This window comes from Methanosarcina sp. 1.H.T.1A.1 (assembly GCF_000979295.1).
GTDB lineage: Archaea > Halobacteriota > Methanosarcinia > Methanosarcinales > Methanosarcinaceae > Methanosarcina.
Map to the genome: position 1 here is coordinate 1 of NZ_JJQY01000085.1, position 56,719 is coordinate 56,719.

The 56,719-nt window shown below is 42.7% G+C and carries 57 protein-coding genes and 1 tRNA gene (1 of these 58 cut by a window edge); 34 read left to right on the forward strand and 24 right to left on the reverse strand.

Annotation, left to right across the window (positions count from 1 at the left end):
- Positions 1–596 precede the first annotated feature (596 nt).
- From EO95_RS08130 to EO95_RS08140, 3 genes are all read left to right on the forward strand, one after another.
- Complete coding sequence (locus EO95_RS08130) at positions 597–989, forward strand: RDD family protein (RefSeq protein ID WP_048133724.1); 393 nt, start codon at positions 597–599, stop codon at positions 987–989.
- Positions 990–1,079: 90 nt separating this feature from the next.
- Positions 1,080–1,379 carry a DUF3303 domain-containing protein gene (locus EO95_RS08135; RefSeq protein ID WP_048133725.1) on the forward strand — a complete coding sequence of 100 codons (300 nt, stop codon included), beginning with the start codon at positions 1,080–1,082 and terminating at the stop codon, positions 1,377–1,379.
- Positions 1,380–1,676: 297 nt separating this feature from the next.
- Positions 1,677–2,414, forward strand: coding sequence for a hypothetical protein (locus EO95_RS08140; protein ID WP_048133726.1), 738 nt, complete (start codon positions 1,677–1,679; stop codon positions 2,412–2,414).
- Between the two features lie 139 nt (positions 2,415–2,553).
- Here the strand turns inward: EO95_RS08140 and EO95_RS08145 are convergent, their stop codons facing one another.
- The 3 genes from EO95_RS08145 to EO95_RS08155 all read right to left on the reverse strand — a co-directional run bounded on the left by EO95_RS08145 (position 2,554) and on the right by EO95_RS08155 (position 7,065).
- Positions 2,554–2,772 (reverse strand): hypothetical protein, encoded by a 219-nt coding sequence (locus EO95_RS08145; RefSeq protein ID WP_156164020.1) that lies wholly within the window; start codon positions 2,770–2,772, stop codon positions 2,554–2,556.
- Positions 2,773–2,975: 203 nt separating this feature from the next.
- Complete coding sequence (locus tag EO95_RS08150; protein ID WP_048133728.1) at positions 2,976–4,886, reverse strand: VIT domain-containing protein; 1,911 nt, start codon at positions 4,884–4,886, stop codon at positions 2,976–2,978.
- A gap of 1,003 nt (positions 4,887–5,889) precedes the next feature.
- Positions 5,890–7,065, reverse strand: a complete 1,176-nt coding sequence (locus EO95_RS08155; protein WP_048133729.1) for a DUF2117 family protein — start codon at positions 7,063–7,065, stop codon at positions 5,890–5,892.
- Positions 7,066–7,474: 409 nt separating this feature from the next.
- On the opposite strand from EO95_RS08155, the gene EO95_RS18205 reads away from it, so the two are divergent.
- From EO95_RS18205 to EO95_RS18215, 3 genes are read left to right on the forward strand one after another with little or no spacing between them, the layout of a single operon-like run.
- Positions 7,475–7,822 carry an ABC transporter permease gene (locus EO95_RS18205; RefSeq protein ID WP_235282921.1) on the forward strand — a complete coding sequence of 116 codons (348 nt, stop codon included), beginning with the start codon at positions 7,475–7,477 and terminating at the stop codon, positions 7,820–7,822.
- The gene (locus EO95_RS18210; protein WP_235282922.1) at positions 7,773–7,997 is read left to right on the forward strand and encodes an ABC transporter permease; all 225 of its coding nucleotides are present in this window, start codon (positions 7,773–7,775) and stop codon (positions 7,995–7,997) included. Before EO95_RS18205 ends, EO95_RS18210 begins: the two co-directional genes overlap by 50 nt.
- Positions 7,975–8,664 (forward strand): ABC transporter permease, encoded by a 690-nt coding sequence (locus EO95_RS18215; RefSeq protein ID WP_235282923.1) that lies wholly within the window; start codon positions 7,975–7,977, stop codon positions 8,662–8,664. The genes EO95_RS18210 and EO95_RS18215 overlap by 23 nt, the downstream gene beginning before the upstream one ends.
- Before the next feature lie 138 nt (positions 8,665–8,802).
- On the opposite strand, the gene EO95_RS08165 is transcribed toward EO95_RS18215, so the two are convergent.
- Together EO95_RS08165 and nikR (EO95_RS08170) are read right to left on the reverse strand one after the other, a co-directional pair.
- Positions 8,803–9,306 (reverse strand): amino acid-binding protein, encoded by a 504-nt coding sequence (locus EO95_RS08165; RefSeq protein ID WP_048133809.1) that lies wholly within the window; start codon positions 9,304–9,306, stop codon positions 8,803–8,805.
- 606 nt (positions 9,307–9,912) lie between these two features.
- Complete coding sequence (gene nikR, locus EO95_RS08170; protein ID WP_048133730.1) at positions 9,913–10,335, reverse strand: nickel-responsive transcriptional regulator NikR; 423 nt, start codon at positions 10,333–10,335, stop codon at positions 9,913–9,915.
- 1,234 nt (positions 10,336–11,569) lie between these two features.
- On the opposite strand from nikR (EO95_RS08170), the gene EO95_RS08175 reads away from it, so the two are divergent.
- The 3 genes from EO95_RS08175 to hisE all read left to right on the forward strand — a co-directional run bounded on the left by EO95_RS08175 (position 11,570) and on the right by hisE (position 14,468).
- Entirely contained in the window at positions 11,570–12,412 is an 843-nt protein-coding gene (locus EO95_RS08175; protein WP_156164021.1) for a YkgJ family cysteine cluster protein, read from the forward strand.
- 410 nt (positions 12,413–12,822) lie between these two features.
- Positions 12,823–14,085 carry a 3-isopropylmalate dehydratase large subunit gene (locus tag EO95_RS08180; RefSeq protein WP_048133731.1) on the forward strand — a complete coding sequence of 421 codons (1,263 nt, stop codon included), beginning with the start codon at positions 12,823–12,825 and terminating at the stop codon, positions 14,083–14,085.
- A 68-nt stretch (positions 14,086–14,153) separates the two neighbouring features.
- Positions 14,154–14,468, forward strand: a complete 315-nt coding sequence (gene hisE / locus EO95_RS08185) for a phosphoribosyl-ATP diphosphatase (RefSeq protein ID WP_048133732.1) — start codon at positions 14,154–14,156, stop codon at positions 14,466–14,468.
- Between the two features lie 173 nt (positions 14,469–14,641).
- On the opposite strand, the gene EO95_RS08190 is transcribed toward hisE, so the two are convergent.
- Positions 14,642–15,517, reverse strand: a complete 876-nt coding sequence (locus EO95_RS08190; RefSeq protein WP_048133733.1) for a CBS domain-containing protein — start codon at positions 15,515–15,517, stop codon at positions 14,642–14,644.
- A gap of 675 nt (positions 15,518–16,192) precedes the next feature.
- Between EO95_RS08190 and EO95_RS08195 the strand changes: the two genes are divergently transcribed.
- Entirely contained in the window at positions 16,193–17,206 is a 1,014-nt protein-coding gene (locus tag EO95_RS08195; RefSeq protein ID WP_200895022.1) for an NOG1 family protein, read from the forward strand.
- A gap of 162 nt (positions 17,207–17,368) precedes the next feature.
- Here EO95_RS08195 and EO95_RS08200 read toward each other — a convergent pair whose 3' ends face one another.
- From EO95_RS08200 to EO95_RS08235, 7 genes are all read right to left on the reverse strand, one after another.
- Complete coding sequence (locus tag EO95_RS08200; protein WP_235282925.1) at positions 17,369–18,304, reverse strand: cytochrome c biogenesis CcdA family protein; 936 nt, start codon at positions 18,302–18,304, stop codon at positions 17,369–17,371.
- Between the two features lie 421 nt (positions 18,305–18,725).
- Positions 18,726–19,838 (reverse strand): pyridoxal phosphate-dependent aminotransferase, encoded by a 1,113-nt coding sequence (locus tag EO95_RS08210; protein ID WP_048133736.1) that lies wholly within the window; start codon positions 19,836–19,838, stop codon positions 18,726–18,728.
- Between the two features lie 127 nt (positions 19,839–19,965).
- On the reverse strand, positions 19,966–20,580 hold the full coding sequence (gene hxlB, locus EO95_RS08215; RefSeq protein WP_048133738.1) for a 6-phospho-3-hexuloisomerase: 615 nt from the start codon (positions 20,578–20,580) through the stop codon (positions 19,966–19,968).
- A 275-nt stretch (positions 20,581–20,855) separates the two neighbouring features.
- Positions 20,856–21,368, reverse strand: coding sequence for a hypothetical protein (locus EO95_RS08220; RefSeq protein WP_048133740.1), 513 nt, complete (start codon positions 21,366–21,368; stop codon positions 20,856–20,858).
- Positions 21,369–21,382: 14 nt separating this feature from the next.
- Entirely contained in the window at positions 21,383–21,742 is a 360-nt protein-coding gene (locus EO95_RS08225) for a DUF2073 domain-containing protein (RefSeq protein ID WP_048133813.1), read from the reverse strand.
- A gap of 5 nt (positions 21,743–21,747) precedes the next feature.
- Positions 21,748–22,389: an Era-like GTP-binding protein gene (locus tag EO95_RS08230; protein WP_048133742.1), complete on the reverse strand. Its 642-nt coding sequence runs from the start codon at positions 22,387–22,389 to the stop codon at positions 21,748–21,750.
- 459 nt (positions 22,390–22,848) lie between these two features.
- The gene (locus EO95_RS08235; protein ID WP_082105980.1) at positions 22,849–23,844 is read right to left on the reverse strand and encodes a phosphate uptake regulator PhoU; all 996 of its coding nucleotides are present in this window, start codon (positions 23,842–23,844) and stop codon (positions 22,849–22,851) included.
- Positions 23,845–24,086: 242 nt separating this feature from the next.
- Here EO95_RS08235 and EO95_RS08240 point away from each other — a divergent pair, with 242 nt between their 5' ends.
- The 4 genes from EO95_RS08240 (at position 24,087) to EO95_RS08255 (ending at position 26,094) form a co-directional block, all read left to right on the forward strand.
- Positions 24,087–24,968: a shikimate kinase gene (locus EO95_RS08240; protein ID WP_048133815.1), complete on the forward strand. Its 882-nt coding sequence runs from the start codon at positions 24,087–24,089 to the stop codon at positions 24,966–24,968.
- Positions 24,965–25,252, forward strand: coding sequence for a chorismate mutase (locus tag EO95_RS08245; protein WP_048133745.1), 288 nt, complete (start codon positions 24,965–24,967; stop codon positions 25,250–25,252). The genes EO95_RS08240 and EO95_RS08245 overlap by 4 nt, the downstream gene beginning before the upstream one ends.
- Positions 25,253–25,273: 21 nt before the next feature.
- On the forward strand, positions 25,274–25,669 hold the full coding sequence (locus tag EO95_RS08250; RefSeq protein WP_048133747.1) for an AIR carboxylase family protein: 396 nt from the start codon (positions 25,274–25,276) through the stop codon (positions 25,667–25,669).
- 239 nt (positions 25,670–25,908) lie between these two features.
- Positions 25,909–26,094 carry a hypothetical protein gene (locus EO95_RS08255; protein ID WP_048133748.1) on the forward strand — a complete coding sequence of 62 codons (186 nt, stop codon included), beginning with the start codon at positions 25,909–25,911 and terminating at the stop codon, positions 26,092–26,094.
- A 78-nt stretch (positions 26,095–26,172) separates the two neighbouring features.
- On the opposite strand, the gene EO95_RS08260 is transcribed toward EO95_RS08255, so the two are convergent.
- The 5 genes from EO95_RS08260 to dph5 all read right to left on the reverse strand — a co-directional run bounded on the left by EO95_RS08260 (position 26,173) and on the right by dph5 (position 30,085).
- Positions 26,173–26,844 carry a diphthine--ammonia ligase gene (locus tag EO95_RS08260; RefSeq protein WP_048133750.1) on the reverse strand — a complete coding sequence of 224 codons (672 nt, stop codon included), beginning with the start codon at positions 26,842–26,844 and terminating at the stop codon, positions 26,173–26,175.
- A gap of 131 nt (positions 26,845–26,975) precedes the next feature.
- Positions 26,976–27,875 (reverse strand): carbohydrate kinase family protein, encoded by a 900-nt coding sequence (locus EO95_RS08265; RefSeq protein WP_048133752.1) that lies wholly within the window; start codon positions 27,873–27,875, stop codon positions 26,976–26,978.
- A gap of 275 nt (positions 27,876–28,150) precedes the next feature.
- Positions 28,151–28,540: a DUF555 domain-containing protein gene (locus tag EO95_RS08270; protein WP_048133753.1), complete on the reverse strand. Its 390-nt coding sequence runs from the start codon at positions 28,538–28,540 to the stop codon at positions 28,151–28,153.
- A gap of 405 nt (positions 28,541–28,945) precedes the next feature.
- Positions 28,946–29,227, reverse strand: coding sequence for a DUF357 domain-containing protein (locus EO95_RS08275; RefSeq protein WP_048133755.1), 282 nt, complete (start codon positions 29,225–29,227; stop codon positions 28,946–28,948).
- A 57-nt stretch (positions 29,228–29,284) separates the two neighbouring features.
- Positions 29,285–30,085, reverse strand: coding sequence for a diphthine synthase (gene dph5 / locus EO95_RS08280; RefSeq protein WP_048133756.1), 801 nt, complete (start codon positions 30,083–30,085; stop codon positions 29,285–29,287).
- A gap of 164 nt (positions 30,086–30,249) precedes the next feature.
- On the opposite strand from dph5, the gene EO95_RS08285 reads away from it, so the two are divergent.
- On the forward strand, positions 30,250–30,492 hold the full coding sequence (locus tag EO95_RS08285; RefSeq protein WP_048133758.1) for a thioredoxin family protein: 243 nt from the start codon (positions 30,250–30,252) through the stop codon (positions 30,490–30,492).
- Positions 30,493–30,564: 72 nt separating this feature from the next.
- A complete protein-coding gene (gene trxB / locus EO95_RS08290) occupies positions 30,565–31,482 on the forward strand; it encodes a thioredoxin-disulfide reductase (protein WP_048133759.1) in 918 nt (305 codons plus the stop codon).
- A gap of 166 nt (positions 31,483–31,648) precedes the next feature.
- Here trxB and EO95_RS08295 read toward each other — a convergent pair whose 3' ends face one another.
- Positions 31,649–31,930 carry a helix-turn-helix domain-containing protein gene (locus tag EO95_RS08295; protein ID WP_048066210.1) on the reverse strand — a complete coding sequence of 94 codons (282 nt, stop codon included), beginning with the start codon at positions 31,928–31,930 and terminating at the stop codon, positions 31,649–31,651.
- A gap of 245 nt (positions 31,931–32,175) precedes the next feature.
- Here EO95_RS08295 and EO95_RS08300 point away from each other — a divergent pair, with 245 nt between their 5' ends.
- Together EO95_RS08300 and EO95_RS08305 are read left to right on the forward strand one after the other, a co-directional pair.
- On the forward strand, positions 32,176–32,688 hold the full coding sequence (locus EO95_RS08300; protein ID WP_048133817.1) for a response regulator: 513 nt from the start codon (positions 32,176–32,178) through the stop codon (positions 32,686–32,688).
- 1,017 nt (positions 32,689–33,705) lie between these two features.
- Positions 33,706–34,584 carry a tetratricopeptide repeat protein gene (locus tag EO95_RS08305; RefSeq protein ID WP_048133761.1) on the forward strand — a complete coding sequence of 293 codons (879 nt, stop codon included), beginning with the start codon at positions 33,706–33,708 and terminating at the stop codon, positions 34,582–34,584.
- Between the two features lie 239 nt (positions 34,585–34,823).
- Here EO95_RS08305 and EO95_RS08310 read toward each other — a convergent pair whose 3' ends face one another.
- Positions 34,824–35,615, reverse strand: a complete 792-nt coding sequence (locus EO95_RS08310) for an HAD family hydrolase (RefSeq protein WP_048133762.1) — start codon at positions 35,613–35,615, stop codon at positions 34,824–34,826.
- Positions 35,616–35,834: 219 nt separating this feature from the next.
- Here EO95_RS08310 and EO95_RS08315 point away from each other — a divergent pair, with 219 nt between their 5' ends.
- Together EO95_RS08315 and EO95_RS08325 are read left to right on the forward strand one after the other, a co-directional pair.
- Positions 35,835–37,031 (forward strand): tetratricopeptide repeat protein, encoded by a 1,197-nt coding sequence (locus EO95_RS08315; RefSeq protein WP_048133764.1) that lies wholly within the window; start codon positions 35,835–35,837, stop codon positions 37,029–37,031.
- 566 nt (positions 37,032–37,597) lie between these two features.
- On the forward strand, positions 37,598–38,503 hold the full coding sequence (locus tag EO95_RS08325) for a RimK family alpha-L-glutamate ligase (protein ID WP_048133768.1): 906 nt from the start codon (positions 37,598–37,600) through the stop codon (positions 38,501–38,503).
- A gap of 362 nt (positions 38,504–38,865) precedes the next feature.
- On the opposite strand, the gene EO95_RS08330 is transcribed toward EO95_RS08325, so the two are convergent.
- Positions 38,866–39,366 (reverse strand): cupredoxin family copper-binding protein, encoded by a 501-nt coding sequence (locus tag EO95_RS08330; RefSeq protein WP_048133769.1) that lies wholly within the window; start codon positions 39,364–39,366, stop codon positions 38,866–38,868.
- A gap of 580 nt (positions 39,367–39,946) precedes the next feature.
- On the opposite strand from EO95_RS08330, the gene EO95_RS08335 reads away from it, so the two are divergent.
- Positions 39,947–41,203, forward strand: coding sequence for an acyltransferase family protein (locus tag EO95_RS08335; protein ID WP_048133771.1), 1,257 nt, complete (start codon positions 39,947–39,949; stop codon positions 41,201–41,203).
- A gap of 867 nt (positions 41,204–42,070) precedes the next feature.
- On the opposite strand, the gene EO95_RS08340 is transcribed toward EO95_RS08335, so the two are convergent.
- Both EO95_RS08340 and EO95_RS08345 read right to left on the reverse strand, forming a co-directional pair.
- A tRNA-Ser gene (locus EO95_RS08340) sits at positions 42,071–42,156 on the reverse strand.
- Positions 42,157–42,320: 164 nt separating this feature from the next.
- Positions 42,321–43,070 carry a peptidylprolyl isomerase gene (locus EO95_RS08345; RefSeq protein ID WP_048133772.1) on the reverse strand — a complete coding sequence of 250 codons (750 nt, stop codon included), beginning with the start codon at positions 43,068–43,070 and terminating at the stop codon, positions 42,321–42,323.
- Positions 43,071–43,704: 634 nt separating this feature from the next.
- Here EO95_RS08345 and nikR (EO95_RS08350) point away from each other — a divergent pair.
- From nikR (EO95_RS08350) to EO95_RS08365, 4 genes are all read left to right on the forward strand, one after another.
- Entirely contained in the window at positions 43,705–44,163 is a 459-nt protein-coding gene (gene nikR, locus EO95_RS08350; RefSeq protein WP_048133773.1) for a nickel-responsive transcriptional regulator NikR, read from the forward strand.
- A 297-nt stretch (positions 44,164–44,460) separates the two neighbouring features.
- The gene (locus tag EO95_RS08355) at positions 44,461–45,030 is read left to right on the forward strand and encodes a GNAT family N-acetyltransferase (RefSeq protein ID WP_082105981.1); all 570 of its coding nucleotides are present in this window, start codon (positions 44,461–44,463) and stop codon (positions 45,028–45,030) included.
- 164 nt (positions 45,031–45,194) lie between these two features.
- Positions 45,195–45,764, forward strand: a complete 570-nt coding sequence (locus tag EO95_RS08360; RefSeq protein ID WP_048133775.1) for a GNAT family N-acetyltransferase — start codon at positions 45,195–45,197, stop codon at positions 45,762–45,764.
- Positions 45,765–45,938: 174 nt separating this feature from the next.
- Positions 45,939–47,123 carry a calcium/sodium antiporter gene (locus EO95_RS08365; RefSeq protein ID WP_048133777.1) on the forward strand — a complete coding sequence of 395 codons (1,185 nt, stop codon included), beginning with the start codon at positions 45,939–45,941 and terminating at the stop codon, positions 47,121–47,123.
- 75 nt (positions 47,124–47,198) lie between these two features.
- Here the strand turns inward: EO95_RS08365 and EO95_RS08370 are convergent, their stop codons facing one another.
- Positions 47,199–47,600 (reverse strand): ACT domain-containing protein, encoded by a 402-nt coding sequence (locus EO95_RS08370; RefSeq protein WP_048133779.1) that lies wholly within the window; start codon positions 47,598–47,600, stop codon positions 47,199–47,201.
- Between the two features lie 229 nt (positions 47,601–47,829).
- On the opposite strand from EO95_RS08370, the gene EO95_RS08375 reads away from it, so the two are divergent.
- From EO95_RS08375 to EO95_RS08415, 9 genes are all read left to right on the forward strand, one after another.
- On the forward strand, positions 47,830–49,197 hold the full coding sequence (locus EO95_RS08375; protein ID WP_052733544.1) for a sodium:alanine symporter family protein: 1,368 nt from the start codon (positions 47,830–47,832) through the stop codon (positions 49,195–49,197).
- A gap of 171 nt (positions 49,198–49,368) precedes the next feature.
- A complete protein-coding gene (locus EO95_RS08380; protein WP_235282926.1) occupies positions 49,369–50,667 on the forward strand; it encodes a COG1361 S-layer family protein in 1,299 nt (432 codons plus the stop codon).
- Positions 50,668–50,723: 56 nt separating this feature from the next.
- The gene (locus EO95_RS08385; RefSeq protein WP_048133780.1) at positions 50,724–51,929 is read left to right on the forward strand and encodes an ABC transporter permease; all 1,206 of its coding nucleotides are present in this window, start codon (positions 50,724–50,726) and stop codon (positions 51,927–51,929) included.
- 15 nt (positions 51,930–51,944) lie between these two features.
- Positions 51,945–52,694, forward strand: coding sequence for an ABC transporter ATP-binding protein (locus tag EO95_RS08390; RefSeq protein ID WP_082105982.1), 750 nt, complete (start codon positions 51,945–51,947; stop codon positions 52,692–52,694).
- A gap of 97 nt (positions 52,695–52,791) precedes the next feature.
- Positions 52,792–53,220, forward strand: coding sequence for an ester cyclase (locus EO95_RS08395; RefSeq protein WP_048133782.1), 429 nt, complete (start codon positions 52,792–52,794; stop codon positions 53,218–53,220).
- Positions 53,221–53,237: 17 nt separating this feature from the next.
- Positions 53,238–53,468, forward strand: coding sequence for a hypothetical protein (locus EO95_RS08400; RefSeq protein WP_048133784.1), 231 nt, complete (start codon positions 53,238–53,240; stop codon positions 53,466–53,468).
- A gap of 622 nt (positions 53,469–54,090) precedes the next feature.
- The gene (locus EO95_RS08405) at positions 54,091–54,846 is read left to right on the forward strand and encodes a hypothetical protein (RefSeq protein WP_235282927.1); all 756 of its coding nucleotides are present in this window, start codon (positions 54,091–54,093) and stop codon (positions 54,844–54,846) included.
- Between the two features lie 141 nt (positions 54,847–54,987).
- On the forward strand, positions 54,988–55,989 hold the full coding sequence (locus EO95_RS08410) for a MoxR family ATPase (protein ID WP_048133789.1): 1,002 nt from the start codon (positions 54,988–54,990) through the stop codon (positions 55,987–55,989).
- A gap of 40 nt (positions 55,990–56,029) precedes the next feature.
- Positions 56,030–56,719 carry the 5' portion of a DUF58 domain-containing protein gene (locus tag EO95_RS08415; RefSeq protein WP_048133791.1) on the forward strand. The gene runs 192 nt beyond the window's last position, so the window shows 690 of its 882 coding nt (coding positions 1–690); it begins with the start codon at positions 56,030–56,032; its stop codon lies beyond the right edge, outside the window.

Sequence of the window (56,719 nt, forward strand, 5' to 3'; positions counted from 1 at the left end):
GTCCCTACCTCTCAGGACTGTTTAACCGGCATCCTTAGAGCCTTAAACTGAGGCGACATTCAAGGGTAACTATGTATTCTTTCCTATCGTTTACCGATTTTCCGTTGCTCATAATCGGTGATCTGGTCAACCAGGGCTTGTTAGACAAGCCCCTGAGTCTTTAGCTCAGGGGTAGTTGACAGGTTTTTATCCTTTTCTTCTAGCTTACTTTTTAAAAAGAAGTACAAAACGAAAGTATTTAATAATTATTTAAGATCTTATCTGCCTTAAATTCCGTCAGGCAGCTGCTCGATTTGTTTATGTTTTTGCAAAACCAGACAGAATTTCAAATTTTCAGGATCAATGTTGTCGAAAGGATGTAAAATGCATTGATTACGGATTCCCCTATGAAGACTTCCAGCAGACATTTAAGCAAGGGAATTCTCAGGCTTGATCCCACATACACAATCAAATTCGTGGGTACTGGCGGGAAAATAAATCCAGCCTTCTCAGCCTTTTTCTGAACTTCCCGTATTTAAACAAGACGTTTTGTTCATAATGGGTAATTTTATAATTCAGTCCTGCTTAATGTATAAAATCTCTTTGAGGGAAAAAATATGCAAACGTATTCGGGTTTTCTAAGGAGGTTAATAGCCTCTATAATTGATTCTTTTATAATCATCCTTCTTCTGGCTTTTATTCAGTTCATGTCAGGAGCCATGGGCGGAGCCTTTTTTTATATTCTTTTAATCCTGCTTTCCTGGAACTATTTTGCATACCAGGAGAGTTCAGTAAGGCAGGGAACAGTTGGGAAACAGGCGATGAATATTATTGTAACTGATCTTAACGGAAACAGAATTTCCTTTGAGCGTGCAACAAAACGCTTTGTGGGAAAGATTCTGGCATTCCTTCCTTTCTTCGCAGGATTCTTGCCCATTCTTTTTACTGAAAACAAACAGGGACTGCATGATAAAATAGCAAAAACTCTGGTTCTCGTTCGAGAGGATTGAACTCTTTTTTCTGACCCCCTATTTATTCCCCATTTTTTATAAATACATTTAAATATATTCATTACATTGAATTAATGGGGGAATGAAAACATGTTATTTATGGCAACCCTTTCGCATACACCAGAACATTGTTTCGCAAGAGATGAATACCAGGCCGATGGAAAAAAATGGGTTGAGGAAATGAGGAAATTGGGTGAAGTACTGGATATAAAAGTACACGGGGCATATGTCAGCCCTAATGAGCATACTTTCTATTTTGTCCTCGAAGCTGATAATTTTAATGCGATCTCTGATTTCTTAAGACCGCCGATGCTGACGCACCACAGCGGAAAGATATCTCCAATTATGACCGTTGAAGAAGCTTTTAAACTCCCATTCATAAAAAGTTGAAGATCAGGCGCCATAGAAATTCTTCAGAAACTGGTTCTCAGGGATTATTCTGAATTCTGGAGCATGAATCCGAATATTGAGCTCAGAAGACTACGGATGTTCGAATTCGGATTCTAGAAAATTACCTTGCTCAGTTTTTTTATGTTCTTTTTCTCTTTTTTACTCTTTTTTCATCTCAATCCAATCAACTACTGTAGAAAGGTTTTAATATTTATATAGTGATAAAATACTTTTATGATTCCTTACATAAAGAAGTAGGAAACTATTTGCCGCCAGAGAAAGTAAGGAACGGTTGACATGTCCATTTATGTTGAAAAGCGCAGGTCTGCAAAGAAAAGTTCTATTAAGATCAACTCAACTCCTGTTGATTACGTGCAGAGTTATCCAGTCCAGAGTAACCCAGCTCAAAATGGTTCCTTTCAGGATTATCCGGTTCAGAGCAGTCCGATTCAGGGCACCTCTCTTAGTTTTCACCCTACCCTTCCAGAGAATTCCCCTGTCTCGCTCTTTTCCGGACAGTATTCGGGGCTTAAAGTTTTTCTGGATATGGATGGAGTACTTACGGATTTTACAGGCGCATGCGAGAGATTAAGTGAACATATGATGTTCTGGTACACTGCCGATAAGGAACGTTTCTGGAAGCACATTACGGCTGCAGGAGCCCAGTTCTGGTCAGATATGCCCTGGATGGCTGGAGGGAAGGAACTTCATGGCTTTCTTAAAAGCTCCGGCTTACACCCTACAATCCTTTCTGCCCTCCCCACCCCGGACCGAAAGATTGCTCTGGTTAATGCCAGAAAAGGAAAAATAGAGTGGCTGAAAAAAGAACTCGGAACTCCATACGCAAACAATGCAATCCTCTGTTTCCGCCCGGAAAAAGCTCTCCAGTCCGGAACCTCAAGGGTCCTGATCGATGATAACTCCGATAATATCCGTGAATGGGAAGAAGCAGGAGGGACAGCTATCCTGCATAAGAGCACGGACAGGACAATCAGGTGTTTAAGCAAAACTATTAAACTCGAGCAAAGATTCTAATTATTTAAATTGTTACGTTTTCCAGGTTCTTATTCCTCTTCCAGGCTGAACCGCAGGTTTTTCTGGATTTTGCTTCCGCTTATAGAAAAGCGGGTTATTCCGGAAACATCTGTTACTGGAAGCGCAGGCAGGCGATGCATCATAAACAAAAATACAATTGATTTATTTTAGCTTGCTTGTCCGGGTAATAAACCTTAATTCCAGGATGATGATCTTTAACTCCTGAGGCTCTTTCTGAAAATTCTTTCTTATCCTGGAAGCTTACAATTCTTAGCAAAATAACATAAATTAAATAATAAAACTGTATTTTCTCTATTGTTTGTGCTTCCGCTAACCTCTGACGCGTAACTTTTGACACGTTAATCATATCGAACAGATCTTTCATCCCGGCGGGAGCTCATCCTCCCTCATTCCTCCCGTTTTCCCCTGGATTATAGGACACAGGAAGGAAAAAATTCAGGCGTATAAATGATGTTTTCTTGATTTTCAAAAAAGCTTAAAAGGGAAGAGGATTTTGATCTTTTTTTCAGTAAAACCTCCTCTACCTTCCGGTTCACCTTTTCATCTCTGTCTCCTGTGAAGTAAATACGCAATCCCGGTGAGTCCACTAAAGGTGAAAAGGGCTCCAAATCCAGGTGTACTTTCTTCTGCAACCTTTTCTGCAACTTCTCCTTCTACCGGCTCTTCAATTTCCATATTGCTCTCATAACGAGAATCCGAGGAGGGTTGTATCTGGCTACTTAATGGAGCAGCCCTTTCGTTTTTTGTAGCTGGCTCTCCAGCAGGCATTTCAGGAACCGTTTCTTCGCCATCTTCAGCTCCCGGACTGGAGAATTCAGGTACCTCCACGAAGAGGGATGTATAGGGTGTCACAAATTTATATTCAAGGGCTAGGTCCGTTACTGCAGACACAAGTGGCTCGTTTTCTCCTTCTACTTCAATCCTATCCAGCAGGGATTCGATGGTGGTATAGGCCCAGAGCCTGGGAATAAAGGCATTTTCCCCTTTCGGGCTTACAGTAAACTCTTTTGAAAAAATTCTAGCTCCGGTCCTGGTACTGGCCGAAACATCCGCCTGGATTTTGCCGGTTTCAGAGCTGTATTTCCCGAGGACAATAGCATCAGAGCCCTCAAAGAGGTTCTTTTCCCCGGTGTTTACGAGTTCGGAGAGCCCATTGCTGTAGGAGAAGTCCATGTCCGTGATCAGGGGGGTTGAAATCGTTTTATAAAAACTCCCTATTTCCTCAGAAGCGTTATCATCCGGAGCGAACCTCTCTGCAGTCCCGTTGTTTTCCAGGCTCATAGCTCTCAGGAAACTATAGTTATTTTCGTCTTCAATCCCGAAGGCAATAGAAAAGATAGATACATGTGCGGTGTTGGCATCTTTAATGTTCTGACGGATTGCGTAAGGGGAAACAACGCCTTCAGTTGGCTCTCCGTCTGTAAGGAAAACAATTATAGGCACTCTTCCGCTCTCAGGGTTGAACATCCCAAGAGCCGTAAGCAGGGCTTCATTTATGTTTGTGCCGCCGTTTGCCTCAAGGTTATTTACAAAGTCCAGAGCCCCGGTTTTTTGCTCCTCGTTTGCTTCCATTAGGGTCCCGGAATAGCTCTGTATGGAACTGTCAAAGAAAATAATGTTAAAGTAATCTCCGGGTGGCAGGTCCTCAATAATGTTGCCGAAAGCATCCTTTACCTGTTCGAGCTTGTATCCCTGCATAGAGCCGGACTTATCAAGGACAAAGATTATTTCTTTGCTCATGGCTGAGGTCCCGAGGTCTTCTTCGCTAGGGGAAAAGATGTGCATCATATACCCCTGGCCTTCATTTTCGTAAAAAAGCATGTTCCCGTTCAACGGAGGGTTTGCCGTTTCAAACACTACCCTGAGTTCCGAGATGGGAAGCGAGTCTGCCTTATAATGTACCTGCCCTCTGTTTGAGGAAAGGTACTCCACCTCAGCTTCCGGGAAAGCAGGGGTTTCCAGGCGGATAAGCTGGTTTGCAGAATTTACGTTTATGGTTACCGAAAAGTTTGCCACTGAACGGCTGCTTTCCAGGAACTGCACGAGTTCGTATTCCCCAAGAGTTTTCTTAAGCGCCTGTTCATATGTCAGCTTCACGATGATGCTCTGCCCGGGCTCAAAGCTCAGGGCATAGGCGAAAAGGTTTTCATCCTTTGTTTCAAGGAGGCCTGCTGTCCTTCCTTCCGATGCGGCAGACTCAAATCTTTCGGAAGCCTCTTTCTTTGGAAGTACGCCAGCCCTGTACTCTTTTCCATCAATAATCAGGGTAAAGCCCGAAATGAAAGCTTCTTCAGGAATCAAAAAACTGAACTTGTCTTCAACAGCCGTTTCAGCCGGGTTGCTGAGCTTTTCTTCAACAGTGGTAATTGCATACCCATTGTTTACATCCGTACTGAGCTTCAGGTACTCTGCAACAGGGCTGGCTGCCCCAATCTGAATCGATGCCAGCAAAACCAGGCAGATAATAAGAACTTTCCTTATACAAAATCCCCCTTCAGTTGATCCGATATTCAGGAAAATTTTTTGACTTTTTTATGCAAGAATTCAGGAATAATTCAGCAAATATTTATTACTGATATGTATGAAGATATGCCACTGTTTTATTTATATTTGACTTTAGCTGCGGATTCTTTCAAAGTTATGCAGGAAATTCGTGTAATGCATGAGAAATAAAAAGTTCCTTTAAAAGAGGTTTTTGAAAAGATAAAAGATCCGTCACCATTGTTAATTCTAAAATATATACAAAGTGATAAATTAATTAAGTTATGTGCGTGCCTGGTTTTCTCTATAAGTGAATAACTCTGCATTCACGCAACCTCTATGAAATTAATAAGAGTAGAACAGATGAAGTTAAGGTGATAACAGTTTATGATTATAAAAAAGACGGAACGCTCAGTTCGGCAACACTTGTCTGAGGGTTTGAAAAAGTAATGTACTTTTCCCTTATGGATCTGAGAATTATGGAGTCCTGCTTCCGCCTGAAAAAAAGAGATAATTGGAGACATATATTTGTGGATTATGAGTCGGCGGAAGCGACATTAATAAATACACATTTTTTTATTTATAACCATTTATCCGGGTAACAGCCCTTAGCTTTACGCTAATACCCGAATTTTGTTTCAGTTCAGGTTGGGGCTGGAGGACCCCAGAACTTTTCGGGAATCATTTATAATGGCTCTTCGCTATTTCATGTGGGTAACTTATATTCATCCCCTAAATGTTGAATTAGTATGTATAAACTTTAGAATCATTTGTTGTTGAAAATCACATTCAAGCTCGATGTATCTCTCTTTTGCCTGGTTACTTTAGAACTACGAAATTGTTTTCAACCCATACAAAACAGCGAAGATCCGAAAATATTTATTTCTACAGGCAAAATGATGTTTTTCCGAGTTTTCCGGTTTTTTGGGTTTTTCCGGCATTTTCCGAGTTTTGTGTTAGTGCAGGTAAAGGCTCAGTATTCTGAGATGGATTCCAGGGAATTTTCTGCAAGATTTATGATCCTCAGCTTCAGACGCTCAACATCTTCAAAAAAAGCTGTATGTTCTCCTGAAAAGATATCCTGCTGAAGCTTCCTTCCGAACTCATCATCCTTTCCGGGCTTTAAACGCAGGACTAGAGAACATGGGGCATAGCTCACTGCAGTTGCAAGTTCATCGCAGTCCCCGTCCGTAATTCCCAGAATAGGGATTCCAAATCTGGAAAAGATATTTCCTGCAAGCTCTGTTGTGTCATCCCCAACAGTAATGGCAAGACCTGCCCCTTCCATCATCTCAAATGAATGCTCTGCGCAGTGGTCTATAAGAATGACCTTAACTACCCCTTCCGGGATTTTCTCCTGCAAAAAACTCTGTTTCAAAGGAGAGGTTTTCGTTATCCCTTCGGTTTTGTATTCCATAGGGCTTTTGCAGACGTCGGGACTTTTTCGGGAAGCTGTGGTTTTTACCCATGCCCCGGACAGGTCAACAGGCACTCTTTCTCCATGTTTATGGAGAATTTCGATACCCTGTTCCTTTATGTTCCCTCCTTCTATTGAAGTCAGAAAGCCGTTTTCTGATACGAGGACGACCTCAGAGGAAGTAGCTTTTCCAACCACAATCCCTTCAACCATTATGTTTGCCCCTGGAAAGGTTGAGATTCGTCTCAGAACATGCCTTCCCTGATTGCTGATTTCTATGGTGTTGACTGGCATCGGAGGCGGGGAAATTTTAAGGTTCAGAAGGCCGGAGAGTTTTTTAGCATGGGGGTCTGCAGCCTGGTTCCAGGGAATGAGTTCCCCATCAAGGCATCCGGGCCTTTCAATCTGAATAAGGGGTTTCTCTTCAGGATTTTGTATATGCGAAACCACGATCCTTCCGAAAGTCCGGCCGGTTTGAAGCTCCCTGCCGTGGTTCAAAAGGCACACCATGTCGTTAGACCCGAAAAGAGACTCGATGCAGGCGCTGGGTTTCAGAAACTGCTCGATATCAATCAAGTTTTCAAGGCCGGCATCAATCGCCGCAACTTTTCCCAAGGTACCGCAGAGGCAGGCATTTATGCAATTTCCCCTGGAGAGAAGTGTAAGAATATCTTTAACTGTCTGGGGAGAATCCATAAGCTGTAGGTTATGAATCACTATTCCAATCTGCATATATTAAAAACATATATAGTCAAACTAATTATACTCATCGAATTAATTTTGTATTAATAATTTAATAATTTTTCCTAAATATTTTGGGATGTCTGCTTTTTCATCATTCAAATTCCCGGCAGATATCATAAGATTCAGCCAGTATAAAGGCATGGAGCTATTTGATAATTTATTTGTATTGTCTGAAGAGACGTATCTATACTATATCCGGTGAAGAGTTTGCTTCAGGGACATCTCCGCTAAAAATCAAAAAGTTATATGTCCGTAATTTATGTTAATTAATTTAAATATTGTATTATGAAATAATGTAATCTTCTATATTTTTTAAGTCTTATATTTTACGCTTATATCTATTCATATGCGTGGATCTGACCCCTGCACCCATGGCAGGAACTGGAAAAAGGGATTGATGAACGGTTTGATTGAAGAGTTCGCAATGGCAATACGGCAGTTACGCCTTAAAAAGCTCAGAACCCTGCTTATTCTCCTCGGAATCGCTATCGGAGTGGCAACGGTAGTAGCCGTCGTCTCGTTCGGAGAAGACCTTCGTATCAATGCAATCGAAGAGATACAGAAGTCCCGGGACCTGACCTTAATTGAGGTATCTCCGGGACTCAGGGAAGACGGACTTGTCCTCATAAGCGACTCGAAAGTAGAGGATATAAAAGAATACGGGGAAGTGGCATGCCCTTATGTAAAGGATGCTTATGTCAGCCCTTCAGGGAGCTATTTCGAATTGTTCGGGGTTCAAGGATGATTACAGGACTGCAAATGAGCTTGAACTTGCCGAAGGGAGCTGGTTCGATAGTGGACAGAACCAGATCGTACTTGGAAGTGATCTGTGGGAAAAACTGGAAAATATAGACGGGGCCAGAATAGGAACTCCAATAACAACCAGGCTGCGCCTTTATGAAGAAGACGGGGCCTCTTGATAGGGAAATAAGTTTTATTCCTGTGGGCCATCTGAAACCTGCAGAAAACGATATAGATACAGGGGCCTTCATGAAGCTTGAATATGCAAAAAAACTCAGCAAAAAGGAGTATTATGATGGGGTCCTGATAAAGGTGGAGAGTTCTTCACAGGTTCACGAAACAAGAGAGCAGGTCGAAAAAATCGGGTTTTCCTCTTCAAGTGCCCGGGACGAAATCGACTCGGTCAACCGGATCATGAACGGGGTGACCCTTGTCCTTGCCTTTTTCTCAAGTATTTCCCTGCTTGTAGGCAGCCTGATAGTGGTCAACACAATGGTAGTCTCGGTCTATGAACGGACCCGGGAAAGCGGAATTTCTAAGGCCCTCGGGGCTTCGGAGTCTGACATCCTGCGGATGTTTTTAGCCGAATACCTGTTTATAGGAACCGTGGGAGGAATTTTAGGAGACTTATTCGGCGTTCTTTTTGCAACCCTCATAGACAGGGTTGGAAGGTCCCTGCTAATTTCAAGGCTTGAAATAGGAAATCTCGAACATCTAACTGCCTTAAACTTCAAGATTCTTGCAGCCGGAATTCTTGTCTCCTTACTCGTTTCCGTGCTTTCGGGGCTTTATCCTGCCTGGAGGGCCTCAAAACTGGATCCTGTCAGGGCTTTAAGGCAGCTTTGAAAGGGAGATCGTCAGTTGCAGAAGGGGTTGTAAGAGGAGATATATAATCTCAGGAGATGAGCTGCCTTGAATACCGGAAACAAGATCTTAATAGCAGGGCTTCTTGGAGTCGGAGTGCTGTTCCTGCTTCCCTTTTTTTCAGTAGATGCTTACTCCTTTTACTGAGGGCAGGCTAAGGATATCGTCAACAAGGTCTCCGGGGACTTTGTGGTCGGTAACGATGGTGAGCCTGGGGCTGTCCGTAAAGTATGGGTCATCTGAGACGGCCTGACGAATGCTTACGTTGTGTCTTGAAATCAGGCCTGCAACTTCTGCAAGGATTCCAACGTGAGCAGCGTCTTCAGGGATGATGATGATTACCCCGAGCCCGAGAGCAGGGGCAACGTCTCTGAGAAAAGGGATTGAATGAACATTTTTGAATATAGTGCTCAGGAGTTCGTCAGAGATGATGGTCTTTGTGGTCGCGTCAACCACCCTCCGGTCAACCCCTACTTCCTTTGCAAGCTGAGTGTGTGCTATCTCGATGCTTCCGGAAGTTACCTTTCCTTCCTCGTTCACCTGAAACCCGCGTTCAAAAAGTAACTTAAGTACTTTTGCCTGTGCCGGGTATTTCTCGAACTTTTTGAGTAGTGTCTGCCACATAGAAATTATCATTAAATTGAGTCTCCAATATAAAGCTTACTGATTAGACCTGAGATGCGGGATTGATAAAAAGTTGCATCTGTTCCCACAGATATTTCCCCAAATCCTGAGGAAGGAATCGAACCTGAAGTAGCCTGCTAAATCCCGCTGATAAAGCATTTGCAGTTTATGAAATTGTGTTTTGTCCCTGATAAGTTGGTTGATCTATTCCGGAATCCATAGAAGGAATCTCTCAGTAATCTCCCCTGCGCCGCAAAGGGTCTGGCCCGACCCGCAACATACTAATAAAAATGTCTGTGCCTGCAACACAACTAAAAGAAATCCATGTGTCTTAGGTTAAGTGAGGAATCGTGATAATTACCTCCACTTTTAAAACAGTTCTCAAATATTTAGATCTTGTTGTAGACTGGAACAGGGTATCGATTTCATGTAAATAGGCTAAAATTTAAGGCAGGCTTCGGGTTCAAAATCATTAGTTAAATGTTTTAACTAAATGAAAATGCAAACCTCAACCTCACTGAAAAAAATCGAGGTGAATTTCACCTACTTATCTGGTTTGGTTTCTTTAAGATTCCGAAGTATTGGTTCGAGTCTTATATAAAAAGGTCAGATACTTTCGTTTGATTCTACAGTTGTGAGGTTTGAAAATTTTACCCCTTTAAGAGCCATCATAGCTTCAGCAAGCTCTGCAATTTCTTTGCCGTTCCCGTTCAGAACGACTACTTCAAAACAGTCATCAGGATCAAGATAAATATGCACGGAAGACTTTATCAGGTGAGAATAGTGATGCTGAATATCAGTTATGGCATTTGAAAGCCCGCGTTTTGTGTGATCATAAATAACCGCAACTGTTCCGACGCGATGGCCTTTAATGTCATTCATCAACTCATAATAGGAAATATAGCTCCTAATGGCATCTCTTATGCCTTCCGAGCGGGAAGAATAACCTCTGTTTTCAATAATCCCATCAAATTTACCAAGAAGAGTATCGGGAAGGGAAACCCCTATCCTCATAAGTTCTGTTTCCATTATATCACCCACCAGGTAATTTCAAATTCATTTGAATAATACTACTTTAGTTATGATACGTATTACTATATATGTTTTTTTAACTTGCTATCTAAAATAAAAGAGTTGGCTGGTATGAAGGTTGTTCTATATAATTGATTTATGATAAAATGGGTGTTTGGCTGAAATCCCCAAGCATCTCTGTTGAATATATCTTCTGAATAACATCTTCAGTATAACATCTTAAGTTAACACCTACTTTCTCCAGGCGTGACAAGAAGCTATACTAAATTACGCCACTGTATTACCTCTGCCTTTTGAGGTAATCCTGCTGGTGACATACATGAATAGCAACGTTTGTATGTGAAACTCATATGTGTCGAAATCATGGGGATAACTTTGATAATTCGTCAGGATGAAAATACTATGAAGAACAAAAGTGAATCACCTTAATCCTCCTATATGTGATACTAATATCAAATATAATAACATTAAATATTATGAAGCCCTGGAATAATATTAAATATATGATTGCCATATATTCATATGTCTATACGAACAGACACAATAAAGGAAAACGCCTCCTAAATCAATGAATTAAACTTGCAACGTTGGATATTCCTCACCTGTAAGTGCAGGCAGGTGGGGAATTTCAGGTGCAAGGGCAGAGCAAGAGAAATTCTGGCCTCTGCTCAATTATATCTTTTTTGGAATCTTTTCTGGCATGTCGCCTGGAAAACTGTTAGCGGTTTTGGATTTTTAGGATCAGTTTATCTGACCTGGCGAATCAATTTCTAAAAATAGTAAACAGAGGACTGGCTCCAATTTATGAAAAAATGGGGGAACGCATTCTTCACCTATATTTATGGGTTTACAGAAAAAGCAACGAAAATAGTACATTTCTTACAGGTCGTATCTCAACCGAATACTAATGAAGTAATTTTACTTTACCCCTAACCAGAAATCTTAGCAAAAATCCCTCATGCACCGATTTTTTGGCAGATGGGATCAAACATGTTCCTGCCTCTGATAGGATTCCTTTTGACATATCTCTCAAGTACTTTTTCTCACAACATCTTGCAAAGCAAAAATATTTTGGAGGCTTGCAGTTCCACCCCCATCAATTCTTATGCTTCAACTACCTTCAGAAACATATTCCCTTCAAGGATGCCCGAGCATGAAGACTGATCTTCCATGCCTACTCCTCTCCACGACTTCTCTTTCTGCCATCAACCGCGTTGCCTGCGTTAATTTGATGTACCTGCAGGACAGGAACCTGTATATGGAAATTCCAGGTTCAGGCAGTAAACAAAAATCCGAAAAAACAAAGTATCAGATCATTCTTATTGCCGCCCTCAAAAAAGAAATTGAATTAGCTCGCAGACTTGACCCTGAAAAGCTTGCAGCTGAAATCGAAAAAACAGGTTTTTCCTGCCAGCACTGCGGGAAATGCTGTAGACGGGCTTTTGGGGACAACCGCGTAGTATTGACTCCTCAGGAAATTGAGAAAATCCGGGGGTATACAGGGCTTTCAAAACTTGAGGTTGCAGGACCTCTTATCCCTGAAGCCTGCCAGCCTGAGAAAACCGGAGACGAGGACGCAGACCGGGATAAAGAAGGTTATTCCAGAGCTTTAGAAGCAAATGGAGGGTCCTCTCCGGAATTCCCTGAGATATTTGATCTCCTGAAGGACGATATCGACTCAGAGGGCAATATACATACCTATGGCTGGATGCTCAGGCGGAAAAGAAGTGGAGACTGCGTTTTCCTCGAAAATGACACAAATATGTGCAGGATTTATCCTGTGCGCCCGATGCTCTGCAGCACCTATCCTTTTTACATTGAAGGGCTTAAACTGTACACCTGCGAATGTGAAGGACTTGGGGATCACATTTCTGCGGAAGAGAGCCGAAAACTTGCAGATACCCTGCTTTCCAGATATATCTCGGAACTTGAGGATACGCTTGCCATGTACGAAAAATACGAGGATTTTGAAAAAGGGAACGAAGGTCCGGATATTGCAAGAAATAATCTGGAAAAAGACATGTGTACTTATATAGTCCACGACAGCAGAGGAATTACAAAAATCATCGATTGAGGCACGGGATTTCAGGATACCCCGGTGGTCCCTGATTAGTTGTTTGATCTATTCCGGAATCCGGGAGGAGATTTATCATTTCCTCCCCCCGCGCTGCACGGAACTGGGCCGGCCTGCCACCAGCTAAAAAGTCCGCTTGAGCGAGCGAAGCTCACTACTATAATCTATAAATTAGCCCTCTTGAGTGCAGCGAAAAGGATCGCATACTGTTGCACTTGCAGTGCAACTCCCAGAAAATCTCTGATTTCCTGTGATCCCGAAGCGAAACTCGGGCGGCGCAATTCGGGCGGAAAAATTCTGCTATTCCTGCCCTGAATTTCATTTCTGTTCTGAATCATCAATTAAATTTATTTATTAGAAAGCGCCAGTTATTCCCCATGACCGGAATGTCTGGTAGTGACAATCGCCCGATGACCGTTTCGGAGAAGATCTTTTCGAAGGCCTCCGGAACTCCCGTTAAAGCCGGGGATTTTGTACTGGCAAACATAGACCTGGCAATGACCCACGACATCACAGGTCCGCTGGCAGTCCAGGGCTTTTACGAAATCATGAGAGATGAGGAAGAAAAAAAAGTCTGGGACCCCAGCAAAATCGTAATTATATTCGATCACCAGGTCCCTGCAGACTCAATTAATGCCGCACAAAACCATATCATGCTAAGGAAGTTTGCGAAAGAGCAGGGCATTTTAAATTATGATGTATATGAAGGAGTCTGCCACCAGGTCCTGCCTGAAAAAGGGCATGTGCTGCCCGGAGACCTGGTTGTTGGTTCTGATTCCCATACCTGTGCATACGGGTCTTTGGGGGCATTTTCTACCGGAATAGGATCTACTGATATGTCAGCCGTTTTTGCTACAGGCAAACTCTGGTTCAGGGTTCCTGAGACCTTCCGGTTTGAAATCGAAGGTAAACTGCCGAAGCACGTTTACTCCAAAGACCTTATCCTGCATCTTATCGGGGATGTCGGGGTAGAAGGTGCCAGGTATATGGCAGCCGAGTATGCAGGTTCGACAATTCGCTCCCTCTCCGTCCCTGAGCGCATGACCATGTCCAACATGGCAATCGAGATGGGAGGAAAAGCAGGAATCATTGAAGCCGATGAGGTTACCGAAGCATACCTGAAAGAGCGTATTCCGGGCTATAAACTTGACCCGTACTGGAAGTCTGATGAAGGTGCTAAATACCTGGAGGTCAGGCATTATGATGTCTCTGACCTTGAACCCCAGGTAGCCTGCCCTCACAATGTTGATAACGTAAAGCCGGTAACTGAAGTAGAAGGCACGAAAATTGACCAGATCTTTATGGGCTCCTGCACCAACGGCAGGTTCGAAGACATAAAGCTCATGGCGGATATCATGGGTGACGAACCGGTTGCAAAAGATGTGCGTCTCCTTGTTGTGCCCGCTTCAAGGACAGAATACATGAAACTGTTAAAAGCCGGGTATATTGAAAAACTCATGAACGCCGGCGCAATAGTAGAGTCTCCCTGCTGTGGACCATGCATGGGCGGCTCTTTCGGCCTTCTCGGCTCGGGAGAAGTTGGCCTTGCGACCTCCAACCGCAACTTCAAAGGCAGAGAAGGAAGTGCAGATTCATTTGTGTACCTTTCTTCCCCTGCAACAGCAGGAGCATCCGCTCTCACAGGAGAAATTACCGACCCCAGGAAGGTTTGAAAAACCCTCCTGCTTTACTTCTTTTGAGTTTTCCCATAACTATTTATTTATCTTGAACAGGTGTTAGAATGCCGGAGGCTGACTTATCCATTTTAAACAGGGTGTATGAAATCATCCTGGATCGAAAAGAGAATTATGACGAAAATTCATATGTCTGCAAACTTTTAAACCACCGCAAGGGTATGAATAAAATCCTTGAGAAAGTGGGAGAGGAATCTGTTGAAACTATACTTGCAGTCAGGAACGAAGACCATAAAGAAATTGTCTCAGAGAGCTCGGACCTTATTTTCCATCTACTGGTAATGCTTGCCGCAAACAACGTTACCCTTGATGAAATCGCAGAGGAGCTCAGTGCCAGGCACGAAAATATGAAAAGAGACTAACTAAAGATATTTAAAAAACGATAAAAGGGGAATAGAAGTAAAATATAGAAGTAAAATATAGAAGTAAAATAAGAACTGCAGAAGCTAAGACGAAATATTTAAAGAGGCTGAGAGGGTTTGAAGACCCGGGACTTCTGTCCTCCGGTCTGACTGCCCTTAATTAAATTGCAGTTTCAATACACCGCAAGTTCGTTCAACACATCGGTTTTTGACAGGGTTCCTTTTGGAACTCCATTGATTGTTACAATAAGCCTTCCTACGTTATATTTATGGAAGAGTTTTACCACATCATAGAGCTGCATGTCTCCATCAACAGTTATCAGCTCTTTTGTCATTATGTCCTTAACCTTTACATTGGGTTTTCCCTGTGCAATGGCATGTGCGATATCAGTGTAAGTAATTATCCCTACGATTTTTCCTTTGTCTTCCACAGGAGTTCCGTGTACATTATTCCGGATAAAAAGCCTTGTTGCTTCCTGAATACTGGCATTGAAATTCACAAGCAGCGGAGGATATTTCATATAATGTTTGACATGTTTTTTAGGCAGGGAGATCATTTCTGTAATGTTAAATAGGATTGCGTTATTGGTGTCGTCCCTTCCTGTAACTTCTCCACGGACTATAAGACGGTTTACAGGTGTTGGACCCACCTGAAGCTTATCGTCCATTACAAAGTCCTTGATATTTCCTATTACCCTGATTACCCCATTACAGGCATCGGGATTCCGGACGGTCGTAAAGCTGATTTCTGCAGCTGTTGCCCCATTAACGATTACATTATTCCTGTAGAGCGGAACAACGGATTCGTTTTTCAACTGCTGGATGCGTAAAGAATCATATGCTGCCCCTGTTGGTTTATACCCTCCCTTTGGCCCGGGGACACCCTCGACCAGTCCAAGAGCCTTTAATAATTGCATCTGGTTGCGGACTGTCCCAGGGTTTCTTTGGATAACTTCGGCAATTTCTTCCCCTTTAATTGCCCGATCTTTTTGCCGCTGAAGGTTAATTAATGTAATTATAATGTCTTTTTGAATCGGAGTGAGTTCCATACTACCACCATCAATTTCATATACCTTGTATCAGGATGATGTATAATATCTATACATCGAGAATACCTATACATCAAGAATATCTATACATCAAGAATAGTGCATCACTTAATTTGCCATAATTAATGATTATAAATTCCTTATACAAATTATAATTACAAATATAAATAAAGTCCGGTTCTGCTTAGAAAGACAGCTTATTTCATGTCTGTATTTAAGTTATTATAATAATTTGTAATTAAAACTCCTGATAAGTTATTATAATAATTTGTAATTAATACTCTTGATAGAACCATAATTGTAATTTGGTTATTGATCATGTAATAGACAACAATAAATTAAACAGTTATTTTACAGTTATTAAATACCGCTCCAAATCGATCTTAAGAGAAGTAGATCAGAATACTTCAAACTTATATTAATATTTCGTATGTTGCGGTATTTTAAGACCAGAACTTAATGATGTTTCCGGGCAATAATTCCGGTATTGTAAGTTTTGGGCAGAAAACGCTTGGACTGAAGCTGTTCAGATAATCCGGATAAGAAAAGCAAAGAAAACCCGCTAAGGAACTTTTGCGAAACTTTTGCTTACGGACTTTAGATTGTTCTGTTAAACGTCTTCACTCAGAAAAACCTTTATATAAATTAAAAGAGCCCCCAGAGGGTTAGAATATTATGATCTTTGAGAAAATTCACACAGTTCCTACTTCAGAGGAGTTAACTAATAAAGCTTTTAAACGGGCAGCAAGAGCTATGTCCGGGAAAACTATTGAGGGGAGGGACAGCCGGCTCAGAGCCAACGAGTCCATGGTACTGACGGCTGCAAACATTTTCACTGATAACCTTGCAAATATAGTCAGGCGTTTTCCAAGTTTTGAACAGTTGCCCACATTCTATTATGAACTGACCGACGTTCTTGTAGGCGTCGAGAAACTCAAGATGTCTCTGGCATCCGTGGACTGGGCAAGCCGGAAGATCCATGAAGTTGCAAGAAGCTATGTCGGAAAAATCCGGGATGCCGATCTTCCCGAGCCTGTCCGAAAAGAAGCCTTCGGAAGGATTGCATCCATTGTCAAGTCCATCAATAAGGACCTTCTCTTCCTGAATGAAGCCCGAAACATTCTCAGAAAACTCCCTGATGTCCAGGACGAGCCAACGATTGTAATCGCTGGCTATCCCAATGTAGGGAAGTCAAGTTTTGTTACAAAGATTACCGGTGCAACCCCTGAAATTGCTCCGTATCCCTTCACAACAAAAGGAGTAACCATAGGTCACTTCACACGGGATGGAGTCCGTTATCAGGTTATGGACACCCCGGGTCTCCTTGACCGCCCTATGGCTGAGAGAAACAATATTGAACGGCAGGCAATTACCGCAATCCACTTCCTGGATGCAGTTGTAATGTTCATTATTGACCCAAGCGAGAGCTGCGGATATGAGATTGAAGACCAGAAACGCCTGCTTGCTGAAATTCGGGAAAACTTTAACCTTCCTATGCTTGTGGTTGCCAACAAAGCTGACAGGCCAGAGTTCAGAAAAATAGATGAGGTTGAGCTGAACATATCCACAATTACCGAAGAAGGAATAGAAGAGGTAATGAGCAAGCTTCTGGAGCTGATTGAAGAAAAGCGTCGTCAGTCTTTAGAAGAGGCCTCAACAGAAGAGCCGGATGAGGAATCCACTTTCTGATTCCTTATCTTACCTGTATTTATTTTCAGGATATGTTTTAGCCAGAACCCTGTTTCATGCAGGATTTGTTGTTTAGGCCAGAATCCGATTTTAGTTGGAATCTGATTTTTGTTAGAATCCGATTTTAGCCAGAATCAGAATTTCATATCTTTTTCTGGCTACTCAGAGTATCCTGAGCTGCATCAGCAGGGCGAGGACAATAAGAATCAGCCCTGTTATCAGCCTTATCTCCACTCTTCTTTTTTCTCTGAACTCCGTGACTTTTTTCGGGCTGAGTCCGAAGGCCAGCAAAAGGCCAAGGCACATTACAGGCAGCAGAAGTCCAAGGTTGTATATTCCCATGTATGCTATTCCTCTTGCTATATCGGTTTTTATTGCCAGCATACTCAGGATTGAGAGATAGATTGCTCCGACGCAGGGGGCTTTGACCAGGGAGAACATGCTTCCTGCAAGGAAGGACAGAAGCAGGAGGTTTTTTTCACCCATCCTGCTCATAAAGTCCTTCAGGGATTTCGGAGTCCTGAAGGTCGATTTTGCATGTGTTCTCAGCCAGTAGGCATCATAAATGTGCCAGAGCCCCAGCAAGGTAGTCAGCAGGATTGTAATTACCGTAAAATGACTCCGGACTTCAGGCAGGAAACTGACAGTACTCAAAATGCTTATCCCTGCAAACATATACATGGTGAAAATTCCTGCAGAAAAGCCCAGGGTAATTTTGAGCATCTCTTTTCTTCCTCCCTGCTGGGCAAGGGTGACAGAAGCCAGGAAAGCCATTACTGCAAGCAGGCAGGGATTAAAACCGGCAAGGATGCCTGCAACCAGGATTAAGAAGGGGCTCATTATCTCAAGGTGGTTATTTTTTCCTTCTCTACTTCCTGTTAAAGGAGGTGAGGATTCCGGGGTGAAAAGCAAAGCCGGAGTTTCGAGGGTTTCCAGCAGAAGAACTTCTATGGTGTTTGCGCTTCCGTAAAAATAGCCATTTGATCTGTTTGGAGTTGAGATCGCTGAACCGGAAGCAGGGCTCAGCAACAAAAAAACAGATATGAACACAAGAGTTCCCTTAGTTGCAGCCAGCGGGAACATAGATCGCTTTTTCATACTTCTCTTCCGAAACTATTCTTGTGGAAACATCCAGAAATTCCCCTTATTGGTGACACATACTTTTTTATACAGACCGCTTTCAGCGAATACCTCCGATGCGCAGGAATATTTTTGGAAATATCACTGGTTAAAAAAAGCTCATTGCAAAATAATATCGATTAGCTGACAGTGGAAAAATTGCAAAAAGCTCTTTTCTTTATATCAAGGTATCTGGATGCCTCAATATAAATACTCCCAAAGTAAACGGTGTTTTCCCATAAACAGGGAACTGAATAAAAATAGAGGTGCAAAGAAAAGGAAAAGTTGAACAAAAGGAAGAGAAAAGAGAAAAGAGAAAAGAGAAAAGAGACCTGAAAAGGAGTTTGAATAAAGGAATTGGAAAAAAGGAAGAGAAAAGATCTTTCTCTTTAAAAAAGTCTCAGAGCACTTTTTCCATAATACTCAGGGATTTTTCAATATCTTTCATTGAAGCTGCATAGGAAATCCTTATGTAACCATCACCTGCGCTTCCGAAGGCTGTTCCCGGGACAACGACAACACCATTTGAGATCAGTTTTGAGGCGACCTCTGCGGAGTTTGAGACTTTAGGGAAGGCATAGAAAGCTCCTTTCGGAAGAGCACATTCCATCCCCAGATCGTTGAGCCCTTTTACAAGCACGTCCCTGCGTTTCCGGAACTCTTCACGCATGACATTGACAGAGTCTTTTGGTCCGGTCACTGCGGCATATGCAGCCTTCTGAGCGACTGAGTTTGCACACGCCTGTATATACTGGTGCACTTTGAGCATCTGGGCTATGTACTCTTTTCTGCCTGCCAGGTACCCGAGCCTCCAGCCTGTCATAGCATAGCTTTTTGAGGTCGCATTTACAGTGACCACATTATCCGAATAACTGGCAGGGCTTACGTGTTCGCCTTCATAGATGAAGTACTCGTAGACCTCGTCAGAAATGATGGTTATGTTGTGGTCGTCTGCAATCTCGGCAAGAGCTTTGATATCTGCCCTGTTTGAGACAGCGCCTGTTGGGTTGGAAGGGGAATTAAGGATAATGGCTTTTGTCTTAGGGGTAATTCTCTCAAGAACTGATTCCGGCTTCATAGTAAGGTCTTCTGCAAGGGGGACGCTTACCACCTTTCCGTTCATGATCTCCGTCAGGGCATTATAGGACACAAATCCGGGATTTGAGATCAGGACCTCATCTCCCGTATTGAGGAGGGCTGCAAGGGCAATGGTAAGGGCTTCAGATGCTCCTGAGGTTACAATTATTTCCTGAGGTGAGACCGAAAACCCATTTTCCTCCTGGAATTTGTGGCTCAGGGCTTCTCTCAGTTCAGGGATTCCGGAACCTACGGTGTAGCCTGTAAAACCTTCATTTATGGCTTTGATTGCTGCGGCTTTTATGTGTTCGGGAGTATCGAAGTCAGGCTGCCCTAATCCGAGGTTGATGGCATCTGAGCCTGCAGCTTCGAAAATCTTTCTGATTCCGGATGTATCTATCCTGGATACGTTTTCTGAAAACTTAATTTCCTTCAAGTTGCGCCCTCCTTATATCCCTGCAAATTATATCCTTTAAAATCCTGCTTTTTCTTAAGTTACCCACTATTCCGGTTCCCGGTTATTTTAACGGTTATTTTAAAGCCATTATTCAATGCTCAATCCATTATTCGATATTTGTGTGCCTGGATTTGAGTTCTGCTTCCGAAGCACCTGTAAGCGTTATCAACTGGGCAATTACCGAGTCCAGGAAAACAAGTGAGGTGATTTCAAAAGCAGTTCCCAGCGGAGGTGAATTCTTGTAATCTCCTCTCATGCTTTTTTCAAGGGAGCCGCCTACATCATGATCATTTTTGGTCTTGCTCGGAAGGATCATGGCAATATCAGAGATTTTGCCGAGTGTGGACTCCTTTTTGGAGGTGACAGTTATGAGGGTTGAGCCAATATCCTTTACTATTTTTCCCAGGTCTGCTATGGAACGGGTTTCTCCAGATCCCGAAATGGCAATCACAACATCCTGTGGACGGACAGCGGGGGTTGTGGTCTCTCCTACAACGTACACAGTGAACCCGAGATGCATTAGCCTCATTGCAAAAGCTTTGGCAACAAGCCCGGACCGCCCTGCTCCCATTAAAAAGACCCTTTCCCCTCCCAGGATCTTCTGAAGCATGCATATTATAGCTTCGCGGTCAAGCAGCTTAATCACCTCGTTGATGTTTTCCACGATAAATTCCATTGATGAGATTACATCTTCGCAGTCTTTTACCTGATCTTTTTTCATATAAGTTCTCCAAAAAGTATTGAGTTGAGTTCTCAATAAAGTAATAATTATAATAATTGCTTAACTTTTTATTTACTTAATTCTACCGGATAACTGAATAATAATCTCAAAACTGGCGGAGTTCCTGAGACTACGACTGTAAACACTAGAAATATTGAGATTATAATTCCTGAAATCCCTTCCAGATAACCTTTTTTCATTTTCTTAAACTTATTGGTAAGGATTTCAGGATAAATTTCTGGAAGCTTCTTTTCATCCCGTTCTGCGCCGGAACTTTAACGGTTTGTTTGCGGCTCAGTCTTATAATTAATAGCTTTTAATTCCCAGTTGTCAATATTATTTTTGAATTCCTTATAGAGCCGCTGGATATCGCAGTCACTCCCGTTCCAGTAGAAGTCCTTACGTACCTCTCCTTTATGGAGTTCTTCAAGTACGAACCTGGATAGATGGAAGAGAGCTTTTTTGTTGGAAAACGGAATGCTGTAGTTTACACGATAGCCGCCGGCTGTTTTACCATAGGACACCAGTATGTACCCTTTGCTTTCATACTCCGTGATCTCATCAAAGTCACAGATGATCTCAAACTCGTGAACAGTAGAAGGGTCTACCTTTGAGATTCCTATCAGTACCTGCGCTATGATGTAATCAGGAACCTTTCGTCCGAACCATACTGCAATTTTCCCGTAGGTACAGACTACGTTAACGTCGTTCCTGCCCATCTCAAAGGAGCCTAGGGGCTGGGGAGAGGATATTTTTGCTTCCAGGTCTTGGGTCTTCTGGGCACACATTGTTTCCACTTCGTTTACTTACTTGCAGAGACAAGTGCACTGATCAGATTCCTATCCTTTTTTAGAGTTTTGAGCTGGTTTGCGGGCCCTATGACCGTAAGTCTCTTGTTGCTCTGTTTTTTGAAAAACTTTCCCAGCAGGGAAACGTCCGTGTTTGCAGGGTAGCTTTGCATCTCTATTCCAGAAAACACATCCGGCTGAATTGCTGACATTGTCATCTCAATTAGTTTTGCTTCCTCCATAGGGTTGAGACCCTTTTCAAGCACAAGGATTTTACCTTTCCGCACCTCATCGATTATGTATCGAACTTTTTCCATCGAAGCCATTTGAGAAATTCTGGCTTCGGATATCAGATCAAGTTGGATTCCCTGCATTTTGATCACCCGAACTGTTTGGCCAGAGCTTCGTAGAATGAATCCATTCCCACTCCGTCAAGCGCCGAAACAGGTACCATAGGGTGTTGAGGAAAGGCTTCCTTTATGACTCCTGGATCAGCGTCAGGAAGGTCTACTTTGTTTGCTACAATAAGAAGCGGCAGGTTTCTGGCTTCCATGTTCCCTATAACGGTTACGTTTACCTGCGTATAAGGATTTTCAGTGGAATCCATTACCAGTATGACTCCGTCAAGGTCATCCAGCCATTTGACAGCTTCAATTACGCCTTCTGTCGCTTCTTTTGACCTCTTCTTTGATTCTGAGTCACTCATTCCCTGTTCCATGAAATCATGGAAGTCGATCTTTGTCGCAAGCCCGGGAGTGTCCACAATATCAAGGCTGATAGTATGCCCGTTAGTTTCGATAGTGACTGCGTTTCTTCTTTTTGCATGCCTGGTTTCGTGGGCAATATGTGAAACCGAGCCCATGGTTTCCTCGCCTCCGACCCAGTCCCTGAGAATGCGGTTACTAAGGGTGGTCTTGCCGGCATTGGGGGGGCCGTAGATGCCTATGCATGCTCCTTTTTTCTTGAACAGTTTGTTAAACACTTTTGAAAAGCTTACCTTAAATCGTTTTATCATATTCATGGCTTCCCTCCATTGGGAAAAGCATAACACCAAAGGATTTCTCGGATTGCTTTCCTTTATGGGTTTACTGGTGTTTTCGTGACCTTTTCATTTAAGTGATCCATGCATATAAATAATTTCCATTTGTTAAGCTGCGGAAATCAGAGAACTTGGAGATACTGACATCTCCCTTCCGATATACCTGGAATAAATAGCAAACATTGCATTCTTTCTATGTGAAATATAGAAAGTGCCTCCGTGAAATAACACCAGAATATAAATAAATTACTTCTTATCGCCTGATTTCCGGATATCTTTAATAAAAAACTTTTTTATAATGAACTTTTTCAGCCCATCTGTAACTCTTTTCATTTCCTATTAAATTTTTATGTTTGTACTGATGTTCTGTACTTTCCTTTATATTTTTTCCTATTTTTATTCATCATCTCTTAAAAATATAAATGATTTTTATTTGTTCCCTCATTTGTCCCTTATCGCGGAATTTATGGCGATCTCAGCTATGTTAGAACCAAGGTCTCCTATTCTTGAGAGACTGTCTACGATCATCCCCAGGGAGATCATGATTTCATGGGATTCAAGTTTGAGAATATACGCATGCAGTTCCGTTACACGCGAGCTCATACCGTCTATACTGTCTATTACCTGGTTCGCAAGAGAGGTGTCAGCATTATAGAGAGCATCTACTGCCTGCTTAACGAGTCCCATGTAGGTGTTGCTGAGGTCCTCTATGACTTCCATCACGTCTTCCCTGAATGGCTCCTTCATTTTTGAGGCAACGTTTGCAATCCTCTGTGAATGGTCTGCTATTCTTTCGATAGGGCTTGCCGCCATTCTGAAATCATGATATTCCTCGATACTTGTTTCCGAGGAATCGGGCATTTTTCCTCCGCAAAGCACGGAACGAAACTGTTTGGAAATCAGAAGACACAACCTGTCGACCTCGTCATCCCTCTGGCTTACATCAAGAGCAAGGTCATGGTCAACAGTTTTGAGGGCTCGTATGGCATCTTTTTGCATGGAGCCTGTAATCAGGAACATCCTGTGTATACCTTTTTTGATATGGAGTTCATTGGGGTTAAGAAGGTCCTGAATGACCACGCAGTTTGAGCTTTCCTCAATGATTTCAGGGCCTATGAGCTTGTAACACACCTTCCGGATGACCTGTTTCTGCTCGGCAAGTATTCTTTTTGAGGTAAACTCCATTCTGTCATAACCATAGAGGTATGCAGCAATGATATCCCTTTCCAGAGCTTTTGCCTCATAGCCTGTAACATCGATCCTTTTCGTTTTTATCGTGTGCCCTTCCAGAATAGGGTCAATCAACAGTTTTCCGTCTGGCTGAGCCTGAATGGATACTCTCATCCCTGTTTCGATTCCTACTTTTTCGGCCCACTGTTTAGGGAGAGAAATAATATAAGTGGATCCGCCTGTCTGCTGTACTTTTCTGGTCTCTATGTGGATTCCCCATTTTCGGTTGCTCAGGCCAGGCCTGGAAGTTAGATGATGCTCACTCCATATTTATAGTATTTATTAGTGTTTAGATAAATATGCAATATATATAATTTGGCTTCACTATGTATATTTGGGGGCTTCTTCCTTTTTGGCAGATAAAATCCTGAACCCTGTATTTAAGTTTACCTCACTTTCGGCTCTGAAGAGAGGTAAAAAATATTAAAGATCAGAGCATTCTGGACATGATGACACTTGAAGGGCGTGCCTGCGCTTTCGGGGCTGGAACCATAATAAACGCCATAGCGACATGGAAAGGTGCAGCGTTCGGGATAGACTTAAAAACCTTTGCAAAGGTGGAACTCTCAGAGGGTAAATCTGGCATTTTTGGCTCAATTGAAGAGATGCCTGAAGGAGACACTCGCCTTATAGAACGCTGTGTAGAACTCGTCCTTGAGCGATTCGGGCTTGACCTCGAAGGTACGATAAGTACAGGAAGTGAAATTCCTCTTGCAGGAGGGCTCAAGAGCAGCAGTGCCGCAGCAAACGCTTCAGTCCTTGCAACTCTCCGTGCAGTTGGTGAGATCCTGCCTCCTCTTGAGATCATAAAATTGGGGGTAAGGGCTGCAAAAGAAGTGGGAGTTACGGTAACAGGAGCTTTTGATGATGCCTGTGCCTCCTTTTTAGGTGGGATTGTTGTCACTGATAACCGAAATATGGAACTTATCAGGCGCGAAGAAGCCGATTCAAAAGTCCTGATATTTACCCCGATAAAAAAGGCTTTCAGTGCGGACACAAATGTGAAACGTTCCCGGCTGATTGCACCTTATGTCGAAATGGCATACGGGCTTGCCCTTGAAGGGGAATACGAGCGCGCAATGACACTTAATGGTTTTCTTTACTGCGGAGCCCTTGGTTTTGATACGGAATACATGCTCAGGGCTCTGGAGTGCGGAGTAAAAGGAGTTAGCCTTTCCGGAACCGGCCCTTCCTACGCAGCACTGGTGAAGGCCGAGCAGGTAAACGAGCTTAAATCTGCCTGGGAAAGTTGCGGCATGGAAGGAAAGGTCATAGAGACCAGTATAAATAACAGAGATGCGATATCCTTTAACAGGGAGAGGTCCTCTTGAGTGAACTTGAAGCTGTCCGCAAAGAAATCGAGGAGATTGACAGGGAAATCCTTTCCCTCATTGATAGAAGAGTTAACCTTGCTGAGAAAGTGCTTGAATCAAAAAGAATAAATGGAACCTCCATAAATGACCGTAAGCAAAACGAGGTTGTAATAAACAGGGCATTAAACATTGCAACCGAGCTCAACCTTGATTTAGGATCGGTAAAGGAAATTTACGAAATTCTTATCAGGATGAGTATCGAACGCCAGAACGAATTAAGTGGAAAGGGAAGCCTGCCCTGACTTGCCTCAAAGGAGTAAAAAATGGTCGACATCTCACTAATTATGGGCTCTGAGTCCGACAGATCAATCGCCAACCGCGCGGTTTCTGTACTTGAAAAGAGCAAATACACTTACGAAGTAATGGTTATCTCTGCCCACCGAAACCCTGATGAGCTTGATAGTTATGTTTCAGGTACAGACGCAAAAGTCTTTATCACAATAGCAGGCCTATCAGCAGCCCTTCCCGGAGTTGTGGCTTCCAGGACAAAAAAACCTGTAATAGGTGTACCTGTAAGCGCAAAACTTGGCGGGCTTGATGCTCTTCTCTCCATAGCCCAGATGCCTCCTGGAGTACCTGTGGGAAGTGTAGGGATTGACAACGGAGCAAACGGTGCACACCTTGCTCTGAGAATTCTGGATTTAATCGAAACCCCTTAATAATTTTAAGAATACTGGTTTTAATTTGTTCACTGCGGGAGTTAAATTCCCTAAACCAGTTTTCATATTTTTTCATATATTCCCATATATTCCCATATGTAATCATGTTTGGGTCTTCCACCTTTACGGAGGTGATCTTTTTGAGTAAAAACAAACATGAAATTCTTCAAATAACAGGCACAAAGAAATGAACGTACTTTTCAAATCACAGTCCTTTCATTCCAAAGAGAAGACAGGATATGAAGAGAAAAATCAGAATGGAAAAAGTGTATGGAATTATCAGTAATTTGTATTGGGGGATAGGGCATCTGAGTATTGGAAGTGTGGGGATATGGGGGGTAAAAGAGCTGGTTGAGGTTTACAGCGAGAAAAGATTTTTTTTTTCTCAGATGCCTTACCTACTAAATATCTCGCATAATATATAAAAATAAGTATATACTGCGAGGTTTCAGGATATTCCTGCAGTACCTATATTTTTTCGGGCTTCTGCCAGTTATGAAAAATCAGTTCTTATCAACCAGTCTTGCATCCAGGATCTTTAAGGAGCCTGCATCGCCTTCCCATTCAACTTCACTTTTTACAATTTCTATGCGCTTTTTGAAGAAAGGAGCATCAAGGACTACGGTTTCGTATTCTCCGCCCTCCCCTGCCATATGGACCATGTACCTGCGGTTCAGGGCTTTGAGGTTTTCTATTGAGTTCACATTAATAGGGCGGCCAAGCCAGGACTGGTCCATTCCATTGGCTGCAACTCTGACGATCCTGATATCGAGAACTTTTGCCATCTCATACAGGAGTTCTTCAGGGTCCCTGTGCCAGAGAGGGGCATAGACTTTAAGCCCGAGGGAATCGCAGATCTTCTGTACCCTGCTTGCCTGGTACTGCGACTCAATAGCGCCTACAGACACACCATCCACGTTCACCTTCTTCAGAGCAAGAGTAAGGTCGTCCAGCTCAAGTTCCTTAATTCCGCTGGACTGCTGCTGGATCAACGGGATTTCACTGGCGGCAGAGATCAGTTCTACCATATGGAGGTTGATTGAGTGGTACATGTAGGAGTCATCCCTTGCGGGAATAATACTGATGAGGTGGGTGACCTCGTGTCCCTCTTCAAGGGCTTTGTGGATGGCAAAGACCGAGTCCTTGCCGCCAGAAATCAGTGCTGCTATTTTCATCTGCATCCTCTTCTGTAATTCCGTTTTTTCGTACTTCCAGGTTATAATTTGCGGATTATAGTTCGGGAGTTATTATATAACATTTTATATATTTCCCATCTCAGCCCGCAGCCCACGGATTTTTTGCGATCTCAGCTCTCTGCTTCCAGTTTTCCGAAGCTGGCTTCGTAGCGAGATCTCATCTCTTCCCAGGTTGGAAGGCCGGTCTGGCAGCCCCGGGTCTGCACGGCAAAGGAAGCCACAGTTGACCCTATTTTTCCGCATGTGGGAAGGGAATATCCCCTGGTGTACGCCAGCAGGAAACCCGCCCTGTAAGCATCTCCTGCTCCGGTAGGGTCTACAGCCTTTACGGAAACTACAGGAATTGCCCATTCATCGTTGCCTGTGTAAATTTTGCTGCCTTCTGAATCGTATGTAACAACAATAACATCAATCATAGCCCTGAGCTCGGAGAATGTTTTTCCGGTCATCTCTGAAACTCGCCTGATTTCGTGCTTGTTTGCAAAGAGAATATCAGTGTGGGCAAGGATTGTCTCGAGTTTTTCTTTTGAGTAAGTCACCAGGTCCTGTCCCGGGTCAAAGGAGACAAAGCCGGCAATCTGCGCTATCTTTGCATTGTAGACGCAGTCTGCTGTTGCCAGGTGGACAAAATCTGCAGGTTCAGGCTCAAGCTCTTTGAATTTTGAGGATGCTCCCCAGTAAAAATAGGTGGTCTGGTTGTCTTCCCGATCCGTGAAAATGAAAGCCTTGGAAAGCTTCAGGTCTTCAATACTGTAAAGGCGGGAGAGGTCAACACATGCTTCCTTAAGAAGCTTCTCATATCCCGAGCTTGAGAAATCCATACCTACAGGAGATATCAGCTGGCTTTTTCCTCCCAGCTTTGCAATGGCAACTGCAATATTTGCAGCCCCACCACCAGGATATTCTTCATAGTCAATTACAGGGGAAGACTCGTTTAGTCCTGCTATTTTTTCAACATCTACAATGTAATCAAGGGCGATATGCCCCACTACGGAAATTACTCTGTCCATGCAGTATCCTCTTTTTTATGGGTATGGGAGGGGCCCGGGAGTTTGTGGAATAAAATATATTCTTGAAAGTTAAGTAAAGTAAAAACTCAGGAAAAGATAAAATTACTGATTTATTAAATTATGCCGTGACAGGTGCTTCTTTTTTTAGCCCGAGGCATTTAAACCCTGGCTATAGAAAAGCTGTCTTATAAGAAGCCGTACCGGTACGAAAAAACCGTATAGGTACGCCTTCCTCTGCCCCGGCATTTTCAACAGGTTAAGGGAAGGAAATCTGTTTATTTATTTGCCTTACCTTTCTGCTGCGGTTCGCTTTTATCGTTTGACCGTTCGAATTCCGTTACTTCGACAACTGTTAAAGGAATGTCGCGGAGGGACTTTCCGATGACGGATTTTGCGATCCTTTCCGCATGTTCCGCAGATTCGGCATCAAAAACCTTCATTTCAAAAACCAGTCCTACAAGAGCGGTATTTGCCGCTATGAAAACACTGCTGAAAGGCTCATCGCATGCCGGGCATGACGTAGTTCCCACATCAACCTCTACAAAATCCAGTTTGGGGTTCAGGCGTTTTCCAGCTTCAGAAATCGCAACCCCTATTGCATCATCAGCCGTTTTTACATCTCTAACCAACCAAGCTGCTTCAAGTACCACATGAAAGTTCTTCATAATTATCCACCGTAGTTATTTAGTATAAGTTTTTAAGAATATTCCCGGAGTGGGGAAAAGTATTACAAAATCTAAAGAATAGAGTAAAGGATATTAATTGTTTTGGCTTCGAATAAGCGTTTGTATTTATAAACTTTACTTATGATATGGTTTTTCAGTTTAAGCTTTTAAATTCTCAACTTTCAGCTATAAGTTTCAACTTATTATATTTTATTATTCTTTAATTTTTCAGCTTTTATTTTTCAGCTTTCAGTTATTAGCGTTTGTTTTTTAGTTATTAACTTTTTAACCTTCAGTTTTTCTTTTTCAGGATTCCTTACTTTCTATTCCTGTATATATGTAAGGGTTACTATATTCTTATACTGTATTCCTATTTTTTATTCCAGTCCTGTTCTTTCAGGTCTCTTAAATTGTAAAAAGAGTCTCGTCGTCCACAGCAAAGACCCCGAGTTTTGCTCCGGCATCAAGCCAGGCGTGCCCATAGCTGAAGGAAGCCAGGGCGTTTACAGGGTCCCCGTTCTCAAGAAAGTAGATTCCATCTTTATAGTAGGCTTCTGCCATTGTATAGTAATCCACTGCTACTGCATGCATATGGGAGTCAGGGATTGGAGCATACTTTGCTTTCTGCAGTGCTCTTTTTAACATATCCTCATATCTGTTGACCTTTTCATTCAAATCGGCAGGCATCTTGACCACCAGGAAGTCCTTTTTGCATTTTTTATTCGATCAGTTTTTTATTTGATCTTATTCCGTCTCTTCCATAATTTCCTCAGGACCGTCTGCAAGTTTCACAAGGGCTTCAGCTTCAAGGAAATGCAGTTTTCCGGGGACTACCAGGATATGAAGAGGCTTTCCAAAATCAAAATCCTTCAGGGTTTCTGCGTAGTCAGCTTTTACCACGGGCTTCTCCGAGCCTGCCCTTGCGATTCCCACGGCAACAGCCCTGTCCATTACACTTTCCCCTCTTTTTGCCTCAACCTCAAGCAGGAGTTCAAGAGCAAGGTTAACGGTCATATATCCTTTATCTTTATCGATGTCCAGAAAGACAAGGGTATGGAGGCCAAGTTCGGAGTTTTGTTTTATGGTATCATAAGGAGTTTCCGAAATTACCCTGGCTCCTCGCCGGCTTTCGTAGGGGTATGGGATACTTGCGGATTTTCCGAAGCGGTAGTTCTGAAGCCCGGTAAGCCCTGAGACGGCTGAGGCGATTGATGCTCCATGAACCAGGCGGGTTTCTATCCCTAGCTTTTCGGCTCTGAGGCGCAGGTCAACGTGAGTTGTGGAGACCATTGTATCCCCGCCTGTGAGGAAGGCGACATTTTTGTCTTTTGCTTCATCCAGCCAATCAGGTTGTTGTTCCACGTCTTCCCTTGAGAGTAAATGGACTTTCTTTCCGTAGAGCTGTTCCATTTTTTCAGGGTTTGTTCCCATGAGGCAGGAAGTATAGAACTCAGCGTATACAAGGTCAGCTTCCCGGACTGCCTCAAGTCCTTTTAAGGAAATATCGTATTCGTCAAAAAGGCCAAGCCCTATAAATGTGAGCATACCCCGCTTTAGGAGCTTATTGGTTTAAAGCTTTTGGCGCCGCAGGCTTATCCAGGGAATCTGTGGATCTATTTTTGGATTTTCAGATACGCTCAACGTATTTATATTTATAAATTAATAACAGAAATAAGGGTTACAATAGCAGTTTTTGGAGATGTATTTTTATGGTAAAGGTTACGCTTATTCATGCCAGCTGGTGTACGGCATGTCCGGCAACACGCAGGTTCTGGAAAGACCTTCAATCGGAATACGATTTCGAGTACGAGGAAATTGATGTAGAGACTCCGGAGGGTCAGGCTCTTATTGATAAGTACGGCATAGCCGGTGTCCCTACAACTCTTATTGATGAGGAACCTGCTTTTACGGGTCTTCCTAAAAAAGTAGATGCTATAGCCCGCATTACGTGAAGGCGCGTTAAAACTTTATTGCGCGTTAAAACTTTATTTTTTGAACTCATTTTCTGTTTATGGGGGGAAAGTATGTACGACCTGATAATTATAGGAGGGGGGCCTGCAGGGCTTGCAGCGGGAATTTACGCTGTGCGTTTCGGGCTTGAGACTCTTATTCTGGAAAAGAGCGAGATCAGCGGCCAGATCTCTATGGCAGATATTGTAGAAAACTATCCTGGCTTTCCGTCAATTTCCGGACTTGAACTGATGGAAAAATATCGAACACATGCTCAGGAAGCCGGGGTTAAGACCAGGATTACTGAAGTTATCTCGGCCCGGACCGAAGGGGCAAAAAAAATAGTCTCAACGGATAGCGGGGACCTGGAAGCAAAAGCTTTAATCATTGCCACAGGCGCAAATCCAAAGCATCTGAACGTGCCCGGCGAGAAGGAACTTATCAGCAAAGGAGTCTCCTATTGCGCAATCTGCGATGGGCCTTTTTTCAAAAACAAAACTGTAGTTGTTGTGGGAGGCGGCAACTCTGCAGTTGCAGATGCTCTTCTTCTTTCAAAGGTTGCCCAGAAGGTATATCTTGTCCACAGGCGGGACCGTTTGAGGGCTGCAAAAGTCCTTCAGGACCGGGCGTCTGCAACTCCAAACATTGAGCTCATCCTCAATTCTCTTGTCCTGGAAATAGTCGGGAGCGGGGAAGGAATAAAAAAGGTCGAAAAAGTTATCCTCCAGGATCTCAATAGCAAAGAATCACGGGAGCTTTCTACTAATGGTGTTTTTATCTATGTGGGCATCCACCCGAATACCGAATTCTTTAGTGTGGAAAAAAATAATGAAGGCTTCATCAAGACCGGCCGCTGGATGGAAACCTCAGAGAAGGGAATTTATGCTGCAGGAGACTGCTGCGAAACTCCTATCTGGCAGCTCGTAGCAGCGGTGAGGGATGGAGCAATCGCAGCCACGGCCGCAAACGAATATGTCGAAAGCCTTAAATAAAATATGTCCTGGTTTGGCTCAAACCGGAACTCGGCCTGGAAACATGGTTCTTATAAGTATGGTTCTTGCCAGGATCGTAAAGTCAACACTATTCATGCAAAATTAAAAAAGGAACAGTAAGATTGCCCTGTCCCTAACTTACGCATTCTGGAATTCGCTTTATGGCTTATTCCAGCATCTGGTTAATTTTATTGTAAAAATCTATGATCAATCTTGTCGCGTCGCTTTCCATATTCAACTGAAAAGTTCGGATCTGCTTTCCAAGAGGTTTTTCTATGACAATACCCGACTCTATTAGCGGGGTAATGACTCTTGAGACACTGGAGTGAGACAGACCGGTCTCTTCTGCTATTCCTGATAGGTAGGTCGATTCGTTCTGGTGCCCGATCAGATTTTTAAGGACGGTCATCTGTGCGGTTTTTCCAAAGATTTTTTCAAGTGGATCCATTGTTATCATCTCAGAGGTGGCTGTTCTCCGTAAGTGATTCTTATTTCCAATATTAACTTGCTATTTATGGTTATAAACTTATCTCCGTATTGGGTAGTCAGACGATTCATATGAAATCTCCGAAATATTTGGATAACTCTGCTCCCTCTCGTTTCACTGTGTACATTTTTAGTGACTCTCTTCGTTTTAATATTTGAGAAATGTTTAATACCTAAGAAAATCTATACTGTATGAGGTGGAGGGAAATGCATAACATTAATCTTGACCGTGAAATTTTAAAGCTTATAGAAGAACAACCTGAAATAAGCGAAAGAGATATTGCCCGAACTCTTTCTGTTTCGGAAGAGTTAGTAAAAGTTCGGATTGCAAACCTTCATGATATCAGGGAAAAAATCCTGATTATGGGTAATAGGCATAATGTCCACCAGACCCTTAAGAAGGTTCTCGAAGCTGAAAACTATAACGTTGTCAATGCATCGGACAGCTTTCCAGCCCTTGAAACAGTGAATGCGGAAAGACCAGACCTGGTACTGCTTGATACGGCTTTTCTGAATACAGATGGCTTTGAAATCTGCAGACAGCTTAAAGCCAGCCCAAGGTGCTGCTGGGTTCCTGTTATGATGCTGAGTGAAAGGGATAAAGCGGAAGACAGTGTTAAAGCCTTTAAATCAGGAGCTGACGATTACGTTGCTGAGCCTTTTAATCCTCTGGAATTGAAAGCAAGAGTCGGAATGATCCTGAGACGTAACCGGATTTGAATCCGGGAGGAAATTTCCTTTCTTATAAGCAGTAATACTGTCATAAGGAAGTCAGATTTATTGAAAGGTGAAATTTATTTTTCTTTCTCCTTTTCAGGTTCTGCATACTCTTACAGATTGTTCCGGGGTTTGAAATTCGGCAGATTTCTTTGAGGCATCTTAAGATTTTTATTTACACACTCCTTAAGATGCCCTCTTTACTTGTATCCTGTTAATATGCTTATCAACTATGTTTATTACTTTTACTAAATAATTGTGTGAAATACATATCTATACATTTAGTTTGTAAGTTCCTCAGAAATACTTATGTTAGTTTTTAATTATTTTAATAAAGATTACTTTTTACAAATCCTATTAGATCACTTCTTAAAATGGGTCTCTTCGTTAAAATTACAGATTCTTTTAAAATTACATTTTCCCGTAGAATCAAATTTATCATTAAAATTAGATTTTCCGTCAAAATTACATAGCTTCGTTGAAGTTCCTTGAGAACTCTGCCGCAACTTCGATATTAGGGTAACAAGTAATGATTTCCATACAGGTCGCGCGTAGAAATCGGCTTCTTTTTATCCAGAAGATATTTTCCCCGGTCTTTACCTATTTACTTTTCAGGGACAACCTGAAGAATTTTTTGGCGAAAGCGGAACTGAACTGATATCTATAAGAAACAAGGTGTATATTGAGCCCTTCAAAATCATATTTTAGTCTACTAATATCAAATTTATTAAGTTATTTACTAATATATCATAGATTTGCTAAATATCGACTTTATTACTGAGTATGTTTTGAAAACTCTATTTTTAAAATAATTATGTTTATGAATATTTCAAAATGTTTAAAAAAGAATAAAACGTAAATTATCATGCGTAACTGTTTTTCCATCCTTATTTCTGATAAGGAACTAAAGTACAAAACCGATTTAATGCTCTGAAAGTATATTGTTGTTCAAGGTAGATGTGGTAAAGCTGTGGAAAAACGTAACCCAAAAAAGGTGTGGCAAATAGGTGTGGTAAAGTTATGACTTTGAATGAATGGTATAATAAAGGCGTTGCACTCCATGAACTAAAAAGGTTTACAGAAGCTCTGGATGCATACGATAAGGCTCTGGAAATAAGCCCTGATAATGCAAAAATCCTGTTTAGCAAAGGGATTGTTCTCAAAAGCCTCATGAGGTACGAGGATGCTCTTGATGCTTTTGACAGGTCCCTGGAGATCAACCCTGCTGATGCTAAAACCTGGTGCTTCAAAGCTGAACTTCTCCTGAGTCTTATGCAATACGAGGAAGCCCTGGATGCATTCTACCGGGCGGTATCCCTGGCTCCTGAAGACCCGGAAGTCTGGTACAGGCGGGGAATGGCTCTCAGGGAGATGAGAGCATACGAAGATGCAATGGACGACCTTGAGAAAGCTATCCGGCTCTATTCAAAGAACTACGACATGGGCTCCATGAGCGCAAGCGAATGGTGCAAGAAAGGAATGGGGCTCTGTAAAATAAAAAGTTATCAGGAGGCTCTTGATGCTTTTAACAGGGCACTTGAGTTAAACCCAACTAACGGAAAAGCCCTTTACAACAAAGGGGTCGCTCTGCGCTGGCTCGAGAAGAATGATGAAGCAAAATTATACATTGAGAAAGCTGTGGAGATTTTTGACAACAAGATCAAAGCAAATCCCGAGAATGCAAGGTTCTGGTACAACAAAGGAATTGCCCTGAGAGACCTTGAGAAATACAAAGAAGCGCTTGAAGCTTTTGAAAAGGCTATAGACATCAACCCGAGCTTTACAAAAGCCTGGATTGGCAAAGGAATAGTATACGACAGAGTTAAGAAACACCAGAAAGCAATGGAAGCCTATGAAAGGGCAGTTGATATAAATCCTATATACTCAGACCTTATTTAAGCAACCTTAATATAGAGCATCTTTCCAGAGAAAATGCAGATACAGAGCCAGAAAAAGCCGTTAGCCAGAAAAAGCTGTTAGCCAGAAAAAGCTGTTAACCAGAAAAAGCTGTTAACCAGAAAAAGCCGTTAGCCAGAAAAACTTGTTCAGGAACTGACAGGCACATTGGCTAAAATTATCTTTTTCCCTTATCTTTAAACTGTCTTTTTTTATCATAGTTTATCCAGCCGGACTTTTATTTACGGATCAATTTGATTTTTGTTTTGCGGAGCTGTCTGAACATGAGGGCTGTTCAGGGTGCCGATATATCCCATAAGATCCTGAAATGTGTTGAGCTGGAAGTCAAAGCATTGTTCTGTTTCCTCTGTGTGTCTCCAGTCCCCATAGGAAGCATATGCTGTTTTTAAGCCTAGCCTGCGTGCAGGAGCCATATCTCTTTTGATGCTATCTCCCACCACCAGGCTTTCTTCCGGCTTTAGCCCGAGGGCATCAAGAGCAAAGAGAAAATGGGCAGGGTCCGGCTTTTTCGTACCTGTCATATCTGCAGACACAAGGAACTCAAAGGAATCAAGAAGCCCGACTCTTGTAAGCCTTGCATGGGCATGGTACCTGTCAGCGTCTGTTATTATTGCAAGTCTGAGCCCAAGTTTCTTCAGTTCCTCAAGGGTATCCCTGACCCCCGGATAGAGTTCGAGGTTTTGCAGTTTTTCCCTATCATAGATCTCACAGCACTGTCTGTATGCCTGCGCTGTGAAAAGCTTTCTCTCCTGCATGTAGTCCTTTATGTTTTCATAGTCTTCAAACCCGTAAGTTCCCCTGAGAAAGTACCTGAAAAGTTCTGCGGGATCCTTCTTAAGGTTCTTATCCCCCTCTCCAAGATAGGAAAGGATCTCCCTGCATGCTATGAGTTTTACGGCTACGAAATCAAAAAGAGTATTGTCCATATCAAAGAGAACAGCTTTCAGAGTTTTCGGGCGATTTTGCTGTACATTCTTCCGGACACTTTCCATGGTTTCCCTGATCTGGTTCATTTTTTCGGATCTATTTTATGTTTTTTGAATTTTTCGGACCTTCTTCTTTTTCTATTCCCCTTTTCCGGACTTTTCAGACTACTTTTTGGGGGAGGCTATAAAAGCCATAAATGACAGATGTATAGGTCATAACGAACAATAAACTTAAGTAGATAACGAACGCGAGTACTTGAAAAATTGTGGGTCTTAATTGTAAAAGACAGTAAAGGAAATTTGGACATGAACTCTGGAGAACACAAGGACGAACCCTTCACAAAAGAAGGAAATGGAGATAAAACTGAAACCGGAGAGGGGTCAGTTTCCGATGATATGTATGTACTGGATGACTCGGAGAGTGTGGCAAGGGAGGAAGTCAGCAACGAAATTCTTGCAGCCGAACTTAATGAATGCGGCCTTGATCTTCTCAGGCTTGGCAAGTTAAATGAGGCAATTGTTGCCTTTGATAAGGCGATTGACAGAGACCCGAAGAATATCTATCTTTTGAATAATAAGGCCGCAGCTCTTGAAAACCTTGGGCAGTTTGAGGAAGCTCTCAAACTCTATCAAAAAGCTGTTGAGATTGAATCTGAAGATGCGGACCTCTGGAACAACATGGCTTTTTCCTATTCTCAGGTGGGGGAATACGAGAAAGCAGTCGAAGCCTATGAGAAAGCCCTTGAGCTCAGGCCGGACTATCCTAATGCATGGTATGGAAAAGCCCTGAACCTCAGCCAGGCAGAAAAATACGAAGAGGCTGTTGAAGCCTATGAGAAAGTCCTTGAGGAAAATTCGGATTATAAAGAGGCCTGGACAGGAAAAGGTATAGCTCTCGGACAGCTGGGGAACTACGATGAAGCAATTATTGCATACGATAAAGCACTTGAGATCGACCCTGGTTTTCTTGAAGCCTGGTATTACAAAGGAGTGGACCTTGATAGCCTTGGCAGTTACAAGCAGGCTCTGAAAGCCTACGAAAAAGCCGTGGAAATTGATCCTAAAAATGACGATGCCTGGAATAATATGGGCATAGATCTGGAAAACCTGGAAAGGTATGATGAAGCAATTCATGCTTTTGAAAAAGCAATCGAAATAAATTCCGAAAACTCCGATGTCTGGTATAACAAAGGATTTACCCTCAGCCAGGTGCAGAGGTTTGAAGAAGCTGTCGAAGCGTACAGAAAAGCCACACAGCTTGACCCTGAATATCTGGAAGCCTACTCAAGCCTCGGTTTTGTGCTGACTCAGCTCAAACGCTTTGAAGAAGCCCTGGAAACTTATGAAAAGGCACTTAACCTTTACCCGGATGCTGCAGATGCCTGGTTTGGAAAAGCTGTCTGCCTGAGTTTCCTCGGACGTGAAGACGAAGCTGAGGACGCATATATAAGAGCTGTGGAAATCGACCCCAGATATTCTGAGATTGGTGGGAACATTCAGTAAATCCGGAGAGATTTTTTTCCTCCTGATCTTACTTTCCACTTTCTTCTTTTAACTATAAGCCCCTGGGTTTAATGAGCTCGCTGCAAGAATGGGCATTTGCGTGATAAGCTGCGTGATAAGCTGCGTGATAAGCCGCGTGATAAGCTGTGTGATGGAATCTCTGGAGTAGTTCAGAGACCCGAAGAATATCTATCTCACGACCTCATCCGACGTCCTCAGGCTCATATGCATGGTCGAGAAGTCACAGTTAATTCCGACAGGGCCTGAACCTTACGGATCATCATCAAGAAGTCACCCTTCCTACTTTGTAATTTATCTTGGAAATTTTCACTTTTTTAGATTCGTTTCCTGGTTTCCGGAATGTCCGACAAAACCGAAAAATCTAAAAATCGTAAAAAGATAAAATCCTGCAAAATACAGGACTCAGCAGCGAAAAACATAATTCTAAGCATGATTCTAAGCATGATTTTAAGCATAATTCTATATACCGGAAACGCTTTTCAAATAGATGTACATCTCCCTTTAAATTTAGAAACACTTCCCCACAGGGTGGAGCGGATGAAAGAATGAAAGGATGGATTCTTTACAAGAGCACGGCTGCCGAATTAAGGCCCGACCTGTACGAAATTCACCGCTTCATCGAGGTTGCGGGTGAGAAGGGAATAGAGCTCAGGGTTGTAAAACCCGACCAGTTCGACCTGATTGTAACAAGGGATGACAGAAAAAGCATTCTTCTGGACGGGGAAGTTGTCCCCCTTCCGGACTTTCTCCTGCCGAGAATGGGTGCAGGCACAACCTATTTCGCACTTGCGGTTATCCGCCACCTGGAACGCCTCGGAGTTCGCGTTTTTAACTCTTCGCAGAGCATTGATACCGTCAAGGACAAGCTCTATTCCCAGCAGATCCTGGCCGAAAGAGGAATTTCGTCCCCCAATACAATGTTTGCCAAAAACCCGGTCAACATAAACCTGGTTGAAAAATACCTGGGTTTTCCCCTTATAGTAAAAGCCCTCTCCGGCTCCATGGGCAAAGGAATCTTCCTCTCGGAAAACCACGACAATTTCCGGGACATCATGGAACTGATCCATGTAACCAACCCCAATGCAAACATAATCCTTCAGGAGTTCATTAAATCCAGCCTAGGAAGAGATCTCCGTGTCCTCGTAATCGGAGGCCGGGCAGTCGCCTGCATGGAAAGAATTGCTCCCGCAGGTAGTTTCAAGTCCAACTATTCCAGAGGCGGAGAAGTCCGCAAATTCGACATGACCCCCGAGATAGAACAGCTGGCAACCGAAACCGCCCGCACCTTCGGACTCGACATAGCCGGCATCGACCTTCTCTTCAACGGCGACCACTTCAAAGTCTGCGAGGCAAATTCTTCCCCCGGCTTCGAGGGCATAGAAAAATGCTGCGAAGTCAATGTTGCAGGCATGATTTATGATTTTGTGAGGGGAAAGGTGGGGGAAAAGTAAAGGTCAAATCTTTGATCTGACATTCCACAGATGTCCTCAAATAAAGCATTCCTCTTGCTATCATTTTTGGAGAATTACTCCAAAATCTGCAATTATTATTTTGACCGAATATTCGAGAAATTGAAATTGAAATCTTTGAATGAAGGTACAAGGTCAAAAAGTGTGGAAGATTTCAAAACCACAGGTATGAATAACTTGTGCAGTTTTTAGATAATCCAATAGCAGAAAAAAATAGTAAGAATTGAACAGAAGCCTGCGAAAAGTGAGTAAAAAGCAAAGCGCCGTTTTTTAAAAACTTAAAATGAAGATTTCCAGCAACTCCAGTACCTTAAATCTCAATACTCTCTTGCCCTGCAAAGCCTTTATTCCGTAACCGTAACAGTTCCTTTCATAGAAGGATGGATAGAACACTCGTACTCATAGACTCCCGGTTTGGTAAACACGAAAGAGTAAGAGTCTCCGTCCCTGAGTGTATCAGACTCAAAATCAGGACCTTTTATTGTATGGGTAATTGAATCAAGGTTTGTCCATCTGACGGTATCTCCGGCTGATATTGTGACTTCTTCAGGGTTAAAGGCAAAATCCTTGATTGACACATCAACCGTCTGTCCTTCCCCTTCGGTTTCAGACGTTGCATTTGAAGCTGGAGTTACGGCTTCAACGGGAGTTATAGCTTCAATTGAAGTAATAGCTTCAATGGGAGTTACAGCTTCAACTGGAGTTACGGTTTCAACCGGAGTTACGGTTTCAGCGGGAGTCACTTCTTCGACCGGAGTTGCAGGCTCTTCGGCACCATTCTCTGCGCATCCTATTGCCAGAAATACGCTACATAAGACTAGCAAAATAACCAATTCTCTTCTCATTATTTTCCCCCATGCAAAATAAGAATGCTTTATAAATAACGTTTTTATTTTATAATAATTCCTACCAAATTCGGAATATAGTTCTTTTTCGGGATTATTGTATGTCAATAAGAGTTTTAAATAATGGATATTTGATGTCGACTCATATCATTTTTTTTTCTCTACGCGTTTTATTGTCCTCTATTTATAAAATAGGGCTTCATGCGTCTTCGGTTAAGTGAGGAATCATGATATATCGCATCCATTTCTACAAAAGTTTTCAAAAAAAACATCAGTTTATAAGATGGAGCACGGTATCGATTTGAGGTTAATTGGACAAAATTTGAGGCATACTTCTGGTACAAAATCGATAGCCTTCAGGCAAGAAAATTCCTTGACCGATGACCAATGAAATTAGCTTAAATTAATTCCTGAGATAACTTCTGGGTAGTTTAAATTAACTTCAGTCGAATACCCCGCCAGCTTGCTCCGGGGTGCGCCAGCGCAACTTTGATTTATAAGATAAACTTCTGGGTAACTAAAATTAATTCATGAGGTAAACTTCTGGGACAATTTTAAGATATGTGTAGGGACTGATATAATGAAAAACAAAATAATTGCATTTGACTTTTTAAGAGCATTAGCAATAATTATGATTATTCCAGCTCACTTGAGTAATTTTTTATATTCTACTTATGGGAAATTAGCACTCTATGCCTTTGATCCTTACTTTGCAAACATGGGTTTGGGTCTCTTTATATTTATGAGTGGATACCTGATATATTACAATAATCACTCGATAAACTCGCTTCAAAACGCATTCGATTTCTATAGAAAAAGGCTTCTTAGAATCTATCCCCTTTACTGGGCTGCACTGGCCACATTTGTACTGGTATTTTTCGTATTTGCCCCGAGGTTAAATTCGGGCTTTGTTTTTCCCAATTCGGAAAATGTATTCGGTTTTTTTAATATATTTGTACATGTACTTGGGCTGCAAATCCTGCTTGCTCCGGCTTATGCATCTCCTATGCTAACGCTTTATTTTGTAGGTTTAATTGTTATTTTCTATGCCATTTATCCGTTTCTCATTATGTACTCAAAGACTACAAAACGCCTCTTACTTTCCTCTACCATTGTATATCTCGGATTCTTTTTAATCTCAAAAACTTTCAATATTATTGACCACCGCTTTTTCATGTTTTTCCTTATATTCGTTTTTGGGATCCTTGCCTGCAAGGAAAGCCAGTTTGGAAAAGCTGTAAAGATCCCCGTGAAAACCCCCCTTGCCCAGGTCCTGCTGGCAGTTCTGCCGGTCATCTTCGTACTGACAATCGTTATGGGATTGAGGGAGTCTCTATTTCTGGACCCAAGAGTTTCCGTAACCATTGATACCGCGAGTGGCGGCACAATAGGTTCTTCCATGGTAAGATCTATCCTGGACAGTATGGCAGGTTTATTGAGTATTAACCCGCTTTTACTACAGTTCCTCATTGACACACTACTTCTAAATATTTTTGTAATTTTGTTCTGTGTATTGGAGTATTCGTTTGCGATGAAGTTTGTCAATGAGAAATTCTCACGTTCTTTAAGCTCATTCTTTACGTATATTGCTACATCTTCGTACTGTGTTTATTTATTCCATAGACCATTTTTTGCCCTGTGGAACTCGGGAACAAACTTCATAGTTTCTCCAATTTTACGCGATGTTATTATGGTGTTTATAGCTATTCCCCTGTTATTTTTCATTTCATACCAGATTCAGACAATGGAACTGAACTTGAAAAGAAATTTCTCACACAGAAAATTCCCTGGAAAAAACCTGCCTTATACAAGATTTATTACAGGTTTTAATAAATAAAAATAATATGTGAGAACAGATCAAATCAAGTTAATCAGACGTAGGAATAACCATAAAAAATTGTAGATAAAGGTCGAGAATAAGAAAAGGACAGGAAATAAGACTCAGTACCAAAATCCAGTGATGAATGTAAAATTAAATATCACTGGATTTTATAATTGGTTACAATTCTTGTGATAAGATCTTTGGATCGCGGTTTTTTGAACTCGAATACTGATTTTGATTAAAGGCCGGATTCTTCTTGCGAATTCAGAATTTCAATCAAGAAATGCAAAAATCACTAGATTTTGGAACCGAATCCAGCTAACTGAAGGATATATCTTTAAATCTATTTGTGCCACTACTTTATCAGAAAATTTTAAATATTATAAAAATAATTAAGAATTAACAAGTTATATAAAAACTTGGAAAAACAGAAAAACAGAAAAACGGAAAAACGGATTTTCAGATGATAAAAATATTTGGATATTGGGAAAGAACCTAAACTCCCAATTCCTATTCTATTCTGAACCAATTCTCTTAAAACATATACGGTAGGCTGGTAAAAACAGAACTGTTCATATACACAGATCTGACTCTAATTCCGGAATTTGGTTTTCGGAACACGGATTTCCCTGGCCTGCAGCTTATAAATATTTTTGTTGAATAGATAGAAGGTTCTATCGAACTTAAAATTACAGTGGGGCAAAGTTCAATCTCAACTTCAGTAAGCTAAAAAAGTGATAACTGAAGCTTTCCGATGTATAAATTTTCAGTCTCCCGATGTAAAAGTCTGATCTTACTGTTTTAGAAGTACGGGACGCGGCAACTATCGGAGATAGGCATTGATTGGAATAAAAAGATCTTTTAAAAAAAGCATTGAAGTTACGCTGAGGGGGAGATTCGAACTCCCGTAGCGCGTGAGCACTACCGGTTTTCAAGACCGGCGCCGTAGTCCGCTGGGCTACCTCAGCATGTTGAAAATATACTTTTAAATGTAACTTTTTTTGGCTTTCCGGATAAATCCCGGCAAACCGTCCTGATATTCCGGGACGCGTATACAGAGAACCTGATTATTATATATAAAATTTGCGAAGAGAAATAACTCTTCGCATTTCTGTTAATTACAGTTAAATAATTATTCCTGGGACTCGGAAGTCTCTTCTTTAACTTCGGTTTCGGCTTCAGCCTCGACTTCAGGCTCTGCAGGTGCAGGGACTTCAGCTTCAACTGTGAGCTTTTCAATGAGCTGGACTTCTGTGAGACCGGCGTACTTGAAGAGTTCGGATGCTACCCTGTTCTTTGCCATGAGCCAGCGCTGGTTGAAGGTCAGGCCTGTGGGCACATTGATCTTTGCGACACCATCAGCTATTTCGACTTCCGTGTCACGAATGCCGGTATAGAGGGCAAGAATACCCTGGATCTTTTCAACATCATTCTCAAGGATCTTTTCAATGGTGTACTCGTAGCTAACAGTCTTGCCTGCAAGGGGGCTGTTAAAGTCTACAGTGACCCTGCGGCCGATAACCCTGCTGACAACTCCTCTTCTGCCGTCCAGTTCAACAGGCATGCCGGGGTGAACATTTCTGTCCGGGAGCTTTGTTATGGAAACGGTCTCTACGAGACTCGGGTTGCTTGGGCCGAATGCCTTTTCCGGAGGGATTGAAACTGTGCCGGAGTAACCATCTTCCTTTCCTTCAAGGTCTTCATCAAGGCCATCGATTGTGTGCCCTGCTCCAACAATAACGACGTCTCCGCCGTAAAGTCCGCGGGGATTATAGATCTCTTCTTTTTTTGCAAGCTCTTCGTCTGTTGTGTCGAAAATCCTGCCGTCCTCAAATCTACCTGTGTAGTTTAACTTTATGAAATCGCCTTTCTGAATTGCCATAATTCTCAACTCTTCTATTAAATTAATTAAATTTGATAAGTAAGGAAATTATCCTTTATTAGTTAAATTCCTGAACTTTTAGAGTAAACGCGTTTCACGCTATAGAACTCTGGCTTTAATAAGCTTTTTGGGAACCAACAGGGTTGCCTGAAACCTCACTGGTCGTTGTAAAAATTTTAATTTATTGTAATTTATCCCATAACCAGTACCTGCTGCCATTATGGAATATTTGGGGAAAAGATTCGGCCTGTAATACGGAAGAAAAGTCACTTTCATTTTCGTCTTAGAAACTGTCCTCTGAGGCAAAAATACCCTTTTTTGCAGCTTTGTCAGGCAGGGACAGAAGTTCCGGCAGGAAGACTTTAGTCTGTACCAGTTCATTCATGCCGTCATTTTGTCAGATAAACATCTTTTGAATCAAACATAACTCCAGAGTCTAATTATCTCTATCCTGTGACTGTTTATGTCTCTGAATACAATAAAATCTTAAATATATCCTTGAATATTATATTTAATGGGGATTAGGAAATATAGTGGATTTTATCTGTTTGGTCAACAGGTTTGATTTTTCATCAGTAAAACGGCTGAGGCCAGAAAAGCCTGACAGAAAGGATCTCATTTTCAGGAGAGGTGTATGGAAAAAAGACTTATGAGAATAGGGATTTCCCTTCCCGGGGAGCTTCTGGATAAGTTTGATAAAGCCCTTGTGAAGAGAGGATACTCCTCACGTTCTGAAGGCATAAGGGATGCCATAAGAACATACAACCAGCACTATGAATGGATGCAGCAGATAGAAGGCAAAAGGGCTGCAAGCATCTCTATTGTATACGATTGCTCAAAAAAAGGCGTAACAAGTACCCTGGCAGAAATTCAGCATGAATACATGGATCTGATAAGCTCTTCAGTCCATTTCCATATGGAAGAAAATTTCTGCTTTGAAGTGATAATCCTTGAAGGGGACGGAGAAAAAATAGTGGAACTGGCTGAAAAAATACTTAGTTTAAAGGGAGTTAAGCACGCCAGATTAACAACCGTACCTGAAGAGAGGACAGTGTCAACTATCCCTGAGCTAAAGACTCAGGGACGTGTCTAACAAGCCCTGGTTGACCAGATCCCCGATTTGGAGCAACGGAAAATAGGGAACCTATAGGAAAGGAAATAGTTACCCTGAAATACCGCCTTGGGTTCAGGCTCTAAGGATACCAGTTAAACAGTCCTGAGAGGTAGGGAAGTGCTCGCATCGCTAAATCTTTCTGACGCGTTCTTCCCCCGAGCTAAAGACTCCGGGGTTTCCTGCTGAGGATTTATGAGCGGAGTGAACTGAAAAACTTATCTAATTTATATACAACGATGGTTTCATTTCTTTCAATTCTAGCACTTCAGGAGATATATGGATCTTGCAAAAATCCACGCAAAGCCAGATCTATATTTAAGAGGTTTTAAAAAAACACTATGGGATACCGCAGGAATTTTTCTTCTGAAGGGATGGAAGCAAATTGAAAAAGAAAATGTTGGAACTGTTGACGATGCCATGCTTTCGGAAATCCTTAGAATTCAGGCAGAAGGATTTAAAAATGAAAGGCAGGGGGAAATTATAAAATATTCACAGAAATTCAGAAAAGTCTTTTATGTAATTAAGAGACAGGATAAGGTAATAGGCTACTGCATATATCACATGAAGCCGTTTTTGTCATCCCGGGGTTTTGAGAAAAAATCTGTAATTTATTCGATTGCAATTGACAGTAAATTCAGAAAGAAGGGATTTGGCAGGAAGCTTCTGGAAGAAAGCATCAGGGAAATGAAGCTGAATAGGGTATTTTCTGTCCTCCTGTACGTAAACGTAAACAATATCCCTGCCATAAAATTATACGAGAAAACGGGTTTCTTGATAGTCAAAGAAGTAGAAAACGTATGTGGACAAAAGGAGATATGCTACAAAATGGAACTTAAACTTTTTTGATTTCAGGACTCAGAGGGTATATTTATATAAAAATTCGGTTTTACAGTCCAGTATGCCTGTAGTTCATAACTTTATATCTGCAGCAAAGGAAAGAGTTTCTTTTAATAGCAGCGACAAAACCCACGGTGAATTATATCAATGGCTTTCCACTTTAAGGTGATTCTATGGATCCCACACAAATTTACATGAGATTAGTTTCATATTTTGCGAGTTTTCTGAAACTACTGCGGGATACAATCGGGGCTCATCTTCTAAAAGAATGGAAACATACCGAAAAGGAACATATTTTGCCTGTAGATGAAACTATGCTTCCTGAGATTCTTAGAATTCAGGCAGAGGGATTTGATAGTAAGAAACAGGAAAATCTTATAAAATATTCAAAGAAATTCAGAAAAATCTTTTACGTAATTAAAAACCAGGACAAAATTGCAGGTTACTGTATATACTACCTGAAACCAGAACTTTCGTTCAAAGGACTGAAAAAGAAATCCGTAGTTTACTCAATTGCAATCGACAAGAAATTCCGGGGAAAAGGATATGGCAGGACGCTTCTGGAAGAAAGCATAAAGGAAATGAGGCTGAACGGAATATACTCTATTCTCCTGTATGTAAATGTAAAAAATACCCCTGCAATAAAGTTGTACGAAAAAATGGATTTTCAGATAATCAAAAAAATAGAAGGTATATGCGGCCAGAATGAGACCTGTTATATAATGGAGTTAAAACTTGCCTGATTAACTCCTCAATTGTTTTTAAAATTGGCATTTTCCTGCAAGTGTTTCTAATTTCTGAAAAGCGTTACCTGATGAGACATTATCCTTTTCTTACAGGTTGTCATTTATTAGCATATTATCAGGTACGGCAGCTTAAAGGATATCTTTAAATAAAACTCGAGTTCACAATTCAATGTGTACTTAATTAACGCCCTTATTTTTATCGGGGGGCTACTGCTGCTTGTAAAGGGGGCAGACCTGTTTGTAATGTCCTCGTCCTGGATTGCTAAGAGGTTTGGGGTCTCAGAGTTTATAATCGGGCTAACTCTGGTATCGATAGGGACATCTATGCCTGAGCTTGCCTCCTCCCTTACAGCATCCTTCGAACACGCAAGCGGAATAGTTATGGGCGATGTACTCGGGTCAAACATCGCAAACATAGGACTGGTCGTGAGTACCGCTGCCCTTCTGTCCAATGTGAAGACTGAAGAACTAATGCTTAGAAGAGACGGCTATATAATGTTATTTTCCGCCTTTCTTTTTTTACTTTTTGTTCTGGACTTCAGAATTTCAAGGATTGAAGCCTCAATTTTTCTTTTTCTATATGTTGCCTATCTTCTGTTCCTGCTTGAGAAGGTGAAAAAACACGAAGAAGATATATATTTCAAAGACTTTATTCACTACTTTTTCAAGTTTGAATATATTTTCGATTTAAAAGCAAGGATTGAAACAGGCATTAGAGGACGAATGGATGAAAAAAGAATAAAGGAAGCCATAAAAGAAAGCTATGAAAAAACAGAAAGAGAAACTAAAACAGAAGAAGTGATTAGGGCAGAGAATAAAACTTGCACTGAAATTAAAGCCGAAAATGAAACTGAGATAGAAAATGAAACTGAGATAGAAAATGAAACTGAATATCTTTTTGAAAGCAGCCTTTTAATAGAGTTTATAAAACTGGTCACAAGCGGATTTGCTATAATAATCGGGGCAAAGTATTTCATAGAGCAGTCAATATTTTTTGCCCAGATTCTGGAGGTTCCGGAGACTCTTATCGGTGTAAGCCTTGTTGCAATCGGGACTTCCCTTCCTGAACTGATGGTAACGGTTTCTGCAGCCCGCAGCGGCTATGCCAGCATAGCTCTTGGAAACGTCATAGGGTCAAATATCACTAATACTCTCTTGATTCTGGGCTGTTCGGGACTTGTCCACCCTCTCACAGTAACCGAAATCAGTGTCTATTACATAACACCTTTCATGCTGCTTATCAGTCTCCTGCTTCTCCTCTTTATCCGGACAGGCTGGAGAATAAAAAGGTTTGAAGGGCTTATCCTTTTCCTTCTCTACTCCGGATTCATGTTTTTCATCTTCCGCCTCGGATGAGTTACCACCCTGAAGAAACACATCTATTTTTGCTATAATCCTTCCTGCATTTCAAAAATATGGCTCCTGAGGATTTCATTTCAGGATGTCATAACCGACTTCCTCAAGGGCTCTTATTGCATTTTCCATGTCTGTTTCCCTGACCAGAATGTAATCGGTATCATATGTTGAAACGGCAAATATGCTGATACCGTTATCAGCCAGAGCCGTGCTGATTCCTGCAAGGATTCCTGTCAGTCCGAAGTCCAGAGGCCCTTCAACTTTCAGGCAGCTCCATCCCTTTTCAACCAGGGCACCTGCAGGAATATTTTCAGGGATACTTCTTTCCTGGCAGACGACCGAGAGCTCTTCAGGGGTTTGCGTAACCGATAAGAAACTGCTTCCATACACCCATTCAGGAATTTCAGAGCCTGTTTCCAGCTTGCAGATTCCAAACCTGCCTTCAAGGACACTTAAAGTGAGTTTATTTTGCTTCATACAGGATTCCTCTTTTGTCTTTTCTATTAGACATTTTACCTCAGACTATGGTCCTGGTCTGGATTTCTGTTCCATTTAGCACTCCAGGCTCCAGGAATTATTATTCTTATCTCAGGAAGCGCCAACATCAATATTTAAGACCAACCGCGAACAAATACTTAGTTAAATCCGTTTCTTTATCTTTTGATCTTTATCTTTTAAGCTTTATTTCTAACCGGGGCTGGCTTGAATGGAACTGCTGGGTATCGATATACTTAAAGTTTTGACGGGGATAGACGGATTTGTCTGGGGGCCACCCCTTCTGATTTTGCTGGTGGGGACGGGGATTTTCCTGACCATGAGCCTGGGGTTGATCCAGGTCTTCAAACTGCCGCTTGCTCTCAAATATGTCCTGAATTCGAGAAAATTTGAGGCGGGAGTTCTGGGGGACGTCTCAAGCTTTGCTGCGCTCAGTACGGCCCTTTCGGCAACGATCGGGACCGGAAACATCGTGGGGGTTGCAACTGCAATCAAGACCGGGGGGCCCGGAGCTCTTTTCTGGATGTTTCTTGCGGCTTTTTTCGGGATGGCTACCATGTATTCCGAAGCCCTGCTAGCAGTCAAATACAGGACTGTTGACGCAAACGGGCAGATGTCCGGGGGCCCCATGTACTACATCAAAAACGGGCTGGGTCATAAAAAGTACAGCAAAATTCTTGCCCCTCTGTTTGCCATCTTCGGGGTAAATGTTGCCCTTTTCGGGATAGGGACCTTTCCTCAGGTAAATGCTATCGTGGACTCGGCCCGGATCGCCTTTGACATCCCCGAAGTCCTGAGTGCAGCCGTGCTGAGCCTGCTTGTAGCTTTTGTGACGCTTGGTGGGATCAGGAGGATTGCAGCCGTAGCCCAGTTAATGGTGCCTTTCATGGCAATTGCGTATGTGCTGGGCTGTCTGATTATTATCGGGCTGAACCTTGACAAAATCCCTGCAACCTTTTCTCTGATCCTCAATTCCGCCTTTACAGAAACCGCAGCCAGGGGCGGCTTTCTTGGAGCCGGTGTGATGCTTGCAATCCAGATGGGAATTGCCCGTGGAATCTTTTCAAACGAAGCGGGACTCGGGAGTACGCCCATTGCAGCTGCAGCTGCCAGGGTCAAAGAACCGGCAAAACAGGGCTTGATCTCCATGACAGGGACCTTTTTCGATACGATCGTCGTCTGCCTCATGACCGGAACTGTGCTGATCATGACGGATTCCTGGACAGGGGACCTTGCTGGAGCCTACATGACCAGCTACGCTTTTTCCACCGTGCTTTCAGACCTCGGAAGCTACATCGTGACTCTGGGCCTGATCTTCTTTGCCTTCACAACCATTATAGGATGGAACTATTACGGGGAACGCTGCACGGAATTCCTCTTCGGGGTCAGGGGGATTCTTCCATACAAGATTCTTTACATCCTCATTGTTGCCTCAGGAGCCTTCCTGACCCTTGACATCATCTGGGTCCTGGCAGACATCGTAAACGGGCTGATGGCTATCCCGAACCTGATAGCCCTCCTTGCGCTGAGAAAGGTCGTTGTAGCCGAGACCAGGAAGTATTTTGAAGCCCTGAGTTGAGGGTCCGATCGCTGAAAATCGACATCAAACCACCTGAACCTGAGGCCTGAAATCCGGCCGGGGCAGGGAAGAATACAACCTGATGAAGGTTGCAAATAAAGTGTAACGGTTATAAGCCCTTCCTGCGGATTATTACATAAAATTCACCTGTCCAGAAAAGGATCGTTACCCATGAAATCCACCCATCAAGAAACAAATTCCAGGGCTGTGAAGAAGAGATGTATTAAAACAGCTGTAGCCCCTGCAGCCGCCTTCCATTTTATCGCGGCCATATTGATAATTACCGCCCTCCTGACTCCCACAGCTTCTGCGGCCGTGGTCTCCGGAAATACCCATCTTGAGGTGTATGTATCGGAAATAACCCCTAACCCCGCCAGGCCCGGAGAAGACCTGCTCATAAAAATCAACATCGAAAATACCGGAAACGACCCCGCTGAAAAAGTGAAAATCGGAATTGAGGAACTGGACCCCTTTATTTTTAAGTACAGCACCTCAGAGGTTTACGGTTCCGGGACTAACACCGAGCGCATTTTTCAAATTGAACAGATAAGGCAGCGCGCAAAAGTCGAGCTTAACTTCCACTTCAGGGTAGATGAAAGGGCAACGTCGGGAGTCCGCCAGCTTGAGTTCACCATAGTAGATGGGGACGGGGTGAGCTTTTCGAAAAGGATTCCGATCAGGGTGGAAGGAAACCCTGATATTGTACTCATGGGGACTGTAATCACTCCGGCAAACGGAGGGAATGCTTCTGTTGACGCCCTGATCCCGGGACAGGCATTTTACCTCCGGACTACGGTTAAGAATGCAGGGAACGGAAATGCAAAAAACGTCCGGGTGATCCTCGACTTAAATGGCTCTTCTCCCATTATCTCCCTCGAAGACAATGTCCGTTTCTTTGAAGCCCTGAAAGCCGGAAGTTCTGAGAACCTGTCTTTCAAACTCCTTTTAGGCAGCAACGCAGAGGTGCAGCCCTACAAAATCCCCCTCAGGATAACAGCTTCAAACGAAGCCGAGGATTTCCAGATCAACAAGGCCCAGGAAATAGGGGTCAACGTGCTGAACCAGGCGAAAATTAACATTGCGAGCCTGAAATTTGATCCCCAAATGCCGGTGAAGGGACAGAAGGTTTCCATGATCCTCAAGCTTGAAAACGTTGGGGAAGGGGAAGCCCGCTTCGTGAAAGCCAGTCTTGATGGGCTTGAAGGCTCGGGAAGCACAGAAGCTTTCCTGGGACGCCTGAAAAAGGACGATGACGCCCCGGCAGTCTTTACTTTCATTCCGGAAAAAGCAGGAGACCAGGAAGTGACTCTGCTTGTGGAATACGAAGATGACTTTGGAAAACACCAGCTCAGTGAGGACCTGACCTTCAGTGTGGGCAGACAGGAGGGGAGCATTATCCCCATTGTGCTGGGAGCAGCCCTTATTCTTGCAGCCGCAGTCTTCTACATGAAAAAGAAAGGCAAGCTCTGAAGGTCATATATAAAAATAAATCCAGAAGCAAAATAACCCAAGTAGGACGCCTGATTATGCTTGAAAAAGCGAAAGTCTCCTTCTTCCTTGCCGGCCGCTCTATAAGAAGGGGCAATAAGGGGATCACGATCTTTACGATCTTCGTGCTGACCCTGATCTTTGTACAGCTTGTGCTCTTTTCGAGCATGTTAGCAGGAGTCACAGTCCAGTTCAACAAACTGCTGGTGGACTTTCAGACCGGAAACGTAGTCATAGAGCCAAAGGAAGAGGAAAGGTATATTGAAGCTGCTTCAGCCCTCCAGAAGAAAATAGAGAGCCTACCTGAAGTCACCGGCACTTCCGCCCGCCTGAAAGCCTCCGGCGCCTTCCGCTACAAGGAAAAAGAGATGGGCGCCACGGTATACGGGGTGGACCCGACGGACGAAAGTTTTGTTACGGGGCTTGAGAGCACCATGTTAAGCGGGGAGTTTTTAAGCAAACCCGACAGGGGGGAGATTATCCTGGGCAGAGAAATCTCGGGCGGCTTTGGGGCTCTGATGGACTCCCGTTCCCTGGGCGGCGTGGAAGTCGGAGACACCGTAGAAGTCACAATTCAGGGCAGAACAAAGGAGTTCCGGGTCAAGGGGATCTACAGCACCCTCTATTTCATGATCGATTCGGCCGCCTACATCAGCAGGGCCGATATGGAAGAGATGCTCGGCGTACAGGATAGGGACCTTGCTCAGGAAATAGCCGTCAGGACCACCGAAGGCACGGACGAAGTCGGGACCCGGGAAAAGCTAATCTCTCTCGGGGTCAGGGAAAATGTCCGTACCTGGAGGGAATTTGCAGGCCTCCTGAGTTTGATCGAAGGCACGCTTGGCATGGTAAGGAACATCATGAATGCAATCGGATTGCTGATTGCTTTTGTGATCATCTTCGTGGTCATTTACGTAAACATAGTAAACAAAAAACGTCAGATCGGCGTCCAGAAAGCCATAGGGATAGAACAAAACGTGATCATAGCTTCCTTCGTCCTTCAGGCCATGCTCTACGCAGGTGCAGGTGTGATCCTCGGTTACATCCTTATGCACTACGGAATCGTCCCCTACACCGTCGCCAACCCCGTGCAGGTTCCTGTTGGTGCCATCAGCCTGGAACTGGACGACCTGGAAGCCGTAAATCGCGCTGTCCTCCTCTTCATGGCTTCTGTGATAGGCTCCGTGATCCCCGCATACAAACTGGCAAACAAAGGCCTCCTGGAATTGATCTGGGAGAAATAAGGAGGAACTGAAAAAATGGAAACCCAGAGCGAAGAAAGAATCGAAATCGGAAGGGAAACTGAACCCGGAGCCGGGCTTTCCGGAACAAAATTCGATGCCATTGTAGAAGGCATCAACATCTTCCGCACCTTCAAAATGGGGGAGGTGGAAGTCCGGGCTCTCAGGGGAGTAACCGTCAGCATCCGCCGCGGAGAATTTGTTGCCATCATGGGGCCGAGCGGTTCGGGGAAGACTACGCTCTTAAACCAGCTCGGAATCCTGGACACTCCCACCTCCGGCAAGGTCATCGTTGACAGCATCGATACCTCTACCCTTTCTGACAGGGAAAAAGGTAAATTCCGCCTCTACAACCTGGGTTACGTCTTTCAGGACTATGCCCTCCTGCCCGAACTTACCGCCTCTGAAAACGTTTACATCTCCCTAATGATGCAGGGAAAAAGTAAAGCAGAATACGAATCCGCAGCCGCCGAAATCCTGACGGCCGTAGGCCTCGGCGATCGCCTTTCCCAGCTCCCCTCCAAAATGAGCGGCGGCCAGCAGCAGCGCGTGTCAATCGCCAGAGCGCTTGCTCATTCCCCAAGAGTCCTTTTTGCAGACGAACCCTGCGCCAACCTGGACTCTCAGACCTCAAAGGAAGTTCTGGACCTTTTCAAGAAATTTAACACAGAATTGGGGCAAACGATCGTAATGGTCACACATGAAGACTGGCACGCTGCATATACTGACAGGGTGATCAGGTTAAAGGACGGGATGTTAGAGCAATAAATAGTGTATAGTGTACAATCAGTATTTTTTGGAATTATCATTAGATATTGAAACTGAGTCGATATTACCCTTGTATTTAAAAAAGTGAGGAAAAAAAATGTTTACAGAAGAAAACAAAGCAATAGTTAGCCGATTCTTTGAAGAAGGACCATCTAAGGGAAATTTGAGTGCTGCTGATGAGTTACTGTCAGCTAATTTCGTTATGCATGCACCTCTTCCTGCATCTCCGGGAATCGAAGGGATGAATGAAACAATTACCACGTGCAGGGCAGCCTTCGAGCATCTCAATGTTACAATTGAAGACATGGTTGCCGAGGGTGATAAAGTAGTTGCTCGCTTTACAGCTCACGGAATACATAAAGGCAATTTCATGGGTTTACCGGCTACCAGCAAACCGATAACCATGACTGGCATAGAGATCTTTCGCATTAAGGACGGTAAGATTACTGAGCTATGGGCTGAGGCTAACCTTTTAGGTCTGATGCAGCAGTTAGGAATCTTTCCTATGCCTGGAGACCAGAGTTAAATGCCATTACCTCTGCGATGCTGACTGCCGTTGGGGTTGAAGCATTTTCTCTCCAAAATGAAAGGGGGCCAGCAACAGCTGGTTTCAAAAAAAGAGAAAAAAGCCAGAAAGTAAGAGAAAATTGGGAGCCGTTGAGAGACAAACAAGTAAAAACAACCAAACAAGTAAAAACAACCAAACAAGTAAAAACAACCAAACAAGTAAAAGCAACCAGAAAACCTGAAAGGGTGCAAACAAAACATAATTAAATTATACCTGAAAAATACTTTTTTCCGCATCTATTTTTTCTTCTTTCTGCCTCTTTTTCAGACTTTTTCTTTCTGCCTCTTTTTCAGACTTTTTCTTTCTGCTTCTTTTTTTTCGACGGGCCGCCAGACAAGCTGACGGGGGTACTTTAATATCTGAATTTAAAAGCGGTTTACAGGGTCAAGGGAAGTATTTCTCAGACTTTACGGCGCAGAAATCATATCTCATTTCCTGAGTAAGTGTCATATCTTATTTCCTGAATATGTTATACAAAAAACAGCATGAAAAATATGCTTCTCATAGAATTATATAGTTTTTCAATTCTACAGGATATAACATGAGATTAAAAGGGGATTTACTGGCGCGTTACCTGGAATATTTAACATTGTATTAGCCGGGTAGTTGTCGCTTTATTACTGGATAATTTGCCTAACTAAAAATTAAAATATTAGAAAAGTTTTTTTAGTAACATCCTCAATATAATTACTAGAAATTACAACTGTGGTCTGAGATTGTATGCTTGTAGTACCTCTTCTGAATAAATATAAAAAATACCTGATATGGTCCTATCGTACCCTCGGGTTTTTACAAATAGCCGGAAAATATTCCTTTTTGTTTTTATTGATGATTCTATTTAACCTGTATGAACTGGCTTATTATGTTCCCGGAGTGGATAAACTGAGTAAGTTCCAGATATATCTGGGCACTTACTGGTTTAACCTCGGGTTAATGGCTACAGGGGCACTGGTGCTGATTTTCCTTGCCGGTTTAATTTCCAGGTTATTTAACAGGAGAAGTAAGTTTAATCTGATAAATCTCCTCGAAACCAGCTTTCCGGAACTAAAAACAAGGCTGAGTACAGCATATGATAACAGTCAGAACATCAACATAGTTACAAAGAAACTGCTTGAGGACGTGCACAGCCAACTTACCGGCATCAAAATAAAAAAAATAGTTCCAAAAAACCAGATTTTCAGGTCGTTTTTAATATTTCTGCTGGCTGCAGGAGCTGTCACTTTCTGCATACATGAGGGCTTCAGTTTTGATATATCTCCCAGCCAGCTAATCGATGATCTACGGGATAATATGTCTAACCTGAATGCCAGAGCTGCTTATGAAGAAAATGAGCCAGTTGTCCCGGATTCCAGGTACAATATAAAAGCTGTAATCATAAAAAATGGAGATCAGGTTGAAATGAAAATCAATCCGAGCCTGGGACTCGGGTTCACAAGCCAGATAGATACGGAAACTGATAAATATTTCAACGAGAGCGCGGACAGCTTTAACGAGGAATTCAAGCAGAGTCAAACCTATTCGGAAAATCTGCCAGAAGAATATGAGCCTTTGATTAAACAATATTTTGAAGCACTTTCATCCTGAATCTTTCCCCTTTATGAATCATTCCCTATAACGAAGTTATAGAAAAAGAAGGTCGGATAAAGCAAAAAGCCCTTAAAGCAGCAGAAGTGCCCGAATTTGCAGCAAATGCCTGATTTATGTAAAAAATAACGGAGTTTCAATATGAGAGAGTTACAGGAAATCCAGCTTGAAGATTCAGAACTTAACTTAAAACCTACATATGAAAAAGCCCCCCAGATTTTCGAGGTTATCTTTAAGGAAATTGGCAATGCTATCGTCGGCCAGAAAGAAATGGTCCGGCAGATCCTCATAACCATGCTGTGTGAAGGGCATGTCCTCGTTGAAAGCAATCCCGGGCTCGGCAAGACACTTACTATATCCACTATTTCCCAGATCATGAGTATGAAGTTTAGCAGGATACAGTGTACACCTGACCTTATGCCCGCAGATATCACAGGGACTGACATTATCGAAGAAGACGAGAGAGGTTCAAAACACTTCAAGTTCAAGCAGGGTCCTGTCTTTGCAAACATCGTGCTTGCGGATGAAATCAACCGTGCCTCCCCAAAAACCCAATCTGCCCTGCTTGAAGCCATGCAGGAAAAGCAGGTTACAGTGGCAAGTACGACATATCAACTGGACAGGCCTTTCTTTATCCTTGCGACACAGAACCCTATCGAAATGGAAGGAACTTATACACTTCCCGAAGCCCAGCTTGACAGGTTTTTAATGAAAATCCGCCTCGGTTACCCGGATTCAGAAGAAGAGTTTGAGATTGTAAACCGTTATGCTGAGGCTTTCAGGCCAGCTGTAAGGAGGTGCATGGATAAAAATACGTTTATCGAACTGCAGCAGATAACCCGCAGAATCCCTATCTCAAACAAGCTCAAAAAGTATGCAATCGATATCGTAAACCAGACTAGAAACATGCCTGAAATGATAGAATCAGGCGCATCCCCGCGTGCTTCAATTGCATTGATCCTCTGTGCAAAGGCAAACGCGTTTCTCGACGGCAGGGGGTATGTTGATAAAGAGGACATTGACTCCATGGCCCTTCCGGTCCTCCGGCACAGGATAATTCTATCTTTTGATGCTGCAAGGAACAACATCACCAGCGATAAAATCATACAAAAAATCCTGGAGAGCAGAAAAACAATTCTCTGATCCGGCCAGCGGAAAAAAATGGCTGAGGCAATGATCATACATGGCTGGCGTAAAACACACAATCGATACATCATTCCTGACTCAACTCGACAGGTATGCGATCCCTCTTAGCAGGAGGGTTTCAGCAATTCACACGGGCAGTCATCAGTCAACCAGAGCAGGGGCAGGGCTTGACCTTATAGACCACAGAAAATACAATCCGGGAGATTCATTAAAAAAAATCGACTGGAACCTCTATGCACGTACGGAAAAACTCTACATCCGCAGGTTCGAAGAAGACAAAAATCTTAACATGGTCATATTGCTTGATGCCAGCAGCAGCATGCTCTTTCCTGACAGCACGCCGAACAAGTTCGAATATGCGTCAACAATAGCCGCAGGAGTTTCTTACATCGTAATGAAACATAATGACGTGTACACCATTTCAACGTTTGCAGATGATGTGGATTACACAAAGGCACACAAAGGAAGGGATGATTTCCTGCGGACAATAGATTCCCTGACCCGGATTCCTGTCAATGGAAACACAAAACTTGCAGACTGCGCCGACTCCATATACCCGAGAATAAAAACGAAATCAATGGTGCTTATAATCTCAGACTTCCTGGACAGCATAGATTCGGTCCGTAATGCAGTTAACAAACTGTCCAGACATGAGCTTGTGCTTGTACACATTTATGACGAGACCGAAATGAACCTGCCTGAAACCGTGGACGGAGCAGTAAAATTC

Excerpts from the sequence above, each read along its gene's own strand:
- EO95_RS08130 (WP_048133724.1), top strand. The coding sequence starts at position 597 with ATGCAAACGTATTCGGGTTTTCTAAGGAGGTTAATAGCCTCTATAATT.
- EO95_RS08135 (WP_048133725.1), top strand. The coding sequence starts at position 1,080 with ATGTTATTTATGGCAACCCTTTCGCATACACCAGAACATTGTTTCGCA.
- EO95_RS08140 (WP_048133726.1), top strand. The coding sequence starts at position 1,677 with ATGTCCATTTATGTTGAAAAGCGCAGGTCTGCAAAGAAAAGTTCTATT.
- EO95_RS08155 (WP_048133729.1), bottom strand. The coding sequence starts at position 7,065 with ATGCAGATTGGAATAGTGATTCATAACCTACAGCTTATGGATTCTCCC.
- EO95_RS18205 (WP_235282921.1), top strand. The coding sequence starts at position 7,475 with ATGAACGGTTTGATTGAAGAGTTCGCAATGGCAATACGGCAGTTACGC.
- EO95_RS18210 (WP_235282922.1), top strand. The coding sequence starts at position 7,773 with ATGTCAGCCCTTCAGGGAGCTATTTCGAATTGTTCGGGGTTCAAGGAT.
- EO95_RS18215 (WP_235282923.1), top strand. The coding sequence starts at position 7,975 with ATGAAGAAGACGGGGCCTCTTGATAGGGAAATAAGTTTTATTCCTGTG.
- EO95_RS08165 (WP_048133809.1), bottom strand. The coding sequence starts at position 9,306 with ATGTGGCAGACACTACTCAAAAAGTTCGAGAAATACCCGGCACAGGCA.
- nikR (WP_048133730.1), bottom strand. The coding sequence starts at position 10,335 with ATGGAAACAGAACTTATGAGGATAGGGGTTTCCCTTCCCGATACTCTT.
- EO95_RS08175 (WP_156164021.1), top strand. The coding sequence starts at position 11,570 with ATGTACCTGCAGGACAGGAACCTGTATATGGAAATTCCAGGTTCAGGC.
- EO95_RS08180 (WP_048133731.1), top strand. The coding sequence starts at position 12,823 with ATGACCGTTTCGGAGAAGATCTTTTCGAAGGCCTCCGGAACTCCCGTT.
- hisE (WP_048133732.1), top strand. The coding sequence starts at position 14,154 with ATGCCGGAGGCTGACTTATCCATTTTAAACAGGGTGTATGAAATCATC.
- EO95_RS08190 (WP_048133733.1), bottom strand. The coding sequence starts at position 15,517 with ATGGAACTCACTCCGATTCAAAAAGACATTATAATTACATTAATTAAC.
- EO95_RS08195 (WP_200895022.1), top strand. The coding sequence starts at position 16,193 with ATGATCTTTGAGAAAATTCACACAGTTCCTACTTCAGAGGAGTTAACT.
- EO95_RS08200 (WP_235282925.1), bottom strand. The coding sequence starts at position 18,304 with ATGAAAAAGCGATCTATGTTCCCGCTGGCTGCAACTAAGGGAACTCTT.
- hxlB (WP_048133738.1), bottom strand. The coding sequence starts at position 20,580 with ATGAAAAAAGATCAGGTAAAAGACTGCGAAGATGTAATCTCATCAATG.
- EO95_RS08220 (WP_048133740.1), bottom strand. The coding sequence starts at position 21,368 with ATGTGTGCCCAGAAGACCCAAGACCTGGAAGCAAAAATATCCTCTCCC.
- EO95_RS08225 (WP_048133813.1), bottom strand. The coding sequence starts at position 21,742 with ATGCAGGGAATCCAACTTGATCTGATATCCGAAGCCAGAATTTCTCAA.
- EO95_RS08230 (WP_048133742.1), bottom strand. The coding sequence starts at position 22,389 with ATGAATATGATAAAACGATTTAAGGTAAGCTTTTCAAAAGTGTTTAAC.
- EO95_RS08240 (WP_048133815.1), top strand. The coding sequence starts at position 24,087 with ATGACACTTGAAGGGCGTGCCTGCGCTTTCGGGGCTGGAACCATAATA.
- EO95_RS08250 (WP_048133747.1), top strand. The coding sequence starts at position 25,274 with ATGGTCGACATCTCACTAATTATGGGCTCTGAGTCCGACAGATCAATC.
- EO95_RS08255 (WP_048133748.1), top strand. The coding sequence starts at position 25,909 with ATGAAGAGAAAAATCAGAATGGAAAAAGTGTATGGAATTATCAGTAAT.
- EO95_RS08260 (WP_048133750.1), bottom strand. The coding sequence starts at position 26,844 with ATGAAAATAGCAGCACTGATTTCTGGCGGCAAGGACTCGGTCTTTGCC.
- EO95_RS08265 (WP_048133752.1), bottom strand. The coding sequence starts at position 27,875 with ATGGACAGAGTAATTTCCGTAGTGGGGCATATCGCCCTTGATTACATT.
- EO95_RS08270 (WP_048133753.1), bottom strand. The coding sequence starts at position 28,540 with ATGAAGAACTTTCATGTGGTACTTGAAGCAGCTTGGTTGGTTAGAGAT.
- EO95_RS08275 (WP_048133755.1), bottom strand. The coding sequence starts at position 29,227 with ATGCCTGCCGATTTGAATGAAAAGGTCAACAGATATGAGGATATGTTA.
- dph5 (WP_048133756.1), bottom strand. The coding sequence starts at position 30,085 with ATGCTCACATTTATAGGGCTTGGCCTTTTTGACGAATACGATATTTCC.
- EO95_RS08285 (WP_048133758.1), top strand. The coding sequence starts at position 30,250 with ATGGTAAAGGTTACGCTTATTCATGCCAGCTGGTGTACGGCATGTCCG.
- trxB (WP_048133759.1), top strand. The coding sequence starts at position 30,565 with ATGTACGACCTGATAATTATAGGAGGGGGGCCTGCAGGGCTTGCAGCG.
- EO95_RS08295 (WP_048066210.1), bottom strand. The coding sequence starts at position 31,930 with ATGGATCCACTTGAAAAAATCTTTGGAAAAACCGCACAGATGACCGTC.
- EO95_RS08300 (WP_048133817.1), top strand. The coding sequence starts at position 32,176 with ATGCATAACATTAATCTTGACCGTGAAATTTTAAAGCTTATAGAAGAA.
- EO95_RS08305 (WP_048133761.1), top strand. The coding sequence starts at position 33,706 with ATGACTTTGAATGAATGGTATAATAAAGGCGTTGCACTCCATGAACTA.
- EO95_RS08310 (WP_048133762.1), bottom strand. The coding sequence starts at position 35,615 with ATGAACCAGATCAGGGAAACCATGGAAAGTGTCCGGAAGAATGTACAG.
- EO95_RS08315 (WP_048133764.1), top strand. The coding sequence starts at position 35,835 with ATGAACTCTGGAGAACACAAGGACGAACCCTTCACAAAAGAAGGAAAT.
- EO95_RS08325 (WP_048133768.1), top strand. The coding sequence starts at position 37,598 with ATGAAAGGATGGATTCTTTACAAGAGCACGGCTGCCGAATTAAGGCCC.
- EO95_RS08330 (WP_048133769.1), bottom strand. The coding sequence starts at position 39,366 with ATGAGAAGAGAATTGGTTATTTTGCTAGTCTTATGTAGCGTATTTCTG.
- EO95_RS08335 (WP_048133771.1), top strand. The coding sequence starts at position 39,947 with ATGAAAAACAAAATAATTGCATTTGACTTTTTAAGAGCATTAGCAATA.
- EO95_RS08345 (WP_048133772.1), bottom strand. The coding sequence starts at position 43,070 with ATGGCAATTCAGAAAGGCGATTTCATAAAGTTAAACTACACAGGTAGA.
- nikR (WP_048133773.1), top strand. The coding sequence starts at position 43,705 with ATGGAAAAAAGACTTATGAGAATAGGGATTTCCCTTCCCGGGGAGCTT.
- EO95_RS08355 (WP_082105981.1), top strand. The coding sequence starts at position 44,461 with ATGGATCTTGCAAAAATCCACGCAAAGCCAGATCTATATTTAAGAGGT.
- EO95_RS08360 (WP_048133775.1), top strand. The coding sequence starts at position 45,195 with ATGGATCCCACACAAATTTACATGAGATTAGTTTCATATTTTGCGAGT.
- EO95_RS08370 (WP_048133779.1), bottom strand. The coding sequence starts at position 47,600 with ATGAAGCAAAATAAACTCACTTTAAGTGTCCTTGAAGGCAGGTTTGGA.
- EO95_RS08375 (WP_052733544.1), top strand. The coding sequence starts at position 47,830 with ATGGAACTGCTGGGTATCGATATACTTAAAGTTTTGACGGGGATAGAC.
- EO95_RS08380 (WP_235282926.1), top strand. The coding sequence starts at position 49,369 with ATGAAATCCACCCATCAAGAAACAAATTCCAGGGCTGTGAAGAAGAGA.
- EO95_RS08385 (WP_048133780.1), top strand. The coding sequence starts at position 50,724 with ATGCTTGAAAAAGCGAAAGTCTCCTTCTTCCTTGCCGGCCGCTCTATA.
- EO95_RS08390 (WP_082105982.1), top strand. The coding sequence starts at position 51,945 with ATGGAAACCCAGAGCGAAGAAAGAATCGAAATCGGAAGGGAAACTGAA.
- EO95_RS08395 (WP_048133782.1), top strand. The coding sequence starts at position 52,792 with ATGTTTACAGAAGAAAACAAAGCAATAGTTAGCCGATTCTTTGAAGAA.
- EO95_RS08400 (WP_048133784.1), top strand. The coding sequence starts at position 53,238 with ATGCTGACTGCCGTTGGGGTTGAAGCATTTTCTCTCCAAAATGAAAGG.
- EO95_RS08405 (WP_235282927.1), top strand. The coding sequence starts at position 54,091 with ATGATTCTATTTAACCTGTATGAACTGGCTTATTATGTTCCCGGAGTG.
- EO95_RS08410 (WP_048133789.1), top strand. The coding sequence starts at position 54,988 with ATGAGAGAGTTACAGGAAATCCAGCTTGAAGATTCAGAACTTAACTTA.